A 56,019-nucleotide genomic window follows, 5' to 3' on the forward strand; every position below is an offset into this window, starting at 1 on the left:
CCGCGCCAACGTGCGGAACTGCGGGGCGGCACCGTCAGCCTGCTCGGCGCGATCGCCGTCGGTGGCATGCTCGGGGCGGTGGTGCGGCACGGGCTGGCCGTGGCGTTTCCGCACCCGCCCCGGGGCTTCCCGTGGGCCACCTTCACCGTCAACGTCTCGGGTTGCCTGCTCATCGGCGTGCTGATGGTGCTGATCACCGAGGCGTGGACCGCGCCGCGACTGGTCCGGCCCTTCCTCGGCGTCGGCGTCCTCGGCGGCTACACCACCTTCTCCACGTACGCCATCGAGGTGCAGCAGGCGGTGGCTGCCGGCGCGGCGCGGACCGCGCTGCTGTACCTCGCCGGGACTCTCGTCGCCGCCCTCGCGTCGGTGCGCGTCGGCGTGACCCTGACCCGGCTGGCGACCGGGGTGGCCCGGCAACGGAGTTACGGATGAGCGTGATCCTGGTGGCGCTCGGGGCCGCCCTCGGTGCGCCGCTGCGCTACCTGGTCGACCGGGCGGTGCAGGCACGCCATGGTTCCGCCTTCCCCTGGGGCACCTTCACCGTCAACGTGGTGGGCTCGTTCATCCTCGGCGTCCTGATCGGTGGCGCGGCGGTGGGTGCGGTGCCCGGCTCCCTGGTCGCCCTGCTCGGCGTCGGCCTGTGCGGGGCACTGACCACCTACTCGACCTTCGGCTACGAAACCGTCCGGCTCTTCGAGGCAGGCCGCCGCTTTCACGCCCTGTTCAACGCCGGGGCCAGCGTCGTCGCCGCACTCGGTGCCGCCTTCGTCGGGGTGGCCCTCGCCGAGGCACTCTGGTCCTGATCCGCCGGCGACTCGACCGGATCAGCCGAGGTTCCTGCGCAGCCGCTTGTCGACGGCCACCACGAGGGCGGCGACCACCCCGACGGCCAGGATGCGAAGCCACACCTCCACCCCGATCGGCGCGGTACCGAAGATGTCGTTCATCGGCGGCAGGTACGTGATGGCGAGTTGGCAGAGGGCCTGCGCCGCCACCCCGAGCAGCAGCCAGCGGTTGGTGAAGAAACCGATCCGCCATGCCGAGCGGGTCAGCGACCGGCAGCTGAACAGGTAGAACATCTCGACGACCACGAAGAGGTTGAGCGCGGCGGTGCGCGCCTGCGCGACGTCCGCGCCGTTCGACTGCTCCCACTGGAAGATCCACCACGCGCCGGCCACCAGCAGCGTGGCCACCAGCACGATCCGGATCATCAGTGCGGCGGTGAGCAGCGGCCGGCCCGGATCACGAGGCGGCCGTCGCATGATGCCGGCCTCCTTCGGCTCGAAGGCGAGCATCAGGCCGAGCAGGACCGCGGTGGTCATGTTGATCCACAGGATCTGGGTGGGCAGCAGCGGGAGGGTGGCACCCAGCACGATGGCGACCAGGACCACCAGCCCCTCGCCCAGGTTCGTCGGCAACGTCCAGACGATGAACTTGGTGATGTTGTCGAAGACGCCGCGGCCCTCCTCGACCGCGGCCTCGATGGTGGCGAAGTCGTCGTCGGTGAGGACCATGTCGGCGGCTTCCTTGGCGACCTCGGTGCCGGAGCGGGCCATGGCGATGCCGATGTTCGCCTGCCGGAGGGCCGGGGCGTCGTTGACCCCGTCACCAGTCACCGCGACGACATGGCCACGCCGTTGGAGCGTCTCGACCAACCGGAGTTTCTGCGCCGGGGAGACCCGGGCGAAGACGGCGGCATTCTCCACCGCGTCGGAGAAACCTTCGGCGGGCAACCCGTCCAGATCCGTCCCGGTGACCACCCGGTCACGACGGTCCTCGTCGAGCAGACCTAGTTGACGGGCGATGGCGCCGGCCGTCGCCGCATGGTCGCCGGTGATCATCTTTACGCCGATCCCCGCGGTGTGGCAGGCCCGCACCGCCGGCGCGGCGGCGCTCCTGGGCGGATCGAGCATCGCCTGCAACCCGGTGAGGACCAGGGCACCGGGCAGCGACGAGTCGTCGAAACCATCGTCCGCGCCGTCTGGCGGGCGGACGGCGGTGGCGAGTACCCGCAGCCCCCGGCCGGCCAACTCCTCGGCCGCGTGCAGGGCGGCTTCGGCGCGTACCGGACGGAGTGCGCCGTCGGCACCCATCTCGGCGCGGCACATCGACACGATCCGCTCGACACTCCCCTTGGCCAGCACCACCGTGCGGCGGGTGACCCGCTCGTCGTGCAGGGTCGCCATGTACTGCCGGGTCGAGTCGAAGGGGATGGTGTCCCGGCGTGGGTAGTCGGCGGCCAGCTCGTCCTGGTCGATCCCGGCCTTGGCCGCGACCACCAGCATCGCGCCCTCGGTCGGGTCACCGGCCAGCGTCCACTCGCCGTCCTGCTCGCGGATCCGGGCGTCGTTGCACCCCGCGCCGGCCAGCAGGGACCAGCGCAGCGCCTCGCTGCTCCGGCCGTCGTCGCGGATCTCGCCCTCCGGCCGGTAGCCCGACCCGGTCACCTCGTACCCGCCGTCCGGGGTCCACAGCGCCCGGACCGTCATCTGGTTCTCGGTCAGCGTGCCCGTCTTGTCGGAGCAGACGAGCGTGGTGCTGCCCAGCGTCTCGATCGCCGGCAGGCGGCGGATCACCGCCCGCCGCCGGGCCATCCGGGTGACCCCGATGGCCAGCGTGATGGTGACCGCCGCCGGCAGCCCTTCGGGTATCGCACCCACGGCGAGCGCAACGGTGGCGGTGAACGTCTCGACCGCGTCCTGGCCGCGGAGCAACCCGACCGCGAAGGTCACCGCCGCCAGCACCAGGATGATCACGGTCAGCACCTTGCTGAACCGTGCCAGCTTGCGGGTCAGCGGGGTGGCGAGCACCTCCGCCGCGCCGACGAGACGGTGGATCTGTCCCAGCTCCGTCTCGGCGCCGGTGGCCACCGCGATCCCGGTGCCGCTGCCGGCCGCGACCAGAGTCCCCGACCAGACCATGTTGCGCCGGTCGGCCACGGGCGTGCCGACCGGCAGCTCCGCCTCCAGCTTGTCCACCGGCACCGACTCGCCCGTCAGCGCCGACTCGTCGATCCGCAGCTCGGCCAGCCGGACCAGCCGCAGGTCCACCGGCACCTTGTCGCCCGCCTCCAGCCGCACCAGGTCGCCGGGGACCAGTTCGTCCGAGGAGATCGACCGCAGCTCACCGTCACGGACCACCCGCGCCTCGGTACGCACCATCGACCGCAGGCTGTCCAACGCCGCCTCGGCCCTGGACTCCTGGACGTACCCGATCGCGGCGTTGATCAGCACCACCGCGAAGATCACTGCGGAGTCGACGTACTCCCCGAGGAACACGGTGACCACGCTGGCGGCGATCAGCACGTAGATCAGCGGGTTGTGGAACTGCCGCAGGATCCGGCGCAGCACGCCACCGCCCCCGGCGGCGGGCAGCACGTTACGGCCGTACCGTTCCAACCGTCGGTTGGCCTCCGTGCTGCTCAGCCCGCGCTGCGGGTCGGTCTCCAGCAGCAGCACCACCTCGTGGGCGGACATGCCGTGGTGCTCGTCCTCACGCGACGTCCCTGCCGACTGTTCGAGCGTCACCGTCACCGCCGAGGATCAGAGAACGAACCACGCGCCGCCGACCTGGGCCGCCGCCTCCGTCGGGCGGCCGGGAGGATGCGGCACCTCCCATTTTCCGGGACGAGCTGCGCCCGGCAGGTCGAAACGCCTGATCGCGTACCTGCTCAACCGGCCCCACGCTCGGTCGCGTCCGCGTCGAGGCGCCGCCGCAGCGCGGCGATCTCGGCCCGCAGCGCGGCCACGTCCTCGCTGGTCGCCGTCGCCGTCGCCGGCTTGTCGGCGCCCGCCGAGACACGCTCGACGATCCAGGTCGCCAGCGACCCGGTGACGAAACCGATCAGGCCGATCCCACCGATCATCAGACCGAGGGCGACGAACCGCCCCGTCATGGTTACCGGGTAAAAATCGCCGTAGCCGACGGTGGTGATGGTGACCGTGGACCACCACAGCGCGTCGTCGAAGGAGGCGATGTTGGCATCCGGCGCGGGCCGCTCGGCGTCCAGCACGGCCAGCGCGGAGACCAGCACCAGCAGCGCCGTGGTGGCGGCGACGTAGACCGCCAGTCGGCCGCGCGCCCACACCTCGGTGCGACGGTTGATGGTCAGCACCACCATGATCAGGCGCACCGCACGCAGCGGCCGTAGCATCGGCAGCGCCAGTACCACGAGATCGAACAGATGCTCCCGCACGAATCGCCGCCGATCCGTGGCCAGCCGCAGCCGCACGATGATGTCGGCCCAGAACAGCAGCCAGACGGTGACCGTCGTCGCGGCGCAGGCGGCCCGCCAGGCCGGACTCAGGTCGGGGCGCAGGATCGGTACGGCGTACACCACCAGGAACAGCACCGACAGGACGGTGAGCGGGGCAGCGGACACCCGCTCCCAGGCACTCAGCCGGTCCGTCCCCTGTGCCGTCACACCGCTCATCAGCCAACTCCCGCCGTCTCGTCGTACGCGTGGGCCCGGGCCATGGTCGCGCGCTGGGTACCGGGTCCCGTCGGCGGGCGGCGGATCGGAGCCCTCGCCGCGTGACTGTTCACGCTGTGCATTCAGGGGCTGCCCGACCGGTAACGTGAGCGGGGGGCACACCGTGGCACGGGCTCACCGCCGACCGACAGGCCGGCCGGTGCGGGCTGTGCGACCCGTGGGGGCGGGTAGTCGGCAGTCTCCCCAGATCCGGCGCGATGGTTGAGGGAGCGGAATCATGGGTCGACGACGCGTGGAACGGGTACGGCGATGACCCTGGAGCAGGTCTACCTGCTGATGGTCGCCGCGGCAGCGACAGTGCTGGTCAGCGTCGCCGCCGCACGGGTCGCCACCCGGGTCGGCGTACCGGTGCTGCTGGCGTACCTCGGGGTCGGGCTGCTGCTCGGCGAGGACGGCCTCGGCCTGCGCTTCGACGACGCCGCCCTGGCCCAGGCCCTCGGTACGGCCGCCCTCGCGATGATCCTGGTCGAGGGTGGCTTGACCACCCGGTTCTCCGACATCCGACCGGTGCTGGCGCCCGCGACGGTGCTCGCCACCGCCGGCGTGCTGATCAGCGTCGGGGTCACCGCCCTCGGCGCTTATCTGCTGCTCGACGTCTCCTGGCAGCTGGCCCTGCTGCTGGGCGCGGTGGTGTCGTCCACCGACGCGGCGGCGGTCTTCTCGGTGCTGCGGACCCTGCCGTTACCACGACGGCTGGCCGGGTTGGTCGAGGCCGAGTCCGGACTCAACGACGCGCCCACCGTCATCCTGGTGCTGGCGTTCAGCGCCACCAGCCTGACCGCGACCAGTCCGCTGGCACTGCTCGCGCAGATCATCTACCAGCTCGGCGCCGGTGGTGCCGTCGGCATCGCGATCGGCGCCGCCGGCGTGTGGTTCCTGCGCCGCCTCACCCTGCCCGCCTCTGGCCTGTACCCGATCGCCACCTTCGCCTGCGGCATTCTCGCCTTCGCCGCCGCCGGGCTGGTCCATGCCAGTGGCTTCCTCGCCGCCTACCTCGCCGCGCTGATCCTGGGCAACGCCCAGCTGGCACACCGCCGGGCCACCGTGTCGGTGGCCGAGGGACTCGGCTGGATCGCCCAGATCGGGTTGTTCGTGATGCTCGGCCTCCTGGTCAACCCCGACGAGCTGCCCGCCGCGATCCTGCCCGCCCTGACCATCGGCTTCGTGCTGCTGCTCCTCGCCCGGCCGCTGTCGGTGCTGATCACCCTGCTGCCCTTCAGGATTCCACTCCGGGAGCAGCTGCTGCTGTCCTGGGCCGGGCTGCGCGGCGCCGTGCCGATCGTGCTGGCCACCATCCCGGTGGTGGCCGGGGTCGCCGGCAGCGAGCAGCTGTTCAACATCGTCTTTGTGCTGGTCGTGGTCTTCACCCTGGTCCAGGCCCCGACGCTGCCGTGGCTGGCCAAGCGGCTACGGCTCAGCACGGCCGGGCTCGGCCCGGACCTCCAGGTCGAATCCGCGCCGTTGGACGCGATCGACGCGGACCTGCTGCATCTCAACGTCGAACCGGACTCCCGGATGCACGGCGTGCACATCCGCGAGCTGCGGCTGCCCCCGCCGGCCGCGATCACCCTCGTGGTACGCGACGGCACCGCCTTCGTGCCCGGTCCGGCCACCCGGCTGCGCCACGGCGACCAGTTGCTCGTGGTGACCACGCCGCACGTCCGGGACCGCACGGAGCGCCGCCTGCGGGCGGTCGCCCGGGCCGGCCGGCTCGCCCATTGGCGCGGCGAGCCCGGCGACCCGGACCGACCGGCCGAGCCCCGGGCACGCCCGGTCGGCGGCCCGGTCGGCCCGCGCCCGGTACCGCCGATCGTCACCGGCGAGGAGCCGTCGTCGACCCTCGTCGGATCGGCCGGCTGAGCCGCGACGCGGGCCTGAGAGGCATTTCCGCCATCGTGACTGCTTCCGGCGGTTGACGGTCGGGGCTACGGTGATCCTGGTGTGCCGGGAAGCCTGGTCGGCGGTCGTGTCCCCTACTCCTGTCCGGAGGCCGCCGTGCAGCCACCCGCCATCCGTACCAGCCAGTTGACCAAGAGGTACGGGCCCCTGTTCGCCCTCGACGACCTCGACCTGACCGTCGCCGCCGGCGAGGTGTTCGGCTTCCTCGGCCCCAACGGGGCGGGCAAGTCAACCGCCATCCGGCTGCTGCTCGGCCTGGCCCGCCCGACTGCCGGCCGGGCGTGGATCTTCGGCATCGACGCCGCCGACGTCGCCACGGCACATCGGAGGATCGCGTACGTGCCAGCCGATGTGACGCTCTGGCCCCAGCTGACCGGTGCCGAGATCCTGGAGCTGCTCGGCGCCACCGGGCCGGGCGTGGACCGGGCCTACCGCGACGAGTTGGTGGCGCGTTTCGAACTCGACCTGTCCAAGCCAGCCCGGGCCTACTCGACGGGTAACCGGCAGAAGGTGGCTCTGGTGGCCGCCTTCGCCACCCGGGCTCCGCTGCTCGTCCTCGACGAGCCGACCAGCGGCCTGGATCCGCTGATGGAGCGCGAGTTCCGCCGGGCGGTGGCCGAGGTTCGCGACTCCGGCCGCACCGTCTTCCTCTCCTCCCACCAGTTGGCCGAGGTGGAGGCCGTCTGCGATCGGGTCGGCATCCTGCGCGCCGGGCGTCTCGTCGACGTCGCCACAATGCCCGAGCTACGCCGTCTGCGCCGCACCGAGGTGCTCGTGCGGTTCGCCGGCCCGGCGCCGGACCTGACCGGCGTCGAGGGGGTCGACGGGGTGCAGGTCGACGGCCCGGCCCTGCGCTTCACCCTCACCGGGCCGCCCGGGCCGGCGATGCGGGCCCTGGCGGCGGCCGACGTCACCACCCTCACCATGCGCGAGCCGACGCTGGAGGAGATTTTCCTCGACTACTACGGGGAGAGCGGCCGGTGACCATCAGCGGCTCCCCCCGCAGCGGCACCGCCACTGCTGCCGTCACCCGGCTCGCGCTGCGCCAGGTCAGCCGTGGCGCGCTCGCCGTGACGGCCGTGGCGGCCGGCACCACCGCCATCGTCGTCGCCGGGTACCAGGGCACCGTCGGCGGTGCCCTCGACGCCGCCGCGCTGGCCGCCCTCGCCGAGAATCCGGCGATCCGCACCCTCTTCGGCGAACCGGTCGCCCTGGACACGGCGGGCGGGTTCACCGTCTGGCGCACCGGCACCGTGTTGGCCGTGCTGCTCTCCGTGTGGGGGTTGCTCACCACCACCCGGGTCACCCGGGGCGAGGAGGAGAGCGGCCGGTGGGATCTTCTGCTCGCCGGCCGGTTGACCGTGCCGGCCGTGCTCGGCCGGCACCTCGTCGTGTTGGCCGCCGCCGTGGTGCTCGCCGGGACGACGGTCGGTGTCGTGCTCACCGCCGCCGGCACCCCGTCGGCCGGTGCGCTGCGGTACGCCGCCGGCCTGACACTGGTCGGGCTGTTCGCCGTGTCGCTGGCGCTCCTCGCCGCGCAGGTCATGCCGACCCGTGCGGGGGCGAGCGGAGCCACCCTGGCCGTGCTCGGCGTCGGACTGCTGGCACGGATGGTCGGCGACGGCATCGCCGCGCTGGGCTGGCTGCGGTGGCTGTCGCCGTACGGCCTGCTCGCCCTGACCGGGGCGTACCACGACGATCGGTTGCTGCCGTTGCTGGTGCTCTCCGCCGCGGCGCTCGTGCCGGCCGTTGCGGCGATGGCCCTGGCCGGGCGACGCGACCTGCGGGCCGGGCTGGTCACCGCCCCGGCCGGCCGCCCACCCCGGCGGTGGCTGCTCGGCACGGTCGAGGGGTTCGCGGCACGGCGACTGCTGCGCCCGCTGGCCGGCTGGTCCGTCGGGATCGGGACGTATTTCCTGTTGATCGGTCTGCTGACGGTGTCGATGACCCGCTTCCTGTCGGACAATCCGCGCTTCGCCGAACTCGCCGGCCAGGCCGGCTTCGCCGAGCTGGGCAGCGTACGGGGATACACGGCCACCATGTTCGCCCTGCTCGCCGCACCGATCGGGCTCTTCGCGGCGATCCGCCTCGCCGAGTTCGTCGCCGCCGAGACGGACGGGCGGCTGACGTCGCTGTACGCGCAGCCGGTCAGCCGGACCCGGCTGCTGGCCGCCGAGACACTGGCCACCCTCGCCGGGGTGGCCGTGCTGCTCACCGTGGCGGCGGTAACGACCTGGCTCGGCGCATACCCGATGGACGCCCGACTGCCACTGACCGCCGCCCTGGCCGGCACCTGGAACGTGCTGCCGATCGTGCTGCTCTGCCTTGGTGCGGGGCTGCTCGCCGTCGGTTGGCTGCCCCGGGCCACCGCGGCCATCGGTGCGCTGCCCGCGGTCGGCGGCTTCCTGCTCCAGGTAATCGCAGACAGCGCCGACCTGCCGGATCAGGTGGTCGCGATCTCCCCGTTCGCGCATCTCGCGGCCGTTCCCGCCGAGTCCCCCAACTGGCCGGCGGCGCTGGTGATGACCGCGATCGCGATGGTTGCCGCCGCCCTCGGACTGCTGAACCACCGGCGCCGCGATCTGCTGGGCTGAGCTGGTGCGGTGTCGGCTTGCCAGACCGGGGCGGGCTAGTGACCGGCGGCGGCGCGGCGGACCAGCCGGCGGGCATCACGCCCGGGTATCCCGGTGGCGCGCAGCATGTCGTTGGCGACGGTCCGCAGCTGGGACACCACGATCGTGCCGGAGAAGCCGATCTCCTGCCGGCACGCCGCGCCGGCCTCACGGACGGCCCGCAGCACCCGCTCCCGGGTCTGCACCGGCTCCCGCATCGCCAGAAACTCCTGGTGCAGCAGGCGCACGCCCTGCCCGAAGTGCTCGACTGCGGCGGGCAGGTCTCCCGGCACCGGCTCGTGGTCGCGCAGCGCCGTACCGATCCGCCGGACCAGCGTCCGGCTGTTGCGGAACGCCCGGTCGAGGTGCTCGGCCCCGGCGCGGTACGCGGCCAGCGCCCGGCGCCGCCGCCACCGCAGCGGGGAGAACCGGACCACCTCCTCGGCCGCCGTCACCACGTCCCCGATCTGCCGCAGTTGTCCCTCGGCGGCGCGCATCTCGTCCAGCACCCGTTTGACCTGGCGGCCGTCCCCCCGGGCCAGCCCTTCTGCCGCGGCCGTCAGATGCCGGGCGAAGGTGTCCAGCGCCGGCCCGGCGACCCGGCGAACGCTGCGGGTCGGGTTCATCGGTGCGAGCAGCAGCACCACGGCCAGCCCGGTCGCCCCGCCGACCAGGGCGTTGAGTGTCCGGGGCAGGTTGATGTCCGGCGTGTTGGGGGCCAGGGTGGCGATCAGTACGGCCGTGCCGCCGGCCTGGGTCACCAGGGCACCGGTGCCCCGGACGGCGACCGCGACGGCCAGCGCCCCGAACACGATCACGAAGGTCTGCCACGGCCCGGTCCCGATCCGGTCGACCAGCACGTCACCGACGAGGATGCCGAGCCCGACCCCGATGATCAGCTCGACGGTGCGGTGGGCCCGCCGGCCGATCGCCGCGGCGATCACACCGACCGCGGCGGCCGGGGCGAAGGTGGGTTCCGGGTTGCCGAGCACCTGAGCGGCGATCACCCAGGCCAGCGCCGCGGCCAACCCGCCCTGCACGGCCAGCAGCAGGTACTGCTGCAATCGCCGGTAGCTGCGCCGGCCGGCGGCGCAGGCGTTGCTCCGCAGACGCTCCACCGGAATCCGCACGGCCTGCGAGTACCCGATGCGCGAGGGGCTAGGCCCGCCGGGGGCCTAGGCGACGGGGTGGGCCATCGTGCCGGTGAGCGCGACCACACCCGGCAGCCGGCTGTCCTGCCGCAGGAACTGCACCACCACCGGAACCGGGGAACGCAGCACGCAGCCGTACGGGCGGTCGAGGCGGACGGCCTCCGGGTCGATCAGATCGTTGACCCGGACGTGCCGGATCCGTCGGGCATCGACGACTATCCGGTACGGCCCGACCGGTTCAGTGTCCTGGTAGTAGAAGAGGAGCGTGGTCTCCGCCGCGGAGTCGGTGGTGTTGAGCACGCACAGCTGGTCGAAGCTGGTGAAATCCGGTTCCGGCCCGGTCCCGCCGAACGGGATGTGCCCACCCGGCACCACCCACACCTTGGCCCCGAGCTGCACCATCATGCCTCCTCCAACAGTCGGGCCAGGTCGGGGGAAAGGAACACTCCGTCCGGGTCCAGGCGGCGGCGTACCGCCTGGAAGTCGTCCCACCGGGGGAAGAGCGGCCGTAGTTCGCGGGCGGTCAACCAGTGTTTCTTGCCCCAGTGCGGCCGGCCGCCGTACTGCCGGAAGACGGCCTCCATGTCGCGGAAGTACTCCTCGTGCGGCAGCGAGGTGTTCTGCAGGCAGGCGATCGTGGTGGTGGAGCGCCCGTACGCGTTGCTGAGCCAGATGTCGTCGGCGGCGACGGTACGCACCAGTACCCGCCAGCCCACGGTGCGACGGTGCCGGCTGAGGATCCGCCGCCGGACCTCGGCGAAGCACGCCGGGAACGCCTCCGAGGGGAGCATGTACTCGATCTCCTCGAAGCGCAGTTCCCGGTTCTGCGGGATGGTGCGGTGGGTCGGCCCGGTCCTGAGCTCCTTCGGCTCGTTCCAGGGGTCGGACTCCAGTACCCGGCGGGTCGCCCACCTCCGGTCGCCGATGCCTTCGTCAGCCCGGTTGAGCGTGCGGATCTGGGTCACGTTGCTGCGCGGGTACCAGTAGAAGTCCGCGTTGCGGTTGGTGTGCTGCAATTCGGCCAGGTGGTCCAGGGTCCATTCGACCGGCGCACACCAGGCTCGCCGACGCAGGTCGTAGCGGTGCTGCACGTCGAGAGTGAGCTGGGTGACCACGCCCAGCGCGCCGAGGGAGAGCCGGACCGCGGGTAGCAGGTCGCTGTTGCGGGTCCCCGAGACGTCCAGCACCTCGCCGGTACCGGTGACCAGTCGCACCTCCGCCACCTGGGTGGACAGGTTCCCGAAGCCGATTCCGGTGCCGTGCGTACCGGTGGCGGTGGCGCCCGCGATCGACTGATAGTCCACGTCGCCGAGGTTGTCCATCGCCAGCCCGGCCTCGTAGAGCCCCTCGCCCAGAGCCTTCAGCCGGGTGCCGCCCCGGACCGTGGCCCGCTCCTCCGCCTTGTCGATCACCCCGGCCATCCGGTCGAGGCTGACCAGGATGCCGTCGGTGCGCACCAACGGGCTCGACGAGTGTCCCGAGCCGACCGGGCGCAGGGTGGTGCCCGATTCGCGGGCCCGCAGTACCAACTCCCGTACCTCGTCCTCGTCGACGGGTTGGGCGTGGCCGGACGGGGTGAAGGTGAGGCCGCCGGACCAGTTCACGAACGGACTCGACACCTCGCAACCTCCTGCCCGCGACGAACCGCGCGCTTACCCTCGGGCTGCTGGGGTAGTCGTAGCGGTATGACCTTGTCGAGCGACCGTTCCGCTGGCGTGGTGTGCCGTGTCTGAGTGGTGGTTCGCGGTCCTGGTGGCGGTGCTCTGGTTGGCCGTCGGCCTGGGCACCGCGGCGGTCTTCGTGACCCGGGGCGGGCACCGCAGCCTGCTCTGGTATCTGGTGGGCGGGCTGCTCGGCCCGCTGTTCGTGCCGATCGCCGCCGAGCGGGGCCGAGCCCGGCCCCAGGTGGTCGACGTACGCCACCAGCCGTCCGAAACGGTGGGTACCGGGCTGCGGGTGCTGGTCGGCGTGGACGGCTCGACACACTCCGACCGGGCCCTGCGCGCCGTCGCACAAACCCTCACCGGGAGCACCAGCGAACTCGTGCTGGTCACCGTGACCAGCCCCGACCTGACCGACGACGAGGCCCGACGGGAGCACGAGCGGGCCCGACGCATGATCGACGAACGGGCCGCCGCCCTGCCGGACGGGCTGCCCCGGCCCACCACCGCAATCGTCAGGGGCCACCCCGTCGACGCGCTGCTGACCGTCGCCGACGACCGGGACGTGGACGTGATGGTGGTCGGCCGGCATGGCCACGGGCTCGGCGACCGGCTGCTGGGCAGCGTCGCGGAGGGCCTGGCCCAACGATCCACGCGCGCGGTCCTGCTCGGCAGCCTGCCCGGCCGCTGATCGACTTATCCGGAACCCACATCCTCTCGGAGCTGCGATGACCTACCCCCCGATCGACTCGTACGCCTTCCTGTCCGACACCCACACCGCCGCATTGGTCGCCGCCGACGGAGCGGTCGAGTGGTTCTGCGTGCCGCACTTCGCCGGCGACGCCGTCTTCGCCCGGCTGCTGGATCGCCAGGTGGGTGGGGTCCTCGACCTCTCCGTGGCCGGCTGTCCCGAGCCGGTCCGGCGATACCTGCCGGACACCCTCGTGTTGGAGAGCCGCTACGTCACCCCCGACGGGACGGCCCTCGTCCACGATTTCCTGGCCGTGGCGCCCGGCGACGACGCACAGCCGCTGCGCGCGGACAAACTGCTGGTCCGTCGGGTGACGGTCGAGCAGGGCACGGTCCGGCTGACCGTCGAGGTTCGCCCGCGGATCGACCACGGTGCCCGGGAGGTGTCCTGGGAGCACCTCGACGGGCGCTGGCGGGCCGTCGACACCCCGCTGTGGGTCGGCTCCGACCTGCCCGGCGAGGTGACCGGTGGCGCCCTGCGCGTCGAGGCCGAACTGTCCGCCGGGCAGACGGCGGCCGTGCTGCTCGGCTACGGCGACGACCCCACGGAGCCCGCCGACCCGGACGAGCTGCTGAGGCGTACCTGCCGGACCTGGCAGGCGTGGTCGGCGCGCAGCGACCACACCGGCTTCGGCGCCGACGCCGTCCGGCACAGCGCGTTGGTGCTACGCGGGCTCTCCTTCGACGAGACCGGTGCCCTGATCGCCGCACCCACCACCAGCCTGCCCGAAGTGATCGGCGGCGTACGCAACTGGGACTACCGGTTCGCCTGGCACCGGGACGCGGCACTGCTGCTGCTCGCGCTCTTCCGCCTCGGCCACGCCGAGGAGGGCCGCCGCTACCTGCACTTCCTGATCTCCATCTGCACCGGTGAGCTACTGACCCCGTTGGTCGGCATCCACGGCCGCACCGGGCAGGAGCGGGAGTTGCCGCACCTGGCGGGGTACGCCGACTCGCAGCCGGTGCGAATCGGCAACGAGGCCGCCGAACAGGTGCAGTTCGACACGTACGGGCACATCCTGGACGCGGCGTTGGCGTATCAGCAGCTCACCGGCGAGCTGACCAAGGCGCAGTGGGCGCTGCTACGCCGGCACGTCGACGTCATGGCCGACCGGTGGCACGAGCCGGACCACGGCATCTGGGAGGTACGCGGGCCACGCCAACACTACGTCAACGCGAAGGTGATGACCTGGGTCTGCCTGGATCGGGGCATCCGTCTCGCGGAGCTGCTCGACGACCGGACGGCGGAGGTGGACCGCTGGCGCGCCGCCCGCGACGCGGTCCACGCGGAGGTCCTGGAGCGCGGCTTCGACCCGCAGGTGGGCAGCTTCGTGATGACGTACGGCTCGACCGAGCTGGACGCCTCGCTGCTGCGTATCCCGTTGGTCGGGTTCCTGCCCGGTGACGACCCCCGGATGCTGGCCACCATCGACCGGGTACGCGAGGAGTTGGAGGTCGGCCCCGGCCTGCTGCGGCGCTACCGGGCCGACGACGGGCTGCCCGGCGAGGAGGGCGCCTTCCTGCTCTGCTCGTTCGAGCTGGTCTCGGCCCTGGTGCTGGCCGGCCGGCGGGAGGAGGCCCGCACAGTCTTCGACCAGCTGAGCCGGTACGCCGGCCCGCTCGGCCTGTACTCCGAACAGCTCGCGCCCGACGGCACCGCGCTGGGCAACTATCCGCAGGCGTTCACCCACCTGGCGCTCATCGAGGCGGCGCTCAACCTCGACGACGCGGGCGACCGGGATGCGCTGCACGCCTGGGCGGACCGGGGCGGTTCCTGATCCGGCGGTGCCGGCGGGAACCAGGCCGGGCCGGGGAGCGACTACCGGTACATGGGGTGTGAGCAGTGGCGGGAGATCCTGTCGGCGCAGTTGGACGGTGAGGCGACCACGACCGAGCAGCGCACGGTCGGGGTACACCTGGAGACCTGCGTCGGCTGCCGGGCCTGGCTGGACTCGGCGGCGAGGGTGACCCGGCGGGCGCGGACCCAGGTGGTGACCTCGCTGCCGGACCTGACCGGGGCGATCCTCGCCGCCGCACCGCCAGCGCCACCGCGGCGGCGCTGGCGCGAGCTGGTCGCCGCCGCCGGCCCGGGCCGCCGGGGAGCCCCGCACGTCGGACGTGCCGCGCTGGTCACCGGGCTACGGGCCGCGCTGGGTCTGCTCGGCGCGGTGCAGTTGGTCCTCGGGCTGGCCCAGATCGGCCGGGCCGAGCTGGGGCAGCACCTGCACGCCACCGGTCAGCACCTGTGGCACGAGTCGGCCGCCTGGAATGTCGCGGTCGGTGCGGGTTTCCTCTTCGTCGCGCTGCGCCGGACCTCGCCGTCGGGGCTGCTGCCGATGCTCAGCGCCTTCGTGATCACCCTCGTGCTGCTGTCGGTCAACGACCTCGTCGCCGCGCAGGTCGCCGTGGAACGGCTGGTCAGCCACGGGTTCCTGGTGGTCGGATACCTGATCACCGTGCTGCTGTCGCGAAGCTCGCGGCAGCCTGGTGACCCCAGCGACCGGCAGCGGCCGGAGCAGTCCCGCTGGCGGTTGCGGCTCGACGAGGCCGACGAACCGGCTCCGCTGCGCCTGCTGCCGCCCTACCCGGCACAGGCCCGGCACGGCCACGACCAGCGCCGCGCCGCCTGACAGCCACCCCGCCGGCACGGGTGCCGCCAGTCGGACACCAGGGCCGAGGAGAGTGCGACGGCGTCAGCCGGCGGCGCCGGAGCGGTCGCCCCGCCGGTCGGCGGCGGACGGCCGCATCGCCGCGATCAGGTCCTCGCGGGCCCGGGCCACCCGGGACCGGATGGTGCCGACCGGCACGTCACACACCTGCGCGGCCTCGGCGTACGACAGGCCGAGCAGTTGAGTGGCGACGAACGCCTCCCGCCGCTCGGCAGCGAGACCGTCGAGCAGTCCGTGGAGCACCACCTGCTCATCCACCCCGGCGCGCACCCCGGCCGGCGTCGCTTCCGCGGCGGCCTGCCAGTCGGCGAGGTTGGCGGTGCGGGGCCGGCAGGTGGCGGCCCGGACCTGGTCGACGGCGACCCGGCGGGCGATGGCGAGCAGCCAGGTGCGCGCCGTGGACCGGCCGGCGAAGGACGGCAGCGCCCGCCAGGCCCGCAGGTACGTCTCCTGGACCAGGTCGTCGACTTCACGCACCCCGGGCAGGTGGGCCAGGAACCGCCGTACGTCGTGCTGCGTCGCCCGCACGAACGCCGCCGCGGCGGCCTGGTCTCCCCGGCCCGCGGCGAGCGCGTATCCACTGATGTCGTCGGTCACGGCTGCCATCGCCGTATTGGTCGGACGGGATCCCCGATTGGTTCCCGCCGGGGCCGGGCAGGCGGGAACCTGCCTGTCCGGTCGGCGCCGGATGACGCCGTAGACTGCACTGATGGCACGCGGCATGAGTCGGTACGGGCACTTGTGCTGGGCGTACGACGACCCGCTCGGGTTCGCGGTCCGTGCCGAGGAGTTTCTGCGCGTCGGCTTGGCCGCCGGCGAGCGGGTCTGGTACGTGACCGACGGCCCGGCCGGACCGGTCCGGGATCGGCTGCTCGGTCTCGACGGCTTCGCCGAGGCGCTGTCGACCGGGGCCGCCGAGGTGCGCTCCCTCAACGGGACGTACACCAGTCTGGCGGTGATCGACCCTGCCGGCCAGGTACAGGCCTACCGCACGGCCACCCGGTTGGCGATCGCCGAGGGCTACACCGGGCTGCGGGTGGCCGCCGACGCCACCGCGCTGGTCCGCACGCCCGCCCAGCGCGACGCGTTCGCCCGTTACGAGCAACGCGTCAACGAGATGATGCGCACCGAGTCGTTCCAGGCGATGTGCGGGTACCACCGGCCGCAGCTCGGGGATCGGGCGGTCGCCGAGCTGGCCTGCCTGCACCCGGAGCACAACGTCGACGACCTGCTCTTTCGGTTGCACGCCGGCCCCCGGCAGTCGGGGCAGGCCGCGCTCGCCGGTGAACTCGACCCCTCCAACCACGACCTGTTCCGGACCGCGCTGGACCGCGCCGGTCTGGAGCCGGTCGACGACGAGCTGGTGCTGGACGCCGACGGGCTCCGCTTCCTCGACCACCGCGCGCTCATCCACCTCAGCGATTACGCCCAGGAGCGCAACGCCACCCTGGTGCTGCGGGCCTCGCGCTGCGGGGTGGCGCGACTCGCCGCCCTGCTGGACCTGCCCGCCCTGCGAGTGGAGGTGTCCCGGTGAGAACTGGTCGGGCCGCCGGGCGCACCGGCTACCTGCACGAGGCCGTCTGCTACGGCTCGGACGAGGAGCTGCTCGCCGTCGCGGTGCCGTTCCTGGTCGGCGGCGTCGAGGCGGGCGAGCCCACCTTCGTGGCGCTCGGTGAGCGCACCGGCGGCCTGGTGCGGTCCGCACTGCCCGCCGAGACGAAGGTCGAGTTCCTGACCGGCGGTGACGTCTACGGCCGGCCGACCGCCGCCATCCGGATGTACCGCCAGCTCCTCGCCGACCTGGTGGCCGACGGCGCCACCGCGATCCGCATCATCGGCGAGGTGCCGACGGCCGGCCTGGGACCCACCTGGGACTGGTGGGCACGGTACGAGGCGGCGATCAATCACGCGTACGACGACTGGCCGCTGTGGAGCATGTGCGCGTACGACACCCGCACGGTGCGAAGCTCGGTGCTGGCGGACGTCGCCGCCACCCATCCCTGCTTCGCCACCGCCGACGGCGGGCAGCTGCCCAGTGCCGGCTACGTCGCTCCGGAGACGTTCCTGCGCCGGGAACGCCCGGTGCTGCCCGACCCGATCCAGGCGGCACCACCGCTGGTCGAGCTTGCCGACCCGACCGCCGCGCAGGCCCGTGCGGCGGTGCACGGCGCCGGTCAGGGCCGGCTGCCGGGCGACGAGCTCGACGACTTCGTCGTCGCCATCAGCGAGGTCGTCACCAACGGGCTGCGGCACGGCCGGCCACCGGTTCGATTCCGGCTGTGGGCGGGCGCGGACCGTCTCGTCGCCACTGTCAGTGACGGCGGCACCGGTCCGGACGACCCGTACGCCGGGCTGCTGCCGTGCGGCGACGGCGCGCCGGGCGGCCTGGGTTTGTGGATCACGCACCAGTCGTGCAACCACGTCGCCCACTATCGGGACGCCGACGGTTTCACCCTGCGGCTCACCGCCGGCAGACCGCCACTGTCCTAGGGCCTACCGGCGCACACGGAACCGCCGGGTCGGCAACTGCCGACCCGGCGGTTCGTCGCGTGATCGATTACTTCTTGAACGCGTCCTTGACCTTCTCGCCGGCCTGCTTGAGGTTGGCGCGCATCTGGTCGCCGCGACCCTCGGCCTCCAGCCGCTCGTCGTCGGTGGCCCGACCCACACCCTCCTTGACCTTGCCGGCGGTGTTCTCGGTGGTGTTGTTGAACTTATCCTCGACACCCATTGCAGCCTCCCGGGGTTATGTCGCTACGTCCAATCAAGTACCCAGCCGGCCGCCGGCCAATCCAACTGAGTTCAGGAGACCGGGCGGAACCGACGCAACCGGAGGCTGTTGGCCACCACGAAGACCGAGGAGAAGGCCATCGCCGCGCCGGCGATCATCGGATTGAGCAGACCTGCGGCGGCCAGCGGCAGCGCCGCCACGTTGTAGGCGAACGCCCAGAACAGGTTCCCCTTGATGGTGCCCAGGGTGCTGCGGGCGAGTCGGATGGCGTCGACCGCGGCCATCAGGTCGTCCCGCACCAGGGTCAGGTCGGACGCCTCGATCGCCACGTCGGTGCCGGTACCCATGGCCAGGCCGAGGTCGGCCTGGGTGAGCGCGGCGGCGTCGTTGACCCCGTCACCGACCATCGCCACCGCCCGACCCTCCGCCTGCAACCGGGCGATGACCTCGACCTTCTCCGCGGGCAGCACCTCCGCGATCACCTCGTCGATGCCGACCTCGGCGGCCACCGCCCGGGCGACGGTGACGTTGTCTCCGGTGAGCAGCACCGGGGTCAGGCCGAGCGCCCGCAACCGCCGCACCGCCTCCCGGCTGGTCGGCTTGACCTGGTCGGCCACCGTGAGCACGCCGCGGGCCCGGCCGTCCCAGCCGACCAGCACGGCCGTGCGGCCCGCCGCCTGCGCGTCGGTCATTGCCCGCACGATCTCGTCAGGTACGACCAGACCCCGCTCACCCAGCAGCCGCAGCCGGCCGAGCAGCACCTGACGACCGTCGACGGTGCCGGTGACGCCCAAGCCCTCGATGTTGGCGAAGCCGGTCACCGGCGGCAGTACGCCCGCTTCGGCGGCACCGGCCACCACCGCCCGGGCCACCGGATGCTCCGAGCCGGTCTCCAAGGCGGCGGCGAGCCGCAGCACCTCGTCACGCCGCTCACCCTCGCCGGGAATCACGTCGAGCAGGGCCATCCGCCCGGTGGTCACGGTGCCGGTCTTGTCCAGCACGACGGCGTCCAGTCGCCTGGTGGACTCCAACGCCTCCGGTCCCTTGATCAGGATGCCGAGTTGGGCACCACGGCCGGTGCCGACCAGCAGCGCGGTCGGCGTAGCCAGGCCGAGGGCGCACGGGCAGGCGATGATCAGCACCGCCACGGCGGCGGTGAAGGCGGCGGCCGGCCCGGCACCGGAGCCGAGCCACCAGCCGAGGGTGCCGACGGCCAGAGCGATCACGATCGGCACGAAGACCCCGGAGATGCGGTCGGCGAGTCGCTGCGCGGCGGCCTTACCGGTCTGCGCCTGCTCGACGAGTCGGGCCATCTGCGCCAGTTGGGTGTCGGCGCCGATCCGGGTGGCGGTGACCACGAGCCGGCCACCGGCGTTGACGCAGCCACCGACGACGGTGTCGCCCACCCCTACCTCGACCGGCACCGACTCACCGGTCACCAGGCTGGCGTCGACCGCCGAGGAACCCTCGTCCACCGTCCCGTCGGTGGCGATCTTCTCGCCGGGGCGCACCACGAAGCGGTCCCCCACGGCGAGCCGGTCGACCGGTATCCGGGTCTCCGCTCCGTCGCGCAGCACCGAGACGTCCTTGGCGCCCAACTCCAGCAGCGCCCGCAGGGCCGCCCCTGCGGTCCGCTTCGAGCGCGCCTCGAAGTAGCGGCCGGCGAGGATGAACGTGGTCACCCCGGCCGCCGCCTCCAGGTAGATGTTGCCGGCGCCGTCGGTACGACCGATGTCGAAGCTGAACGGGTGGGTCATGCCGGGCGTGCCGGCGGTGCCGAGGAAGAGCGCCCAGACCGACCAGCCCAGGGCGGCCAGTGTGCCCAGCGACACCAGGGTGTCCATGGTCGCGGCGCCGTGCCGCAGGTTGACCAGCGCGGCCCGGTGGAACGGCAGCCCGCCGTAGGCCACGACCGGGGCGGCCAGGGTCAGTGACAGCCACTGCCAGTAGGTGAACTGCCACGCCGGCACCATGGCCAGGACGATCACCGGCACGCTCAGCGCCACCGAGACCCACAGCCGGGTACGCAGGGCGCGCAGTCCGTCCGCCGGTTCGGCGGCGGCTGCCGGTGCGTCCGCGGTGGGTGGTGGTGGCAGCGTGGCGCGGTAGCCGGTCTGCTCGACCGTGGTCACCAGGTCGTCGGGGGTCACCGGTGCGTCGTAGGTGACGGTCGCCTTCTCGGTGGCGTAGTTGACGGTGGCCCGCACCCCGTCCATCCGGTTCAACTTCTTCTCGACCCGGGCGGCGCAGGCGGCGCAGGTCATGCCGCCGATGGCCAGCTCGATCAGCTGCGGTGTTCTCGTCTGAGGTGGTCGGCTCGTGGTCATGGCTGGTCCCGTCAGTCGTGCTCGTGTCCGGGCGTGCCGTGCTCGTCGTCGGACGTGCCGGGTTCGGGTTCGGGCGTGCCGGGTCCCGGTTCGGGCGTGCCGGGAGCGGGCACGGAGACGCTGCCCGGCTCGCCGACGTGCACCGTGAACTCGGCGGTGCGTACCACCCCGCCGTGGCGGAAGTCGAGGTAGAGCCGGTACGCGCCGGCCGAGGGGAACTCGGTGATGAAGCTCACCTCCGGGCCGGGGGCGGTCCACCCGTCACCCGGGCTGCCCTCGGGGTGCACGTGCAGGTACGCGAGGTCACCATGGCGCAGCGCGACCAGGTGCCCGTACGCGCCCAGGTACGGCTCCAGGTTGGTGACCGGCGTGCCGTCGCGGCTGACCGTCAGGCTCAGCGTCGCGCTGCGGCCGGGCTGTGGCGCGCCGGCGAGGCTGACGGTGTAGCCGTCGACCGTGGTGCGGTTCGCCGGGGCGGGCAGTGGCCGCTCGGTCAGCTCGCCGGGGACGGTCACGTCGACGCCGAGCGTCATGGGCGCGCCGCCGGTAGGGGTGAAGTCGGCGAACGCCCGCCAGACTCCGGGGGAGGCCAGCGGTGAGGCGATCCGCCAGGTGCCGTCCGCGGCCATCTCGGGATGCACGTGCCGGAAGCCGGAGAGGTCGCGCCGGGCGACGATCAGGTGCATCCGCTCGTCGTGGCTCACGTCGTACCCGGTCACCGGAGACCCGTCAGGCCCGGTGATCCGGAAGGCGAACTCGCTTTTCGGCGCTTCGACCGGCATCAGGGTGTAGCCCCGGTCGGCGACGAGCAGCCCGCCGGGCAGGTGCCCGGTCGCCCCGTCGCCGTGCCCTGAGTCGCCCGCGTCGTGGCCGGCGGCAGCCGGGTCCCCCTCGTCGTGGCCGGCGGCCCCGCCGTCGTGGCCGGCGACGACCGGGCCAGCCGGGCCGGTCACCTGACCCGCCCCGTACGCCGCGCCGAACACCGCCGCGAGGCCTAGCACGAAGCCGCTCAGCTTCATCGCCGTGTTCATCGTGACACCTCGGTTTCCACCCGCCGGCCGCCTCAGGCGCCGGCCAGCTCGTACCCGGCCTCGTCGACGGCGACACGCACCGCGTCGTCGCTGAGCGGCTGGTCGCTGGTGACGGTGACCCGGCCTTCGGCCAGTTCGACCTGGACGTCCTGGACGCCGGGGATCGCGCCGATCTCGGCACCGACCGCGCTGACGCAGTGCCCGCAGGTCATGCCCTGCACCTGGTACGTAGCGGTGACCATGGGAACTCTCCTTCCACACCCGCCGGCGGCGGGTGGCGCATCCGTCCGGATACCCGCCAGGGGTATCCGGACAGCGACGGTACCATACCCCCCTGGGGTAAGTTATCCTTGTCGCCATGACCACACCCGCGCCGATCCGTGGCTACACCGCCAGCAAGGACCAGTTGCTCGCCCGCCTGCGGCGCGTCGAGGGCCAGGTGCGTGGCGTCGAGAAGATGGTCGACGAGGATCGCTACTGCATCGACGTGCTCACCCAGATCTCCGCCGTGCAGGCCGCACTGGACAAGGTCGCCCTCGGCCTGCTCGACGGGCACGCCCGGCACTGCATGCACGAAGGTGCCGCGGAGGGTCGGGCCGACGAGATGGCCACCGAGATGATGGCCGCCGTGGGTCGCCTGATGAAGCGAGGCTGACCAGCCCTCCCCACGTGGGCGCCCGCGAACCGCCGACGAACCCGCGCGAGCCACGTTCCGATCTCAGGCTTGGCTACCATTCGCACACGATGGCCAGCCGAAATCCGCGCGCCCTCTCCGCCCGCGTCCGCCGCCGAGCGCGCGCCGCACCGATCCGGAGCGGCCGACCGCAGCCGGCCCTCCGCTCACGGTACGCAGCCACCACGCCACGCTCAGGACGTTCATGCCGCGCGTCGCCCCCGTCGGCCGGCTGGACTGAACCCTTGCGCCCATCGACACGTACTCAGCTCTGAACTTGTTGGGAGACATTGAATGGGCGCCGACCACACCCGTTCCGCTCCGCCCACCCCACCGGGGGTGCGGCGGATCCTCGTCGTGACGGTGGTCCCCCTCTTCCTCGTCACCCTGGTCGCCGCCATCGTGCTCTGGCCCCGGGACGCGCCGCGCCCCGAAGCCGCCGACGACACGCCCCGCTACCACGGCACGGTCACCCGGGTGGTGACCGAACCCTGCCCACCCAACCCCACGGTGCCGGAGGGCAGCCCGACGACGTCGGCAGGGCCGTGCGGCACGGTCACCGTTCGGGTGGACACCGGCCCGGACGCCGGCCAGGAGGTACAGACGCCCATTCCGGCCGGCCCCGGGGCACCCCGGGTCGGTGTCGACGACGACGTCATCCTGGTATCGCTGATCGACCCGGAGGATCCGTCGATCAGCAGCTACAACATCGCCGAGCACCAACGCGGCAAGCCGCTGATCTGGCTGGGGGTGCTCTTCGCCGCGGCCATCGTCGCCTTCGGGCGGTTGCGGGGCCTGGCGGCCCTGGGCGGCCTGGCGGCAAGCTTCGCCATCCTGCTGACCTTCGTGCTGCCCGGTATCAGCGCGGGCCAGCCGCCGCTGGTGGTCGCCATCGTCGGCGCTTCATTGATCATGTTCGTGGTGCTCTACCTGACGCACGGCGTCTCCGCGCAGACCTCGGTGGCCGTACTCGGCACGCTCGGCAGTCTGGTCCTCACCGGGTTGCTCGGTCTGGCCGCCACCGGCGCCACCCATCTGACCGGATTCGGCAGCGAGGACGCCACCACGCTGTCCATGTTCCGCGCCGACGTCGACCTGCACGGCCTGCTGCTGGCCGGCATCATCATCGGTTCGCTGGGGGTGCTCGACGACGTCACGGTCACCCAGGCCGCCACGGTCACCGAGCTGCGCCACGCCAACCCCGACGCCTCCCGCCGTGAGCTGTACCGCTCGGCGACCCGGGTCGGACGGGCGCACATCGCCTCGGTGGTCAACACCATCGTGCTGGCGTACGCCGGCGCATCGCTGCCGTTGCTGCTCCTGCTCACCGCCGACTCCCGCGCGCTGGGCCAGATCGTGACCACCGAGTTCCTCACCACCGAGATCGTCCGCAGCGTGGTGGCCACCCTTGGGCTGATCGCCGCCGTACCGCTGACCACCGCGCTGGCCGCGGTGGTGACCACCGCTGGCCGCCCCGGCGCCGCCGACGGCGATCGGGTCGGCGCGACCACCGGCGACCAGGCCCCCACAGTCCCCCGGCCGGCGACGGACCGGGCTGAGGCGCTCCAGGCGCTCAGCACACCACCCACCCGCAACACGTCCCCCGCCACCCGCTCGGGGTGGCCCGATCCGGACAGGAGCACGGACACCACATGGTGACACTCCTCTACGTGACTGCCCCCGCCGATGCGGTTCAGTTCCGTGTCGCTGGTCACCTAAAGCGATTACGAAATGACGCATCTAGTCGGGTTCGGGGCGTAGAAGCCCAGATGGACTCTCGGGTAACCTCACTGCCGGTCACCGCCGAAGGCGCGCAGCGGCGCCTGCGGTGCCACCGCCCAATCGCCGCGAGGCGAGCCGGGGAACCAGGTACGTGGGGTGAATCCGCGAGAGCGGTAGGGGCCACTTCCGTCCCGAACCCGTCAGCTAACCCGGTCGGCGGTCGATGGAAGGGAAAACAGTGACGGCACCCCTACGCCGCTGGTTGACACCCGTGGTGGCCGTGTTCGCCGCGTTCGCCGTGCTCGCCGGCCCTCTGCCGGCGATGGCCGCGCCGAACGACCCCAAGCCGGCGGAGCACGACGACGACCCGCCGATGCTCAACGATTTGATCGAAGCGACCAACCGGGACTACTCCAAGGCCAAGTCCAAGTTGGAGAAGTCCAAGAAGCGGCAGCTGCAGTTCGCCGTCGAGGTCCGCCGTGCCCAGGCGGATTTGGACGCCCTCTCCCCGCAGGTCGCCCAGATCGCCACTCAGTCGTACCGCACCGGCCGGGTCGGCGCGATCGCCATGCTGCTGCAGAGCACCGCCCCCGACTCGTTCATCGGCCGCGCCTCCGCGCTGGACGAGCTGAACCTGGTCAACGACAAGAAGCTGGGCGAGGTCAACGCGATCAAGCTCCGCGCCGAGCAGGCCAAGCTCGCGCTCGACACCGAGGTACGCGAGCAGCAGAAGCTGACCAACGACATGGCCCGCAAGAAGACCGAGGCGGAGAAGTCGCTCCGTCTGGTCGGCGGCGTGGGCCTCACCGGTGGCCTGGTGGACGCCACCTCCCCGGTGGCGCGGGTGGGCCCGAACCGGGCGGCGGACGGCGGCTGGAAGTCCGAGTCGTGCAGCCAGAACGACCCGACCACGTCGGGTTGCATCACGCCCCGGACGCTGCACATGTACAAGGAGGTCAAGCGGGCCGGCTTCAACCGGTTCGTCGGCTGCTTCCGGCCGGGCGACAAGTTCGAGCACCCCAAGGGCCGGGCCTGTGACTGGTCGCTGCAGAACAGCGGCTTCAGCCCCTGGCACAACAACGACACCCGGATCTACGGCAACAACCTGGCGGCCTTCCTGGTCCGCAACGCCGACCGGCTGGGCGTCTACTACGTCATCTGGAACCGGCAGATCTGGTTCCCGGCAACGGGGTGGAGCTCCTACAGCGGCCCATCGAACCACACCGACCACGTACACGTCTCGCTGCTCTGAGTGCTCCGCGACGCATCGAGGGCCGTTCCGCCACCCGGCGGAACGGCCCTCGTCTGTCAGGTCAGGCGGCGGGTGCCACCACCGCGGCCAGTTCGGCGGGCTCGGCGGCCACCGCGCGCACCTCACCGGCGGCCAGCCGGTACGACATGCCCACCACCGCGCACCGCCCGTCGGTCACCTCGGCGGCGAGTGCGGTGGAGGACGCCAGCATCGCCTCGATGGTCTGCGCGATGTGGATCTCGACGATGCCGTCCAGGTCCGTCACCTCCGCCTGCTGCGCGCGGCGCAGGCTGGGCACCACGGCGTCGACGACGGCCCGCAGGTGACCCGGCGGCGAGGTGCCGGTGGCCACCGCCTCGCGCGCCGCCTGCACGGCACCGCACGAGTCGTGCCCGAGCACCACCACCAGCGGCGTACGCAGCACGGTCACCGCGTACTCGACGCTGCCGAGCACCTCCGGTCCGACGGTGTGGCCGGCGGTGCGGACCACGAAGAGGTCACCCAGTCCCCGATCGAAGATGATCTCCGCAGCGAGCCGTGAGTCGGAGCAGCCGACGATCACGGCGAAGGGGTGCTGTTCGCCCGCGACGGCGGCGCGACGCCCGGCGTTCTGGTTGGGATGCCGGAGCGTGTCGGTGACGAACCGCTGGTTGCCGGCGATCAGCTCGGCGAGCGCCCGCTGCGGAGCGCCGGGAACATCCGTGGTCAGGTACTCACGCTCGGGCCCCGGTTGCAGGCCGAGCGATCCGGGTCGACTCATCCGGCTTCACCTCGTCTCTCGGTGGACGCCTGGTCATCCCGGCCGGCACTGGTCGCGGGCTGCCATCACCGTCACACGCAGCGCAAGGCACGTCAAGCTATGCGTGATATGCATTTCATGTATCCGTCGGCTCCTGCGAGGAGCGGAAGTCATACGATGGCGAGCATGGCGACCACCGGCGAACGGGAAAGCACCCGAAACTGGACTTTCCTCACGAATCACGCACATGTGCTGCTCGCCATCGCCCGCAACCCCACCGCCCGGCTGCGCGACGTCGCGGACGAAGTCGGCGTCACCGAACGCGCCGCCCAGGCGATCGTCGCCGACCTGGAGGCCGGCGGATACCTGCACCGCACTCGGGTCGGCCGGCGCAACGAGTACACCCTCAATCCGGCCGGGCGGTTCCGCCACCCGGCGGAGGCCGACCGCCACATCGGTGATCTGCTGGCCCTCTTCGCCAAGGAACCGGTGGCCGGCATCGCCGACCGCTGAGCCGGCTCGGCCCGCAGCGGGCGCAGCCTGGATGGCACCGTCGATCCGTCCGAACCGGACGACGTGGCGTGCTTCACGGTCCGCGGACGGTAGCGGCAGTGCGTTCCCCGGAGCGGCGGGATAGGTTGGACGGGTGCCGTCTCTCGCGTTCGCCCGTCCGATGTGGCCGGCGACGCTGCGCGCACTGCGGGGACTGACCCGGCTGGCGCTGGCCGCACTGGTGCTCGCCGTCGGCGTCGGCGGGATCGCGGCCGAGTTGCCGGCCCGGCCCGGCACGACGGATCTGCCGGCCGTGGCCGTCCGCGCCACCGCCGAGCCCGTCCGGGTGGGTGACCAGATCCCGGCCTGGCACGAGCAGGCGACGACCGCGGATTCTTCCTCGGCCGGCATCGAGCGCACCGAGGCCGCATCCGCCACGGGCGTCGCCACGCCGGGCATCGCCATCGCGGTCCCCGCCGTCAGCGGCCCGGTCCGGCCCGTCGCCGCACCGACTTCCGCCGTCGGAGAGGGCGAGCCGACCCGGCGCGGGCCACCCGCCGCCTGACGACGGCTCGCCGGACACCACCCGCACGATCGAGGCGTACCCCCGCCCGACGCGCCCGCTGGTCGATCAGCCGTCGCCTCCGTGTCCACCGAAATTCGACGACCCTCAATCCGACCACGAGGTGTTGATCATGCAAAGCGCCCTCTCCGCCGTCCTGCTCGACGTGCCCCGGGCTGCCGCGATCTGGCTGAGCCTGCTCGGCGTGGTGATGCTCGCCGTCACCGGCCTGGTGCTGCGTCCCCGGCTCCTCCGCTTCGACGCCGGTACCCGGATCCGGGATGCCGCGCTGCCGAGCCGCTCGGAGCACGCCGACGAACGGCGTGATCAGGACCGCTGGGCCGAGGAGGTCATGGTGGCCGCCGAGCGGGCCGAGGCGACGGCGCGCCGCCGCCGCGAGGAGTGGCTCGCCGCACTGGACGAGGTCGCGCAGGCGTGGCAGGCGTACGAGGCGGCGGAGACCACTCTCCGCCGGCTCTCCGACGCCGCCGCCATGCCACTGCCGCAGACCCCGCGCACGCCGGCCGAGTACGCCGACCGCGAGCGCTGGCTGCACCGGGCCGCCCTGGACGCGTACTGGCGGCGGGAGCTTCCGGTGGAGCAACTCAGTGACGTCTTCGCCCACCGGGGCTGGGATCCCCGGCTGCACCCGGTCGAGCAGGAACTGCTGCTGCACCGGGCGGTGCGGGACCACCTGCTGGCCCGTCAGCGGGCAGCCCGGGAGCGGGAGCAGGGCGCCCGGCGGGCCGCGGAGCTCGCCGCCGCGGCGGCGCGCAGCCTGCGGGCGGAGACGGTCGCGGCGCTTCTGCCGGCGACGCAGGAGCGTGCCTCGGTGCTGCCGCTGAGCGCGCTCGGTTTCAGCGAGCAGACCCGGGAGATCCCCGCCGTCGTGGTGGGTCGGGCACCGGTCGCCGCCTACTGACGCGCCGTACCACGTGGACGCCGGTACCGGCTGAGCCGAACCGCCACCGCCCCGCTCGTCGGGAATTAGCGTGGGATCGGTGTCGGAGGGACGCCGTCCGGGTAACGCCCTCGCCGACATCGAGGAGGGCCAACGTGGTCGCAGGGGATGCCGGGCGTAGGCCCGGCCAGCGAACGGACCGGGGCGCCGGGCCGCGACAGACGTGGGCGTCCCTGCCCTGGCTGGTCCGCTCCGCAGTGGTGTGGAGCGCCTGCCTGGTGGTGATCGCCGCCGGGTTCTACCTGCTGGCACAGATCACGATGCTGGTGACCCCGCTGGCCATCGCCGTGGCCGCCACCCTTTTCCTCGCCGCGCTGCTCGACCCGGTGCAGTTGGCGCTACGCCGGCTGCGGCTGCCCGCCGCACTGGCCGCGCTGCTCACCGTCCTGTTGCTGCTCGGGGTCCTGGGCGGCGTCGGCGTGCTGGTCTGGAACATGACCGCCAGCCAGTTCAGCGAGCTTGGCGAGGAGCTTGGTCAGGGGCTGGAACGCACCCGGGACTTCATCACCTCCAGCCTTCCGGTGACCGACGACCAGCTCGACGGGTTGCTCAACCAGTTGAGCCAGGCGGTCAGCCAGCAGGAGGTGGACCCCGTCTCCAGCGCCCGGACGGTGACCGAGGCCTTCGGCTCCGCGCTGCTCGCCCTGGTGCTGCTGTTCTTCCTGCTCAAGGACGGCCGCGGGATGTGGCACTGGGTGCTGCGCCGGATGACCGGACCGAACCGGGGCGTCGCCGCCGAGGCGGGTCGGGTCGGTTGGCGGACCCTCGGCTCGTACAGCCGGGGCACCATGCTCATCGCGGGCATCGACGCGGTCGGTATCGGCCTGGCGCTGGTGCTGCTCGGTGTGCCGCTGGCCCTGCCGCTGGCGTTGATCACGTTCATCGGCGGGTTCGTGCCGATCATCGGTGCCACCGTGGCCGGCGCGGTCGCCGTGCTGGTGGCGCTGGCCGCCAACGGTCCCACCACCGCCCTGCTCACCCTGGCCGCCGTGATCGCCGTCCAGCAGATCGAGGGCAACCTGCTGGAACCGCTGGTGATGAAGCGCCAAGTACGACTGCATCCGGTGGTGATCCTGCTCGCGGTGACCGCCGGCGCGCTGATCGCCGGCATCGCGGGCGCCTTCGTCGCGGTGCCGATCGCCGCCGTCACCTGGCGGGTGATCGACAGCGTGCAGCGGCAACGTGAGGCCGCCGCGACATCGTCACCACCGTCTGCACCGCCGTCGCCGGCCGAGCCCGAAGCAGAACCCGAGCCCGGACCTGAGCCCGGGCCTGCGCCCAAGCCCGCCTGAAGCCGGAGTCGGCCGCCGTGGCGCGGCCCCGAGGCTCAGGGCCTGGCCGACTGGGCGTGCAGGTGACCGTGGAACCAGTCATCCGCCGCCTCGGCGACCTGCCCCAGGGTGCCCGGCTCCCCGAAAAGGTGCGTCGCGCCGGGGATCACCCGCAGTTCGGCCGGCGCCGTCAGCTGGCTCAGCGCCTGTTCGTTCAGCGCGATGACCTGCTCGTCGCGACCGCCGACCAGCAGCAGGGTGGCGGCGCGTACCTGGCCGAGGGCGGCACCGGCCAGATCGGGACGGCCACCCCGGGACACCACGGCCCGCACCAGGTCCGGCCGCTGTGCCGCCGCGACCAGCGCGGCGGCGGCACCAGTACTGGCGCCGAAGATGCCGATCGGGGCGGCGCCGAAGGGCCGCTCGGTGGCCAGCCAGTCCACGACCGCCGCCAGCCGGACGGCGAGCAGGCCGATGTCGAAACGCAGCTCGGCGGTCACTCCGTCCACCTGCTCCTCGGCCTCGGTGAGCAGGTCGACCAGGACGGTGCCGAGCCCGCCACGATTGAGCTGGTGGGCCACGGCCAAATTGCGGGGACTGTGCCGGGAACTGCCACTGCCGTGCGCGAAGAGCACCACCCCGACCGGTTCCGCCGGCACCAGCAGGTCGGCCAGCAGGCCGGCCCGGCCCGCCCGGATCGTCACCTCGCTGCCCCGTACGCCCATCTCGTCCTCCCGGTGACGCTGCTGCACCGCCCGGACACCCCGGTCAGCGCACCGCCCGGACACCCCGGTCAGCGCACCGCCCGGATACCCCGGTCAGCCGGCGGCACGCCAGCAGGCCCGCACCGGCGTTTGCACCCGAAGGCTCCGGGTAGCCGACGAGCGACCGCAGACGGACCGGCGTCACCGGCGCCGCCGACCAGATCGCGAGGACCGTCATGGCGCATCAACGTGAGCCCGTGCAGAAGGCCGCCGAGCGCAAGCAGCGGGAAGAGGACACGCAGCGCGGACGGGACTGGGCGGACGAAGCGGCCCAGGCGCGTTCGGCCGACGATCCCCGGGCCAGGGCGCCCCACGACGCCACCGGCCGGCCCTCCCAGGGCGAGCCGATCTGACGGCTGGTCCGACCGGCGCGGCGTCGACTCAGGACGAACTCCCCGGCAGCCGGAGCAGCGGAGCACGGCCGGGGGCCTGCTCCGCTGCCGGCAGATCCCTGCGGGGCGGTGGGATCGGTACGGTCACCGGCTCTCCCCAGGCGACGCGTACCAGCTTGCCGTAGTGGCGCAGCTCCAGCACCGCGTCTGGCTCGGCGTGGTGCAGGGCGTACGTGGTCTCGTGCGGGCGGACGTCGACCCGTAGCCGCATCCCGCACCACTGCAACGAGAACGACAGGCCGCCCAGCCGGGGCGACAGTCGGGGCGAGAAGGACGGCACCCCGTCATGGTCGCGTAGTCCACCGAACCCGCCGACCAGCGCGAGCCACGCTCCCGCGAGGGAGGCCATGTGCACCCCGTCCCGGGTGTTCTCGTTCAGGTCGTGCAGGTCCATCAGCGCGGCCTCGCGCAGGTAGCTGTGCGCCAGCTCGGGGTAGCCGACCTCCGCCGCCAGTACGGCCTGGGTGCAGGCCGACAGCGAGGAGTCCCGGACGGTGCGCCGCTCGTAGTAGAGGAAGTTGCGCAGCTTCTCCTCGCTGGTGAACGCGTCCCCACGCCAGTGCATGGCCAGCACCAGGTCGGCCTGCTTGACCACCTGCTTGCGGTACAGGTCGAAGTACGGATAGTGCAGCAGCAGCGGGTACTTGTCCGGCGGGGTCTGCGCGAAGTCCCACTCCTGTAGCCGGGTGAAGCCCTCCACCTGCTGGTGCACGTCCAGCTCGGTGTCGTACGGGATGTGCATGGCCGCGGCGGCGTCCCGCCAGCTGGCGGCCTCCTCGTCGGTGACGCCGAGGTGGAAAGCCTGCTCGCGGTAGCGCATCACCACGTCGGCGGCGGCGAGCAGGTTCCGTTGCGCCATCAGGTTGGTGTAGATGTTGTCGTTCTTGACAGCGGTGTATTCGTCCGGGCCGGTGACCCCGTCGATGTGGTAGTGGCCCTCGCGGTCGTGGTGCCCGAGCGAACGCCACAGCCGGGCGGTCTCCACCAGCAGGGTCAGCCCGATCTCCTGCTCCAGCTGACGGTCCCCGCTGACCAGCACGTAGCGGCGCAGCGCGTCGGCGATGCCGGCGGCGACGTGGAACGCGGCGGTGCCGGCCGGCCAGTAGCCCGAGGATTCCGGCCCCTCGATGGTGCGCCACGGGAAGGCCGCGCCCTCCAGGTTGAGGGTGCGGGCCCGTTCGTGGGCCTGTGCCAGTGTCGAGTACCGCCAGTACAGCGCGTCCCGCACGGCGGCGGGATGGGTGTACGTCAGCACCGGCAGGACGAACATCTCGGTGTCCCAGAAGGCGTGTCCGTCGTAGCCGGGCCCGGTGAGCCCCTTGGCGGAGATCGGCCGGCGTTCCGCGCGGGCACCGGCCTGTAGCACGTGGAACAGCCCGAACCGGACCGCCTGCTGTACCTCCGGATCGCCGTCGACCTCCACGTCGGCGGCGTCCCAGAACTCGTCGAGGTACTCCCGCTGCTCGCGGGCGAGCCCGTCCCAGCCGTCCAGTTTGGCGGCGGCGAGCGCCGCGCCGACCTGGTCGCGCAGCGCCGGCAGCGAACGGCGGCTGGACCAGCCGTACGTCAGGTACTTCACCACGCGCAGCTTCTGGCCCGGTTCCAGCACGCACGCGATGGTGGTACGCACCCAGTCCTCGTACCCCTCGGACTCGGACATGATCCGGGCCGGCGACTCCACCTCGTGATCCATCGCGGCAGCCACCCGCAGCCCGGAGACCTTCGTCCGGTGGATCAGCAACCCGCCGTTGGCGGTGGTCAGCTCCTCCTCCGCCTCCAGGGGGGACTCCAGCACCGCGGCGACACGCGGGTCGCGGCTCTGTGGCGGCAGCGTCTCGTTGGCCACCAGCTCCGACTGGACGATCAGCCGCAGCGGCTTGCCGTCGGCGACCTCCACCTCGTAGTGGATCGCGGCGACCGAGCGCTGCCGGAAGGACACCAGCCGGGTGCTGTTCATCCGGACCTCGCGGCCGGCCGGCGAGCGCCAGTGCAGCGACCGGTGCAGCGTCCCGGCGCGCAGGTCCAGGATCCGCTCGTGGGCGAGCACCTCGCCGTAACGCACGTCGAGCGGCTCGTCGTCGACCATCAGCCGGATCAGCTTGCCGTTGGTGACGTTGACGATGGTCTGGCCGGACTCGGGGAAGCCGTACCCGGCCTCGGCGTACGGCAGGGGACGCAGCTCGTAGAAGGAGTTGAGGTAGGTGCCGGGCAGGCCGTGCGGCTCGCCCTCGTCCAGGTTGCCCCGCAGGCCGACGTGCCCGTTGGACAGCGCGAAGACCGATTCGGACTGGGCGAGCACGTCCATGTCGAGCCGGGTCTCCCGGACGTGCCACGGCTCGACCGGGTACGCCCGCTCCCGGATCACTCGGGCGCTCCGGCGTCGAGCAGGTCGGCGAGGTCGTCCACCACCAGGTCGGCGCCGTGTGCGCGCAGTTCGTCGGCCTGACCGGCCCGGTCCACCCCGATCACGTACCCGAACCCACCGGCCCGGCCGGCTTCGACGCCGGCGAGCGCGTCCTCGAACACGACCGCCTGCGCCGGGTCCACGCCGAGCAGCTTCGCCCCGGCGAGGAAGGTGTCCGGGTGCGGCTTGCCACGCAGCCCCTCGGCCTGTGCGGTCAGCCCGTCGACCCGGGCTTCGAGCAACGGTTCCAGACCGGCGGCGGCGATCACCTCCCGGCCGTTGGCGCTGGCCGTGACGACCGCTCGGCGCAGTCCTGCCGCGGCCACCGCCTTGAGGTAGGCGACCGAGCCGGGAAAGACTTCCACCCCGCCGCTGCGGATCCGCTCCAGCACCAGGGTGTTCTTCTGATTGCCGAGGCCGTGCACGGTCTGCGCGCCCGGCGGGTCCTCAGCCGAACCCTCCGGCAGGGTGATGTCCCGGGAGGCGAGGAAGGTGCGCACCCCGTCGAGGCGGGGACGGCCGTCGACGTAGCGGTGGTAGTCGGGGCCGGGATCGAACGGCCGGTACGGTTCGCCGCTGGCGGCGGCGCGCCGCCGCAGGAAGTCGTCGAAGGTCTCGGTCCAGGCGGCGTTGTGTACCCGGGCGGTCCGCGTCAGCACACCGTCCAGGTCGAAGAGACATGCGGTCACGTGAGCAGGCAGGCCGAGCATCGCACCAATCTATCCACCGCCGTGTACGGGCAAACGCACTTCGCCGACGTTGGCGCGCCGCGAGGTCGGGCCCTGGGCCGTCGATCAGTTCGGGCGCAGGGTCCAGATGACGGTCATCTCCCCGGTGACCTTGCCCTCCTCGGTGGCGATCTCCACGGGTACCGGAAATTCCGGCCGCTCGCCGGCCTCCAGCTGCGCGATCACCTCGGCCGGTGGGCGGCCGAGCCGCGCCGTCGCCAGCACCGGCCCCATGGCGAGCTTGCGGTACCCGATCTCCGCCCGCACGGCCAGCGGCGTCGCCCGGTCGAGCAGGTGACCGAACGCGGCGAGCACCACCGCGCCGGAGGCGGTCTCGCCGAGGGTGAACATCGCCCCGGCGTGCGGGCCGCCGACGTGGTTGTGGGTGGCCGGGGAGTCGGGCAGCCGGACGACCGCCCGGACACCGCCGTCGGCCTCGGGAGCCACCTCGACGAATTCGAAGCCGAGCGTACGGGCGAAGGGCACCGCCTCAAGCATGCCGGCCGCCACCTGGCGCGAGTCGATGGTCATTCCCGCATGTTACTTGTCAGTAACTACGCCCGCAAGCGCCAACGTGGCCCCTCAGACGCCTACCGCTGGTGCTGCACCGGCATCCACTCAAGGGTGAAGAGAAGGTGATGTCGTGAGGCTGGTACGAGCGTCCGCGGTCGGTGTGATGATCGCCCTGTCGGCCGCGGCCTGCACCGCGAACAGCGGGCCGCCGACGGCGGAGGACACGGGCAGCCCGGCACCGACGGCCCGACAGATCGCCGCCGCCTGCCAGGCTGCCGACGTCGTCACCAGCAGCGCCCCCGGCACTGCGACCTGGACGTTCACCGCGATCCGCAAGGTGACGCCGGACGACGCCACCCCGGCGCCTGAGGTCGACCAGCCGCTCACCGCCGGTGTCGACTGGGAATCCCCCGTCGACACCGACACCGCCGTCTCGGCCATCGAGAACGCCCTCGGCTACGTCGCCTCCGGCACCAGCGACACCCTGGTCGAACTCGATCGCTTCCTGTCCGGCGTCAGGGAACTACGTGCCTACGTCGGCTACGCGGCGGTGGAGAAGGTCTCCGTCCCGGTGACGGCGGACTGCCGGGGCGGTGGTGGCACCGTCGCGGGCGTCCTGTCCACCTGGTCGGACGCCGAGACCGGAGTGGTGGTCTGTGCCACCAGGTACGCCAAGGGCGAAGCCTCGGCGGTCGCGCTCCGTGCTCAAGCCGAGTTCTGCGACTGACAGCGGGCGCCAGCTTCCCCCGGCCGTGCCATCGGGCGGAAGCTGCCGCTTCGAGATCAGTGCTGCCTGGCGTACGCCAGGAAGGCCCGCCAGGTGGCCGGGGTGAAGGTGAGCGCGGGCCCCTGCCGGTCCTTGCTGTCCCGGACGCCGACCACGCCGGGCAGGTTGTCGGCCACCTCCACGCAGTCGCCCTGATTGCCGCTGCTGCGGCTGCTCTTGCGCCAGATCGCGCCGGTCAGGTCCATGATTCCGCCGCCTCCGAGATCATCTTCAGGGTGGCCCCGTGGGGCAACGCCTCGGCCCGGACAGACTCCCAGGTCTGTCGCAGGGAGTTTACGTCCAGAGTGCGCTCCACAATGGTGCCGCGCATCTGGTTGTCCAGGTAGCCGAGGTCGTCGCCCTCGGGCGGCGTGGCGATCACGAACGCGCCGTTCAGCCCCGGGTAGGCGCCGACCCCCCGGGGCACCACGTGCAGGTGCACCCGGGTCCGGCTGCCGACCTCCACCAGCCGCCGCAACTGCTCGCGCATCACCTTGGGGCCGCCGACCGGGCGCTCCAGCACCGTGTAGTCGAGCACCGCCACCAGCAGTGGCGGGCCGGGCCGGGTGAGCACCTTCTGCCGGTCGAGCCGGGCGGCCAGCGGGTGCTCGACCTGCTCCCCGACCAGATGGCTCGCGCCCTCGTAGAGCGCTCGGGCGTACTCCTCGGTCTGCAACAGGCCGGGCACCACCAGCGGCTGGAAGCTGCACAGCGCGGTCGCCTCCTGCTCGATGGTCACCCACTCACGGAACCACGGCATCAGGCTCTCCTTGAGGATCGCCTCCCGGATCCGGACCAACAGCCCCTCGCCGTGCAGGATGTCGTCGACCCGCAGGGTGAACTCCTCCCGGGGCGCCCGACGGCACTGCTCGACCGAGGCCACCAGCGACGCCGAGTAGCTGACCTGCTCGCCGAGCGCCTCCTGGGAGAGGCCGGCCTTGGTACGCAACCGGCGCAGCTCGCCGGCGAACAACTCCAACATGGGCATTCGATCCATCTGCGCACCTCTGCACTTCGGTGACGGCCGCGTCGTACGGCCGGGCTGGTAGGGCCCGATCGCCTTCCGAAAGTAGCGGTGTTCTCACCAGACTGTCACGCAACGGATACCCCGGGTTGCGGCAACCCGCGAGGCTTTCCGTTCCGGGGTCCGTCCGGCTTCCCCCGTCGAGACGGACCCCGGCCCCCGAACGCCCGGCCCCGAGCGCCCGGCCTCCGAGCGCTCGGCCCCGAGCGCCCTTCCCCCCGCGAGCAAAGACCCGGATCGGAGCGACCAGACATGACCAGCCCGATGCCCGACCGGCCGGTGATCAGCCACCAGCTACCGCAGCCCGGCGGCGGGCCGGCCCCCGAGCGGCCCCGGGCGTACCCGGTGCACGAGACGCCGCACACCCCGTTGCGTCCGATCTGGTGTTGCCGGGCCTGCGGAGACCCATGGCCCTGCTCGATGGCCCGGCTGCTGCTCAAGGTCGAGTACGGCCGCAACGAGATCGGCCTGTCGATCTACCTTGCCGGCCTGTTCTACGAGGCGACCCGCGACCTCTACCGCCTCAACCCCCACGACGGCCCGGCCCCGCGCGCCCTGTTCACCCGCTTCGTCGCCTGGTCGCCCTACCGCCGCCCGATCACGGATCCGCCCGCCGAGCCGTGTTAATAGGGGGCCCCTGCTCTACCGCAGGCGTTAACAGGGGGCCCTTCCTTACACCTCAGCGCCAGCCGACGTCGATGCGGTCGCCGCGCTCGTCGAAGAAGTGCAGGGCGTCCATGCGTACGTTGATCGCGAGCGGGTGGCCGGCGGAGACGGCGGGGTACGGCGCGAGGCGGACCGCCAGCTCGGCCGGGCGGCGGTGATGGCGGCCCGGGTCGTTCAGCACGCTGGTCCGGTTGCCGTTGACCGCTGGCGCCGTCGGCTCGCTGGTGGCCCGCCCGGTGATCCGCTGCATCACCTGCCCGAACCGGCGCAGGCCGCGCTGGCCGGGCTCGGTCTCCGCGTCCACCGGGGCCCCGATGTCGTCCACCATGATCGCGGTGGCGCCGATGTCGAGGAAGGCCAGCGACTCGTGGCCGTGATGTTCCAGGTAACGGATCCGGCCCTGGAGCACGTCACCCTGGGTGTCGGGGGCGACCGGGGTGAGCGCCTCGGCCCGCATCCCGACCACGATCCGTTCGCCGTGGTAGTGCGCCACCGCCCGGCTGCGGATGTCGTCCCAGGGCAGGTAGAGCGCCTGCTCGCCGAGGGTGAGGGTGACGTACCGGTCGAGGTGTACGTAGACCGACGCCTCCAGCAGGTTCATCCGGGGGCTGCCCAGGAACGCGGCGACGTAGAGGGTGGCGGGGCGGCCGTACACCTGGGTCGGCGTGCCCACGTCCTGGAGGACACCCTTGCGCATGATGGCGACCCGGTCGGCCATGGTCAGCGCCTCGGCCTGGTCGTGCGTCACGTAGATCGTGGTGACGCCGAGTTCGCGGGTCAGGCCGGAGATCTCCGCTCGCAGCTCCGCCCGCAGCCCGCTGTCCAGGTTGGACAACGGTTCGTCCATCAGGAACAACCCGGGTCGGCGGACGATCGCCCGGCCCATCGCCACCCGCTGCCGCTGCCCGCCGGAGAGCTGGCTGGGCCGGCGGGCCAGCACGTCGCCGATGCCGAGGGCGCTGGCCACATCGGTGACCCGCTCGCCGCGCGGCGTCGGCTCGACACCGGCCAGCTTGAGCGGAAAGGCGATGTTGTCGTTGACGCTCATGTGCGGGTAGAGCGCGAAGTCCTGGAAGACCATCGCGATCTTCCGGTCCCGGGGCGGCAGCTCGTTGGCCAGTTCACCGTTGAGCATCACCGCCCCGGAGGTCGGGTCCTCCAGCCCGGCAACCATCCGCAGCACGGTTGACTTGCCGCAGCCCGACGGGCCGAGCAGCACCATGAACTCACCGTCGTTGACGTCGAGATTGATGCGATCGACCGCGACCGTGCCGTCCCGGAAGACCTTGGTGACATCCTTGAGCGCGACGGTGGTCACCGTCCCCTCCCCCAGCTCGTCGGCGAAACCCCGAATGACTGTGGCCAGCCACATGCCGAGAGCACATCGGGTAAACGTGCCATGTTCGAATCGTGACAGACTTATTACGTTCCATCGAATGGCGGCTATTGCCTAAAATTTGCCGCTCAGCCGGCCTACTCGCCGAGGAATACCCGGCGTGCCACCCGCTCGGCGGCGTGCCCGTCCTCCAGGGCGCAGAACCGCTCCCGGAACCGCTCCCGGGCCTGATCCGCGGCGGTCGAACGCAGCTCACCGGTGCGGAACACGTCGAGCAGCTCCGCGAAGGTGCGCGCCACCGGTCCGGGCGCCTCGGCGGTCACGTCGAAGTAGACGCCCCGGGTCAGTCGGTAGGCGTCCCAGTCCGGCGCATAGATCACGATCGGCCGGTCCAGGACGGCGTAGTCGAACATCGCCGACGAGTAGTCCGTCACCAGCACATCGGCGGCGAGGTACAGATCCTCGATCCGCGGATGCGCGCTCACGTCCAGGATCCGCCCCCGAGCGGCCGGTGGCGGCACCCGCCTGCTCCGGTCGTGGAAGTAGTGGCTACGCATCAGCAGCAGGCCCGACGGTCCGATCCCGTCCAGGAACCGCTCCGGGTCGAACGGTGGTCGGTACCGGGGCAGGTGCTCCCGATGCGTCGGAGCGTAGAGCACGACCTGCTCGCCGAGGCCGGCGCCGAACTCCGCACGCAGCCGCAGCACCTCCTCGGCGGTCGCGGTGACCAACCGGTCGTTGCGGGGATAGCCCACCTCCAGCGTGGTGTACCCGGCCGGATAGGCGCGTTCCCACATCTGGGTGGAGAAGCTGTTCGAGGTGACGCTGAAATCCCAGCGGTCCACCCGGCGCAGCAGCCCGGCGAAGTCCATTCCGACCGCGCCCAGCGGATAGCTCTGCTGGTCCAGCCCCATCACCTTGACCGGCGTGCCGTGGTGGGTCTGCACGTGCACCGTGTCCGGCCGCTTGCGCACCGAGTCCGGGAAATTGACGTTGTTGATCAGCCAGCGGGCCCGCGCCAGCACCCGGTGGTACGCGGCCGTACCGGCGACGACGTACTCGACCCCCTCGGGCAGCGTGTGTACCCGGTCCCGCCGGACGATCCACACCCCCCGGACCTGCGGTGCCAGCCGCCGCGCCGCCTCGTAGACGGCGGCCGGGTTGCAGGCGTAGCCGCGGTACCAGTAGGCGGCGTAGACGGCGAGGTTCTCCTCGACCGGCCGACGCCGCTGCGCCCGCTGGTACTGGCGCAGCACCACGTCGCGGCCCAACCGGACGCTGCGCCGGGCCGGCGGGAGCACCCGTCGGCGGGCGCGCCCGGCGACCCGCCGGGCGGCCTCGCCCGCCCGGCCGGCGGCCCGCAACGCACTGAACGTACGCCAGCTGCCCGTCGCCACCAGCCGGTGCTTCAGCCCGGCCACCCCGTCCGGCACCCGGTGCCCGCCGGGCGGCCGGAAGCGGGCATGCTCGATCGCCACCCGGGCGAAGAAGGTCGGCCGCAGCTCCGGGGCGATCCGGTCGCCGTTGCCGAGGACGGTCAGGTAGTGCCACATCATCCGGTCGAAGACCGCCGGTCGCAGCTCCTGTGCACCGATCCGGTCCAGCTCCCGGAACACCCGGTGCCACTGCTCGAAGACCTCGAAGTGCCGCTCCCCCCGAGTCCTCGTGATCGCCCCCGCACGCCGCTGCCGGTAGTTCACGCAGACCACGTCCAGTACGCCGATCCGGTCGGCGGCCAGCAGCACCGGATAGCTGAACGAGACGTCCTCGTACCAGCCGGGGGCGAAGCGCAGCTCGACGTCGGCCAGGAACTGCCGGCGGACCAGCCGGTTCCAGGCGGTGTGCAGCAGCTCCAGCGTCTCCGGCCGCTCGGCCAGCCGGAACGTGACCGGCCCGGGCGGCTCCGGGAAGACCTCCACCATCGCGCTGCGGGTCACCGTGTTGTCCCAGTGCGCGCGTACGTGGTCGACGATCAGCACGTCCGGCCGGGTGGCGCGCAGTCGGGCGGCCACCTCGGGGAGGCAGTCCGGCACCAGCCAGTCGTCGCCGTCGACGAACCAGACGTACTCGCCGACGGCCCGGTCCAGCCCGACGTTGCGGGCCGGGCCGAGCCCGACGTTGTGGTCCAGCCGCACGGCCGTCACCCGGTCGTCGCGGTCGGCGTACTCGGCGAGGATGTCGCCGCTGCCGTCGGGCGAGCAGTCGTCGACCCCGATCACCTCGATGTCGGCGACCGGCTGCGCCAGGATCGAGTCGAGGCATTCCCGCAGGTAGCCCTGCACACGGAAGGCCGGGACGACGAAGCTGATCAGCGTCATCGTCCCGGCCCCTCCTCAGAGCGTCGCCTGACCTCCCGTGCCCGCCGGCAGCGGCGCGGTGCGGGCCGGCCGGACCACCCAGGCCAGCACCACGCTCGCCACGAAGAGGGCCAGCAGGTAGATACCGAGTGTAGCTAGACCAATACTCGCGATTCCGGCGATCGTCGCCAGTGCCAGCAACACCGACCGCCCTTCCCAGCCGAGCGTCGCCGCGTGCAACGGCGGGGCCGGTTGCCGCTTCTCCAGCCGGGCGACCAGGTCGTAGTGGTGCAGGGTGAGCACGAAGACGTACCCGAAGATCAGCCAGGCCGGCGCGCCGCCGATCACCCCGACCGCGATGGCGAAGAGGTACTCGGCGGCCCGCAGCGCGGCCGGCACCAGCCAGTCCAGCGGCCCGTTGTGCGCCGCACCGGCACCCGCCGCCGCGACCAGCAGCCCCACCAGCCCGAGCGCCACGGTCCAGCGCGGCCACCCGTCGCCGTAGACCAGTGCCAGCGTGAGCAGGGTGGCCGCCACCACCATGGCCAGTACCGCCAACCCGAGCGGCCCCGGGCGGCGGGCCACCGGGAACCGGGCGGCCAGCGGGCCGTCGTCGCGGTGCAGGGTCGCGTCGACCGTGTCCAGCACCGGCACCCACATCCAGCGCGCCCGCAGGGTACGCAGCGCACCCGTGTACGCGAACGCCAGCACGCCCCAGGTCAGCACCGCGACCAACGCGACCCGCTGGTCGAAGAGCGCCACGGCCAGCGCGATCAGCGCCCACCGTTCCCCGATCGGGAAGACCACCGTGCGCTTGAGCCAGTACGACACCGAGCCGGTGTCGGCCTGCACCCGGGTCGACGCCGCGTTGAGCCGGTCGCCGATGCCGCCCCCACCGGCGCCGACGTTCTTGGGCCGGCGGGCCGCCTCGTCGTGCAGTACGCCGTACCAGGCGTCGGTCATGTGCCGCACGGTCTGCATGGTGATCGCGGCGATGGCCAGCGCCCAGCCGTACCGGAACCCGGCCGCCGTGGCACCCCATCCCAGGCCGGCGTAGACCAGGTACTCCTTCGCCCGGTCGGCCATCGTGTCCAGCCAGCCACCCCAGGCGCTGAAGTTGCGGGTGTAGCGGGCCAGCTGCCCGTCCACGCAGTCGAGCACGAACCCGAGGTAGAGCAGCACCGCGCCGGCCACCAGCAACGGTCGGCCACCGGCGGCGAAGAGCCCCGCAGCGGCCGCCGCGAAGACGACCGACACCATGGTCACCGCCGTCGGGCTCAACCCCAACCGGGCACAGACCTTGGTGACGTACGGCGACCAGGTGCTGACGAAGTACGTGGTGAAGAAGTCGTCCTTCTCCTTCACCGACAGCCGCAGCTCGGCCCGGTCCTCGTCGACGGCGGCCACCGCCGCCTCCGCCCCGGCCAACCCGGCGGCGTCGTCGACCCGGTGCGCGACCAGCAGACGTACCCGATGGGCGAGGACCAGCGCGCCCTGCCCGGTGAGGGCGGCGAAGAGCTGGTCCACGACCGGACCTGCCGTCGTGTCCGGACGGGCGACCGGCCCGACCGAATCGACCAGTCCGGCCGAATCGACCAGCTCGACCGCGACGGCTCCGGCCGGTAGCCGGCCGGCGGCGACCGCCCTGGCGGCGGCGACCAGCGCCGGTACGTCCTCCCGGCCGACCCGCACCGCGCCGCCGAAGATGCCGGTGGCGGCACCCGCCAACTGTTCGGGGCGGCCCGCCTCGACCACCTGGCCGCGCTCCTCGCGCAGCACCGTCCGTCCGTCGGTGGGCGGATCGGTGAGCACCAGCGCCACGGTCGGCCCGACCGGACTGGTCAGCAGATGCCGCAGTACGGCGGTGTGCGCCACCAGGTCGACGCCGCTGACCAGCACCGGGCCGCCGGCCCGGTCGGCCAGGTCGGCCAGCTCGTCCAGGTCCGCGGCGACCCGCACCTGCGCTACCCCGGCCTGGCGCCACTGGGCGGCCAGCCGGTCGGTCAGTGACTCGCCGGTACCCGTCCGCAGGCCCGCGGCCGGCGCCCCGGCGGCAAGCATGATCGCGAGGGTCACCGGGGAACCGCGTCGTGGTAAGCGGCCAGCGCCTCGGCGATGGTGCCGTCGACGCTCAGCCGGCCCGCGTCGAGGAAGAGCCCCCGACGGCAGAACCGGGTCAGATCCTTTTCGTTGTGTGACACCAGCACCAGAGTGCGCCCCTCCCCGAGCAGACGGTCGATGGTCGTGTAGCACTTCGCGCGGAACTCGGCGTCCCCCACCGCCGTCACCTCGTCCATCAGCAGGATCGGGTGCGGCAGGTGGGAGATGATCGCGAATCCGAGACGAACCTTCATACCCGACGAGTAGTGCCGGACCGAGGTGTCGATGGCCCGTTCCACCTGCTCGCCGGCGAACGCGACGATCTCGTCGAAGTGCCGCTTCAGGTACGCCGACGACAGCCCGTGCAGCCCGCCCACCAGGTACAGGTTCTCCCGCCCGGTCAGGTCGTTGGAGAAGCCGGCGGAGAGTTCCAGCAGCGGGGCGACGTCACCGGACACCCGGATCCGTCCCTCGTCGGGGATCAGCACCCCGGCGATCAGCCGCAGCAGGGTGCTCTTGCCGGTGCCGTTACGGCCGATCACCCCGACGGTCTCACCCGGCGCTACCGAGAAGGAGACGTCACGCAGCGGCCAGAACCGGCCGTCCGTGGCGCCCCGGCTCCCCCGGTGGATGAACAGCTCCCGCAGCCGCAACTGCCGCCGGCGGTTGCGGACGAACCGGATGCCGAGGCCCTCCGCCTCGATGATCGCCTCAGCCATCACAGTTCCTTCAGCACGGCGGGTTCGAGCCGACGGAACGCCCACCAACCGGCGACGAGCAGCAACAGACTGATGCCGACGGTGGTGGCGAGCATCCGGGCACCCGGGAACTCGTCCGGGTACCACACCGCGTGGTGCAGTTGGAAGATGCCGACCAGCGGGTTGAGTTCGTAGCCCAGCTTGAGCCAGCCGGGCAGGCCCGAGTCGCGCACCAGACTCAGTGGGTAGATGATCGGCGTCGCGTAGAAGAGCACCCGGATGATCAGGCGCATGAATCGCTCCACGTCCCGCATCAGCACGTTGAACGCCGACAGCAGCAGCGCCAGCCCGATCAACAGGGTCGCCTGCACCAGCACCGCGAGCGGCAGGGCCAGCAGCGACCAGCCGGGTTCGATCCGGTCGTCGGCCGCGTACCAGATCGCGATGGCGGCCAGGATCGGCAGGCCGGCGGCGTACTCGGCGAAGCGGCCGGCGACCCGCCCGATCGGGAAGACCTGCCGGGGCACGTTCATCGTGGTGATCAGCCGGGACTGGCCGGTGAGCGCGTGGGTCGCCTCGCTCAGCGCCGAGCTGGTCCACATCCAGGCGAAGATCCCGGTGATCAGGAACAGCGGGTACGACCCGGCGGCCTCACCGAGGTGCCGGTTGGTGTCGCGCGAGTAGAGGACACCGAAGACGAACCAGTAGATCGCCCCCATGCCCAGCGGCTCGATCAGCGACCAGAGGTAACCGAGCACCGACTGCTGGTACTTGACCGCGAGATCGCGCCTGACCAGGATGCGCAGCGAATTGCGGTGCGACCACAACGCCCCGACGCCAGAGGTCACCGCCGTCTCCCGCCTGCTGAACGGACGACAGGTTAGCAGCCGGTGAACACCGCCCGACGAGCCGTACGCTCAGCACTCGATCACGTTGACGGCCAGGCCGCCGCGCGCCGTTTCCTTGTATTTGACCTTCATGTCGGCGCCGGTCTCCCGCATGGTCTTGATGACCTTGTCGAGCGAGACGGCGTGCACCCCGTCGCCGCGCAGCGCGAGCCGGGCGGCGGTGATCGCCTTGATGCTAGCCACGGCGTTGCGCTCGATGCACGGGATCTGCACCAGGCCCCCGACCGGGTCGCAGGTCAGCCCGAGGTTGTGCTCCATGCCGATCTCTGCGGCGTTCTCCACCTGGGCGGGCGTGCCGCCCATTGCCTCGGCCAGCCCGGCGGCGGCCATCGAGCAGGCCGAGCCGACCTCGCCCTGGCAGCCCACCTCCGCGCCGGAGATCGACGCGTTCTCCTTGAACAGCACCCCGATCGCCCCGGCCGTCAACAGGAACCGCACCACCCCCTCGTCGGAGGCTCCCGGCACGAAGCGCGTGTAGTAGTGCAGCACCGCGGGAATGATCCCGGCCGCGCCGTTCGTCGGGGCGGTCACCACCCGTCCGCCGGCCGCGTTCTCCTCGTTGACGGCCAGCGCGAACAGCGTCACCCAGTCCATCACCCGCAGCGGATCCCCGCCCGTGTCCGCCTGGCTGTCGGCTTCCAGGCTGCGACGCAGTTCGGCGGCGCGGCGGCGCACCCTCAGCCCGCCCGGCAGGGTGCCGTCGCGGGTGCAGCCCCGCTCGACGCACTCCCGCATCACCCGCCAGATGTCCAGCAGGCCGGTCCGGACGTCCGCCTCGGCCCGCCAGGACAGCTCGTTGGCGAGCATCACCTCGCTGATGGAGAGCCCGGTCGAGGCGGTCACGTCGAGCAGTTGCGCGCCGGTCAGGAACGGGTGCCGGACCGGGGTGCTGTCCGGCTTGATCCGGTCCGCTCCGGCGGCGGCCTCGTCCAGCACGAAACCGCCACCGACCGAGTAGTAGGAACGCGATCTGAGCTCGGCACCGGCCACGTCGTACGCCGAGAAGATCATCCCGTTCGGGTGGTACGGCAACGACCGGCGGCGGTGCAGCATCAGATCCCGGTCCACGTCGAAGTCGATCTCGTGCGTGCCGAGCAGGGCCAGCTGCCGTGCCTGACGAATCCGACCCACCCGCGCCTCGACGCTGTCGGTGTCGATCGTCTCCGGCGCCTCCCCGGCCAGGCCGAGCAGCACCGCGCGGTCGCTGCCGTGGCCGTGTCCGGTGGCGCCGAGCGACCCGAACAGCTCCGCCCGCACCCGGGCGACCTCGTTGAGCAGACCGTCGGCCTTCAGCCCGGCGACGAACGTACGCGCCGCCCGCATCGGCCCCACCGTGTGCGAGCTGGACGGCCCGATGCCCACACTGAACAGGTCGAACACGCTGATCATGACTGTGCCTTCTCGCCGTCGCCGGTGTTGCCGGACAGCGGCCGGGTCATGGTCGACTTCGCTCTGCGAAGCCGGCCCGGTCGTGGCCGGTTCCCGGTACGGTCCGGCCCTGGTGACGCCCGGGGTGAGGGCGTCCGACCGGCGAGCCTACTACCCGGAGCGCGGCCGTGACTGGCGTGCGGGCACTGTCGAGCTGATGGCGCAGACGGATCACGCCGGCGACAGCACGAACGGTTCACCTCGACAGCGACCACCGGAGAGACCTCCCCTCTTCCTCGGCGACGCATCCACCCTCGGGCCCCGGCGGGAGGCGTCGTCCGGAGACCACGCGGGTAAGCACCTACGGGTCAGCGCAGTGGCCTTCCTCCTCGGGACCGAGGGCAGGACGGTCATCCATCCCTAGCGTTGATTCCAGGAGCGGCGGATCGCCGCAGAGGGGAAGTACGACGATGAGTCGCAAACTGGTCCGCCCCCGCGAGGGGCGCATGTTCGCCGGAGTCTGTGCCGGCCTGGCGCGGCGGTTCGGGACGTCGGCCGGGTTCGTCCGGCTGCTGTTCCTGCTGTCGCTGCTCCTGCCCGGCACCCAGGTGATCATCTACCTGGCGCTCTGGATCATCATGCCCAACGAGGACCGCCACCTGGTCGCCGGCCGCTGATCAGCCGCAACGTCGGGAAGGTCGCCGCGTCCGCCGCCACCGACCGGCTCCTCGGGCGACCGCGACAGCCGCCCGCCACCGACCGGGGGACCGGGCGGCGACGGGCGGCCGGGCGGGTCAGGGGGCGATGTAGGTGACGGTGACCTGCTCGAAGCCGAGCGAGCGGAGCAGCCCCTCCAGCATCTTGCGGGTGTTCTCCTCGGCCCGCGCGGCCAGCCCGCTCTCCCGAGCGGCGGCGGTGATCCGGTCCTCGGCCAGGCGGTAGACCTCCTGCTGCCGGTTGGGGTCGCCGTTGATCAGCTCACCCACGCGGTTCAGCAGGCCACGCTCCTCCGCGAAGACGTAGCTCTTCTCCAGGTCGAGGTTGGTCTCGGCCAACTGCGGCGACGGAAGCTTGATCTCGACCGACTTGCCGTCGGCCGACTGCACGATCGCTCCCTCGGCGAGGGTGCCGAAGTCGACGTACGCCTCGACGCTGCCCGATCCGACGAACAAGGTCCGCTGGTTGAGCAGCCAGTCCGGCACGTGCCGCCGGTCGTTCTCCAGGTCGACCACGACCTGGAAGTTGCCCTCGGCGGCCACGTAGCGGCTGAGATCCTGCATCGACTCGAGCAGCGCGGGCTGACTGCGGTCGGTCTGCTCCTTGGTGAACGGGTTACGGAACTCGGGCAGGATCCCGGTGGTCTGCACGCCGAGCAGCACCACCACCGCGAGCGCCGCGGCCCCGAGCACCCAGAGCAGGGCGCGGGCCGCGCCGCCGGGCTGCTGCGGCGGCTCCGCCGGAGCATCCGACCGATCTGTCAGCACCTCGCCGTGGTCGCCAAACCTGCTGGTGGGCTCGTTGATGTCGCCGTCGCGTGCCATCGCCCTCACCGTCCTCGCAAGACGCGTTGTCTGATGATGACGGTAAGCCCAACGTACGACACGCGCTCGCCAAGCCTGCTCAGACGAAGGCGGAAATGCCGGTGAGCCGCTGCCCGATCACCAACTGGTGGATCTCCGAGGTGCCCTCGTACGTCAGCACGCTCTCCAGGTTGTTGGCGTGTCGCATCACCGGATAGTCACCGGAGACCCCGTTGGCGCCGAGGATGGTGCGGCACTGCCGCGCGATGGCCAGCGCCTCGCGAACGTTGTTCAGCTTGCCCACGCTGACCTGCTCGGGGCGCAGCTTTCCGGCGTCGGCCAGCCGACCCAGCTGGAGCGCCAGCAGGTAGCCCTTGTTCCACTCGACCGCCATGTCGGCGAGCTTGGCCTGGGTGAGCTGGAAGCCCGCCAGCGGCCGGCCGAACTGGGTGCGGGTCGTCGCGTACCCCAGGGCCGTCTCCAGGCAGTCGCGAGCCGCACCGAGTGCGCCCCAGACGATGCCGTGCCGGGCCTCGGTCAGGCAGCTCAGCGGTGCCTTCAACCCGGTCGCGCCGGGTAGCTGCGCGTCCGCCGGCAGCCGGACGTCGTCGAGCGAGATCTCGCCGGTCAGCGAGGCGCGCAGCGACATCTTGCGGGTGATCTCCCGCGCCGTCACCCCGGGCGTGTCCATCGGTACGACGAAACCCCGGACGCCGGAGTCGGTGCGCGCCCAGATCACGGTGACATCGGCGATCGGCGCATTGGTGATCCACATCTTGCTGCCGGAGAGCACCCAGTCGTCGCCGTCGCGCCGCGCCCGGCTCGCCATCGACGCCGGGTCGGAGCCGTGATCCGGCTCGGTCAACCCGAACGAGCCGATCGCCTCGCCGGCCGCCATCGCCGGTAGCCAGCGCTGCTTCTGCTCCTCGCTGCCGAAGCGCCAGACGGCGTACATGGCGAGCGAGCCCTGCACCGAGACCAGCGACCGGACGCCGGAGTCGCCGGCCTCAAGCTCCAGGCACGCCAGCCCGTACGCCACGGCCGTCGAGCCGGCACAGCCGTAACCGGTCAGGTGCATCCCGAGCAGGCCGAGCTTCCCGAACTCCCGGGCCAGCTCCCGGGCCGGCACCTGGCCCGTCTCATACCAGCCGGCGACGTGCGGGCGTACCCGGTCGTCGACCACCTGGCGCACGACGGCCCGGATCTGTCGCTCCTCCTCGGTCAGCGCCGAATCCAGGTCCAGCAGGTCCACCGAGGTCACGCGAGGGCCTCGGTGAAGACGAAGACCCGAGCGTGGATCTGGTTACGCTGTTGCAGCGCGGCCCGCAGCGCCCGGTGCAGGCCGTCCTCCAGGAAGAGGCCGCCGTTCCACTGCACCACGTGCGGGAACAGGTCTCCGTAGAAAGTGGAGTCCTCGGCGAGCAGCTTGTCCAGCGCCAGCTCGCGCTTGGTGGTGATGAGCTGATCCAGGCGCAGCGGGCGGGGCGGGATCTCCGCCCACTGCTTGAGGGTCAGGTTGTGTTCCGGATAGGGACGTCCGTCCCGGACCGCTCTGAAGATCACGACGGCACGCTCCCCTCCCCCTGGCCGGGCCGAACCACGACGCCGGTCCGGGTCGCGGCACGACACCGCGACCTGCGGTGCCGATGACCGTGCCAGCGTAGCCGGACCCCGCACCCCACGTTCTGCTCCCTGATGCCAGTTTCGCGACCTGTCGTCCGGTTCTCAACCGGACGAAACCACCGGTTCGGGTCAGCTCCACCGCCCCCGCCGGACAACCTCCTCCACCGGACGGCGCCCCCGACGCAGCGATGGTGACCGGTGGTCGGGGGCTCGGTAACCGATGGTGATGGCTCCGATGGGGTGGTACGCGTCCGGCACGCCGAACGCCGCACGGTAGGAATCCAGCCGCTGCGGTGGGATGCCGAAGAAGCACGAGCCGAGGCCCTCGTCCACCGCGGTCAGCATCATCAGCAGCGCGGCGAAGCCGGTGTCGACGTACCAGTAGGGGACCGGCCAGCGCTCCGTCGAACGATCCGCCCAGCCCTTGTCCGGCTCCGCGTAGCGCTCCAGGTAGGCCGAGCGGTTGGCGTGCGGCACCACGATCAGCGGAGCCCGACGCATCCCGGCCAGCCAGCGCCCCGTCCCGCCGCCCTCCGGCGTGCTGGCCGACCAGAAGAGTTCCCGGTCGGCCGGCTCCTCCAGCACCAGGAAACCCCAGCCCTGCGAGAACCCGGCCGACGGTGCCCGCACCGCGTGCTCCAGCAACAGCTCCACCACCTCCGGTGGGACCGGGCGGTCCGGGTCGTAGTTGCGTACCATCCGGCGTCGCCGGACGACCTCCGCGAACTCCACCTGCTGCTCCTTACCCACCCACCTGCCCGGCCGAGGCGAACTCCCCGGTCAACTGCCGGGCCGGATGCCCCAGCCCCCGCGCCAGGTGTCGCCCGGCGCCAGGGTGATCAGGTCGCGGCCGGAGCGGAACGCGTCCGGCGGGCAGGTCATCGGCTCCACCGCCACCGACCGGCGGAACCGCTCACCGGTCAACGTGTCACCGGTGAAGACCTGCCACCAGCCGAACTGGTCGTCGGCCCAGATCCGCAGACTGCTCGACCCGTCCGGCGCGGCGAGCGTCACCTCGGAGCCACCGTCGGCGTCCCGCGTCACCTGCCCGAAGGCGAGGTCCAGGACTGCCTCGCCGATGCGGCGCGGCTCGGTGTAGTCGTACTCGGTACCGGCGACCTCGGTCGCGCCCACCGGCAGCAGTCGACCGTCCAGCAGCAACCGGGTCCGGCCCGGCACCCGCAGCGCGATGTCCTCCACCGCCACCCCCGGCAACTGCAGGTACGGGTGCACGGAGAAGCCGAACGGCGCCTTCTCGGTGCCGACGTTGGTCACCTCGTGCTCGCCGCGCAACCCGTCGGGCCCCACGCTCCACCGGGTCCGCAGCCGCAACGGCCACGGGTACCCGGGCTGCGGCGGCAGGTCGTAGCCGACCGTGACCTCGTCCGGTCGCTGCTCGATCAGCTGCCACGGCACCCAGTTCACCAGGCCGTGGATGGCGTTGTGCCGATCCGGCTCGGTGAGGTTGAGCTGCCTCGACTGCCCGTCGAAGGTGTACACGCCGTCGCGGATCCGGTTCGGCCAGGGAGCGAGCACCTGCCCGGCCGAGCCGGGGCACATCTCGTCGGTGGCGTACCCGTCGAGGTGCTCGACCCCGTCCTGCCGGTAGGCGCGGAGTCCGCCACCCACCTCGACGATGACCGCCTCGTGTCCGGCGGCCGAAATGCTCCACTGCGTCCCGGAAAGGAGACGCGGATCGCGGCTGTCCATGTCGCCAGACCCTAGCCCTCACGACCGCGCCGCGCTCGCCGTGCCCCGGTGACCGTCCCGAGCGCTCTGCGCGCCCGGCGACCGTCAGACCCGTCGCACGCCCGGTGACCGTCAGCTGCGCTGGCCGCCCGACGCGGTCGACGGGCGGTAGCGGACCAGCGCCGGGAAGGCCACCGCGAGCAGCACCGCCAGCGCCGCCGCCGCGAGGCCGCCACCGACCCAGGCGACCCCACTGCCGAAGCTGGCCGCCATCGCGCCGGCCCGCAGGTCGCCGAGCCGCGGCCCGCCGGCCACCACGACGGTGTTGACGCCCTGGAGCCGCCCGCGCATCCGGTCCGGCGCGTAGAGCAGCAGGATCGACTGCCGCACCACCGAGCTGACCAGGTCGGCCGCCCCGGCCAGCACCAGCAGCGCGACGACCAGCCAGAGCTGCCCGGCCAACCCGGCCAGCGCCACCGCGACGCCCCAACCCACGACGGCCAGCACCAGCACCAGCCCCTGCCGGCGTACCCGGCCGATCCAGCCGGAGACCAGCCCGGCGAGCAGCGAGCCGATCGCGATCGCGCTGTACAGCCAGCCCACCGCCGCACCGCCACCGAACCGTTCGGTCGCCACCTCGGGAAACAGCGCCCGGGGGAAGGCGAACACCATCGCGATCAGGTCGATGGCGAAGGAGAGCAGCAGCACCGGGCTACCGGCCAGGTAACGGACCCCGTCGACGATGCTGCGCAGTCCGGCCTGCCGCGGCTCGCCGTGCGGATCCGGCTCGGGCGGCATGGCGGGCAGCCGCAGCGCCGCCCAGACCAGGGCGACCAGCAGCGTCGCGTCCACGGCGTACGCGATCGGCAGCGCCACCCCGAGTTCCCAGATCGCCAGGATCAGGCCGGCGGCCAGCGGCCCGAGGACCGCGGTGGCCATCGCCGTGGTGAAGTTCAGCGTCGTCGCCGCCGGCACCAGCTCGGCCGGGACCAGCCGCCCGACCAGCGCACCGCGCGCCGGCCCGGCGATCGCGAACGAGACCGAACTCAGCGCCACCAGGGCGAGCAGCAGCACCGGACTGCCCACCCCCAGCAGCGCCTGCGCCAACAGCCCCAGCACGGCGAGCCAGAGCAGCACCGAACCAACCAACAGCACCCGCCGTCGGTCGATGGCGTCGGCGACCGCCCCGCCCCACAAGCCGAAGATCAGCAGCGGCACGAAAGCGGCCACCCCGAGCAACCCGACCCAGAACGAGTCCTGGGTCAGCGCGTACATCTCCACCGGCACCGCGACGGCGGTGAACTGGAAGCCGAACATCGCGATGGCGTTGCCGACCCACAGCCGCCGGTACGCCGGCACCCGCAACGGACGCAGATCGATCGCCCAGCGGCGCTGCTCGCGCGGCCGGTTCGTCTCACCCACGGTCACGGTGCCAGCCGCTCCACGATCCAGCCGCCGTCGGCACGACGGAACCGCAACCGGTCGTGCAGCCGGCTGGCCCGGCCCTGCCAGAACTCGACCGAGTCGGGCCGTACCCGCAGCCCACCCCAGTGCGGCGGGGCGGGGATCGGGTCGACGTCGGCGAACCGCTCCGCCGCCGCCCGGTACGCGTCGTCCAGGGCGGCCCGGTCCGGCAGCACCGACGACTGGGCGCTGGCCCACGCGCCGAGTTGCGAACCACGCGGCCGGCTGGCGAAGTACGCCTCGGTCTCCGCCCGGTCGACCCGTTCCACCCGGCCGGCGACGATCACCTGTCGCTGCATCGGGAACCACGGGAAGACCAGGCTGGCGTACGGGTTGGCGGTCACCTCGGCACCCTTTCGGGAGTCGTGGTTGGTGTAGCAGACGAAGCCCTCCGGGTCGTACCCCTTGAGCAGCACGGTCCGCGCGCTCGGCCGCCCGGCGGCGTCGGCGGTGCCGAACACCATGGCGTTCGGCTCGGGCAGCCCGGCGGCCGTCGCTTCGGCGAACCACCGGTCGAACTGGGTGTGCCAGTCAGCGGCCAGTTCGGCCTCCGCCAGCCCGGACCCGGCGGCGTACTCGTGCCGCATCCCGGCCAGCGGCGGTGTGTCCCCCATCACGTTCCCGCTCCTCCCCGTCGGGCCGTTGTGCGCCCGGCGACCAGCCCGTCCGGCCCGTCCGGCCCAGTCTTGTCGACGGGGAGCGGGGGCCGGCAACCGGGATGTCGCCAGCAGCACATCCACAGCGGCTCGCGCACCTGGCCACCAGCAGGCAAGATGTCACGAACACATCCCTGAGGGTCGCCTAAGGCGCTCACCCGGCCGGGGCCGGGACACCGAGCCCGGGCGGGCGCACCGACCACACACCAGGAGTAGTGAGATGGCCGATTTCAAACCCGGACTTGAGGGCGTCGTAGCCTTCGAAACCGAGATTGCCGAGCCCGACCGCGAGGGCGGTGCGCTGCGCTATCGCGGGGTAGACATCGAGGACCTGATCGGCCAGGTCTCCTTCGGCAACGTCTGGGCGCTGCTGGTCGACGGCCGGTTCGGCCCCGGTCTGCCGCCCGCCGAGCCGTTCCCGGTGCCGGTGCACTCCGGTGACATCCGGGTCGACGTGCAGTCCGCCGTCGCCATGCTCGCCCCGTACTGGGGTTTGCAGCAGTTGCTGGACATCTCCGACGAGCAGGCCCGCGAGGACCTCGCCCGGGTCTCGGTCACCGCACTCTCCTTCGTCGCCCAGTCGGCCCGTGGCCTCGGCCTGCCGGCCGTGCCGCAGAAGGAGATCGACAAGGCGGAGACGGTCGTCGAGCGCTTCATGAAGCGTTGGCGGGGTGAGCCCGATCCGCGGCACGTCAAGGCCGTCGACGCGTACTTCATCTCGGCCGCTGAGCACGGCCTGAACGCCTCCACCTTCACCGCCCGGATCGTCGCCTCCACCGGCGCGGACGCCGCCGCCTGCATCTCCTCGGGCATCGGCGCGCTCTCCGGCCCCCTGCACGGCGGCGCGCCGTCGCGGGTGCTGAGCATGCTGGAGGCGGTCGAGCGCAGTGGCGACGCGGAGAGCTACGTCAAGGGCGTGCTCGACCGGGGCGAGCGGCTGATGGGCTTCGGCCACCGGGTCTACCGGGCCGAGGACCCGCGCGCCCGAGTGCTCCGCCGCACCGCCAAGGAGCTGGGCGCGCCGCGCTTCGAGGTCGCCGAGGCGCTGGAAAAGGCCGCGCTCGCCGAGTTGCAGGCACGCCGGCCGGACCGCGTCCTCGCCACCAACGTCGAGTTCTGGTCCGCCGTGGTGCTCGACTTCGCCGAGGTGCCGGCACACATGTTCACCTCCATGTTCACCTGTGCCCGGATGGGCGGTTGGAGCGCCCACATCCTGGAGCAGAAGAGGCTCCAGCGGCTGGTCCGCCCCTCGGCCCGCTACGTCGGCCACTCGCCGCGCAAGCCGCACGAGGTCGACGGCTGGGACGCCGTCCCCCACGACGTCTGAGGTGTAAGGAAGGGCCCCTTCTTAACGCCTGGCGTAGAGGAGGGGCCCCTTCTTAACGCCCACCCTTACCCAGGGCCGCCGCCGCGCTCGGCGGGTGGGACCGTGCGGGTGGGCTGTGGCGGACGCCTCACGGTTCGGGATGGGACCAGCGTCCGGACCGGCGGCGACTGGTGCAAGGATGAAGGCCGGCAGCGCTGCCGGACGGCTCCGACCTTCGCTCGGCCGTGCGATCGCGCACGCGTCCGCCGTCGGTCCGCACCCAACCCGCTCACCCGGGCCCAGACCCATGCGGAAGGATCTTGAAAACCGTGGCTGACGCACCGACCATCCGGATTCCCGACGAGATCAAGCCCGCCGACGGCCGATTCGGCTGCGGGCCGTCCAAGGTCCGTCCGGCGGCGGTATCCGCGCTCGCCGAGGTGGCGACCAGCTACCTGGGCACCTCCCACCGGCAGCAGACCGTCCGCGACCAGGTGGCCCGGCTGCGCTCCGGTATCGCCCAGTTCTTCTCCCTGCCCGAGGGCTACGAGGTGGTCATCGGCAACGGTGGCACCACCGCGTTCTGGGAGGTCGCCACGTTCGGTCTGGTACGCGAGCGGGCCCAGTTCGCCAGCTTCGGCGAGTTCGGCGCGAAGTTCGCCAAGTCCGTGAAGGATGCGCCGTTCCTCGGCGAGCCCACGGTCCGCAAGTCCGACGCGGGCAGCGCGCCGGCCCTGGTCGCCGAGGCGGGTGTGGACGTCTACGCCACCCCGCACAACGAGACCTCGACCGGTGTGGCGGTGCCGATCGCCCGGGTGGCCGGCGCCGACCCCGGCTCGCTGCTGCTGGTCGACGCCACCTCCGGCGCCGGCGGGCTGGAGGTCAACGTCGGCGAGACCGACGTGTACTACTTCGCCCCGCAGAAGTGCTTCGGCTCCGACGGTGGCCTCTGGCTGGCCCTGATGTCGCCGGCCGCACTGGAGCGGGCCGCCGAGGTCAAGGCGTCCGGTCGGTACATCCCGGCGTTCCTCGACCTGGTCACCGCGATCGACAACTCGCGGCTGGAGCAGACCTACAACACTCCGGCGCTGGCCACCATCTTCCTCGCCGCGGAGCAGACCGACTGGATGAACTCCCAGGGCGGCCTGGCCTGGGCGGCGAAGCGCACGGCCGAGAGCGCCGCGATCGTGTACGGCTGGGCCGAGCGCTCGTCCGTCGCCACCCCGTTCGTGACCGACCCGGCGCTGCGCTCCAATGTGGTCGCCACCATCGACTTCGCCGACGGGGTGGACGCCGCCGCGATCGCCAAGGCGCTGCGCGCCAACGGCATCGTGGACACCGAGCCGTACCGCAAGCTGGGTCGTAACCAGCTGCGGGTCGCGCTCTTCCCGGCCGTCGACCCGGCCGACGTAGAAGCGCTGACCGCGTCCATCGACTACGTCGTCGAGCGGCTGTAGGACGGTGCCGTGGGCCCGGCGACCCAGCGGGTCGCCGGGCCCACGCATGCCTGCGTTCAACGTCATTTCCGACCCGCCAGGACTGACCCGCCGCACAGCGCCCGACGGCTGCGAATCAGGCTGCGCAGCACGACTTGCCCGGGCGTGGCGTCTCCCACCTGGCTGCGGATGGGCGTACCGTGGTACGCAACGCCCGGGTGGCCGGCTCGTGGCGAACGGCCAGCGAAGCGGGACGGAGGCAACGCGATGCGCCCAGTACGCTTCGTCGCCCTCTCCGAGGACGGCCAGGCCCTGGTGCTCGCCGACGAGGTCGGGCGACTGCTTGCCCTACCCATAGACGAGCGCGTCGCCGAGGTGCTGCACGCCGAGCCGGGTGCGCCGACCCTCAGTGTGGCGCCGACCGTTGTCGATGCGGTGCCGTCACTGTCCCCTCGGGACATCCAGGCCCGGATCCGCTCCGGCGAGTCCGCCGAGGATGTCGCCCGCATCGCCGGTGTACCGGTCGACCGGGTGCTCCGCTACGCCGGGCCGGTGCTCCAGGAGCGAGCGATGCTCGCCCAGCACGCCCGGCGCACCCGCGTCAAGGGTGCCGAGAAGCCCACCCCGCTGGCCGAGGTGGTCAACGGCCGCCTCGCGCAGCACGGGATCGACACGGAGAAGATCTCCTGGGATGCGTGGCGCCGCGACGACGGCACCTGGCGCATCGTCGCCACCTGGCCGTCCGGCAAGGCCACCGCTCAGGCGGTCTGGGATCTCGACAAGACCCGGCAGTCGGTCGCACCGCACGACGACATGGCGCAGTACCTGTGCGCCGAGCGTCCGACGCCGATCCTCGGCCAGGAGCCGGCACCGGAGCGGGGTGGCCACGCGCTGCCCGGCCCGTCGCGCGGCGAGCCGAGCCGGGGTGGCCACGGGCTGCCCGCGGCCGCCGAGCCGGGCCGGTCGGGACGCGACCCGATCCGCGCCGGCCGGGACGCCCTGCTGGCCTCGCTCGACCGGCCGCTCGGCTCCACTGGTCGGGGTCTCGAGCCCCGTTCGCCGGCCGCCCTGGCCGGCCAGGACGGGTCTCGACAGCGGGCGGTCCCCGGCGGCGCAGCGGCGCTGCTCGGCGGCGGTCAGGGGTCGGCCTTCGACGATGACGCGGACGCGCCCAAGGAGGTCCCGGCCGTGCCTTCGCTGGCGGTGCTGCGGCCCCGCCGGACGAACACGCCGACCGGCGGCGCCACCGAGTCGACCGACACCAGCGGCAAGCCCCGTAAGCGCCTGCCCAGCTGGGATGACGTCCTCTTCGGCACCGGCCCCGCCGCTCGCGAGTCCTCCTGACGCATCGCCCGCCAGGATC

53 protein-coding genes, 1 pseudogene and 1 riboswitch (1 of these 55 running past the window's edge) are annotated in these 56,019 nt (G+C 72.2%); of the genes and pseudogenes, 24 read left to right on the forward strand and 30 right to left on the reverse strand.

Features of this window, described 5'->3' with window-relative positions:
* Window positions 1-435, forward strand: the 3' portion of a protein-coding gene (gene crcB, locus BMY89_RS16520; RefSeq protein ID WP_092380896.1) for a fluoride efflux transporter CrcB. The gene continues 54 nt to the left of window position 1, outside the view; only the last 435 of its 489 coding nucleotides appear in the window; its start codon lies beyond the left edge, outside the window; it ends in the stop codon at window positions 433-435.
* Window positions 432-806: a fluoride efflux transporter CrcB gene (crcB, locus tag BMY89_RS16525; RefSeq protein WP_092380897.1), complete on the forward strand. Its 375-nt coding sequence runs from the start codon at window positions 432-434 to the stop codon at window positions 804-806. Before crcB (BMY89_RS16520) ends, crcB (BMY89_RS16525) begins: the two co-directional genes overlap by 4 nt.
* Before the next feature lie 21 nt (window positions 807-827).
* Here crcB (BMY89_RS16525) and BMY89_RS16530 read toward each other — a convergent pair whose 3' ends face one another.
* On the reverse strand, window positions 828-3,479 hold the full coding sequence (locus BMY89_RS16530) for a cation-transporting P-type ATPase (protein WP_092381193.1): 2,652 nt from the start codon (window positions 3,477-3,479) through the stop codon (window positions 828-830).
* Window positions 3,480-3,673: 194 nt separating this feature from the next.
* On the reverse strand, window positions 3,674-4,435 hold the full coding sequence (locus BMY89_RS16535; RefSeq protein WP_092380898.1) for a potassium channel family protein: 762 nt from the start codon (window positions 4,433-4,435) through the stop codon (window positions 3,674-3,676).
* Between the two features lie 309 nt (window positions 4,436-4,744).
* On the opposite strand from BMY89_RS16535, the gene BMY89_RS16540 reads away from it, so the two are divergent.
* From BMY89_RS16540 to BMY89_RS16550, 3 genes are all read left to right on the forward strand, one after another.
* Window positions 4,745-6,355, forward strand: coding sequence for a potassium/proton antiporter (locus tag BMY89_RS16540; RefSeq protein ID WP_092380899.1), 1,611 nt, complete (start codon window positions 4,745-4,747; stop codon window positions 6,353-6,355).
* A 135-nt stretch (window positions 6,356-6,490) separates the two neighbouring features.
* On the forward strand, window positions 6,491-7,378 hold the full coding sequence (locus BMY89_RS16545; protein ID WP_198414026.1) for an ABC transporter ATP-binding protein: 888 nt from the start codon (window positions 6,491-6,493) through the stop codon (window positions 7,376-7,378).
* Window positions 7,375-8,988: an ABC transporter permease gene (locus BMY89_RS16550; protein WP_092380900.1), complete on the forward strand. Its 1,614-nt coding sequence runs from the start codon at window positions 7,375-7,377 to the stop codon at window positions 8,986-8,988. The genes BMY89_RS16545 and BMY89_RS16550 overlap by 4 nt, the downstream gene beginning before the upstream one ends.
* A 35-nt stretch (window positions 8,989-9,023) precedes the next feature.
* On the opposite strand, the gene BMY89_RS16555 is transcribed toward BMY89_RS16550, so the two are convergent.
* From BMY89_RS16555 to BMY89_RS16565, 3 genes are read right to left on the reverse strand one after another with little or no spacing between them, the layout of a single operon-like run.
* Entirely contained in the window at window positions 9,024-10,124 is a 1,101-nt protein-coding gene (locus BMY89_RS16555) for an FUSC family protein (RefSeq protein ID WP_092381195.1), read from the reverse strand.
* Window positions 10,125-10,181: 57 nt separating this feature from the next.
* The gene (locus tag BMY89_RS16560; RefSeq protein WP_092380901.1) at window positions 10,182-10,562 is read right to left on the reverse strand and encodes a sensory rhodopsin transducer; all 381 of its coding nucleotides are present in this window, start codon (window positions 10,560-10,562) and stop codon (window positions 10,182-10,184) included.
* Window positions 10,559-11,776 (reverse strand): D-arabinono-1,4-lactone oxidase, encoded by a 1,218-nt coding sequence (locus BMY89_RS16565; RefSeq protein WP_092380902.1) that lies wholly within the window; start codon window positions 11,774-11,776, stop codon window positions 10,559-10,561. The genes BMY89_RS16560 and BMY89_RS16565 overlap by 4 nt, the downstream gene beginning before the upstream one ends.
* Before the next feature lie 106 nt (window positions 11,777-11,882).
* Between BMY89_RS16565 and BMY89_RS16570 the strand changes: the two genes are divergently transcribed.
* Genes BMY89_RS16570 through BMY89_RS16580 form a run of 3 tightly spaced genes read left to right on the forward strand, consistent with a single transcriptional unit; the run spans window position 11,883 to window position 15,198 of the window.
* Window positions 11,883-12,509: a universal stress protein gene (locus BMY89_RS16570; protein ID WP_092380903.1), complete on the forward strand. Its 627-nt coding sequence runs from the start codon at window positions 11,883-11,885 to the stop codon at window positions 12,507-12,509.
* A 37-nt stretch (window positions 12,510-12,546) separates the two neighbouring features.
* Window positions 12,547-14,346, forward strand: a complete 1,800-nt coding sequence (locus tag BMY89_RS16575) for a glycoside hydrolase family 15 protein (RefSeq protein ID WP_092380904.1) — start codon at window positions 12,547-12,549, stop codon at window positions 14,344-14,346.
* Between the two features lie 51 nt (window positions 14,347-14,397).
* Window positions 14,398-15,198, forward strand: a complete 801-nt coding sequence (locus BMY89_RS16580; protein ID WP_092380905.1) for a zf-HC2 domain-containing protein — start codon at window positions 14,398-14,400, stop codon at window positions 15,196-15,198.
* 63 nt (window positions 15,199-15,261) lie between these two features.
* Here BMY89_RS16580 and BMY89_RS16585 read toward each other — a convergent pair whose 3' ends face one another.
* Window positions 15,262-15,843: a sigma-70 family RNA polymerase sigma factor gene (locus BMY89_RS16585; RefSeq protein ID WP_372433253.1), complete on the reverse strand. Its 582-nt coding sequence runs from the start codon at window positions 15,841-15,843 to the stop codon at window positions 15,262-15,264.
* A gap of 103 nt (window positions 15,844-15,946) precedes the next feature.
* Here BMY89_RS16585 and BMY89_RS16590 point away from each other — a divergent pair, with 103 nt between their 5' ends.
* Together BMY89_RS16590 and BMY89_RS16595 are read left to right on the forward strand one after the other, a co-directional pair.
* Window positions 15,947-16,771, forward strand: a complete 825-nt coding sequence (locus BMY89_RS16590) for an MEDS domain-containing protein (protein ID WP_198414028.1) — start codon at window positions 15,947-15,949, stop codon at window positions 16,769-16,771.
* The gene (locus BMY89_RS16595; protein WP_092380907.1) at window positions 16,768-17,727 is read left to right on the forward strand and encodes a sensor histidine kinase; all 960 of its coding nucleotides are present in this window, start codon (window positions 16,768-16,770) and stop codon (window positions 17,725-17,727) included. Before BMY89_RS16590 ends, BMY89_RS16595 begins: the two co-directional genes overlap by 4 nt.
* Window positions 17,728-17,794: 67 nt before the next feature.
* Here BMY89_RS16595 and BMY89_RS16600 read toward each other — a convergent pair whose 3' ends face one another.
* The 4 genes from BMY89_RS16600 to BMY89_RS16615 form a co-directional block, all read right to left on the reverse strand.
* On the reverse strand, window positions 17,795-17,968 hold the full coding sequence (locus tag BMY89_RS16600) for a CsbD family protein (RefSeq protein ID WP_092380908.1): 174 nt from the start codon (window positions 17,966-17,968) through the stop codon (window positions 17,795-17,797).
* A gap of 71 nt (window positions 17,969-18,039) precedes the next feature.
* Window positions 18,040-20,295, reverse strand: a complete 2,256-nt coding sequence (locus BMY89_RS16605) for a heavy metal translocating P-type ATPase (protein ID WP_092380909.1) — start codon at window positions 20,293-20,295, stop codon at window positions 18,040-18,042.
* Window positions 20,296-20,306: 11 nt separating this feature from the next.
* The gene (locus tag BMY89_RS16610; RefSeq protein WP_092380910.1) at window positions 20,307-21,326 is read right to left on the reverse strand and encodes a hypothetical protein; all 1,020 of its coding nucleotides are present in this window, start codon (window positions 21,324-21,326) and stop codon (window positions 20,307-20,309) included.
* A 32-nt stretch (window positions 21,327-21,358) separates the two neighbouring features.
* Window positions 21,359-21,568, reverse strand: coding sequence for a heavy-metal-associated domain-containing protein (locus BMY89_RS16615; RefSeq protein WP_092380911.1), 210 nt, complete (start codon window positions 21,566-21,568; stop codon window positions 21,359-21,361).
* Window positions 21,569-21,684: 116 nt separating this feature from the next.
* On the opposite strand from BMY89_RS16615, the gene BMY89_RS16620 reads away from it, so the two are divergent.
* From BMY89_RS16620 to BMY89_RS16630, 3 genes are all read left to right on the forward strand, one after another.
* Window positions 21,685-21,981, forward strand: a complete 297-nt coding sequence (locus BMY89_RS16620; protein WP_092380912.1) for a metal-sensitive transcriptional regulator — start codon at window positions 21,685-21,687, stop codon at window positions 21,979-21,981.
* A 312-nt stretch (window positions 21,982-22,293) separates the two neighbouring features.
* Window positions 22,294-23,658, forward strand: coding sequence for a YibE/F family protein (locus tag BMY89_RS16625; protein ID WP_092380913.1), 1,365 nt, complete (start codon window positions 22,294-22,296; stop codon window positions 23,656-23,658).
* 166 nt (window positions 23,659-23,824) lie between these two features.
* A riboswitch (cyclic di-AMP (ydaO/yuaA leader) is annotated at window positions 23,825-23,956 on the forward strand.
* Window positions 23,957-23,959: 3 nt separating this feature from the next.
* The gene (locus tag BMY89_RS16630; RefSeq protein WP_092380914.1) at window positions 23,960-24,973 is read left to right on the forward strand and encodes a coiled-coil domain-containing protein; all 1,014 of its coding nucleotides are present in this window, start codon (window positions 23,960-23,962) and stop codon (window positions 24,971-24,973) included.
* A gap of 61 nt (window positions 24,974-25,034) precedes the next feature.
* On the opposite strand, the gene BMY89_RS16635 is transcribed toward BMY89_RS16630, so the two are convergent.
* Window positions 25,035-25,733: a carbonic anhydrase gene (locus BMY89_RS16635; protein WP_092380915.1), complete on the reverse strand. Its 699-nt coding sequence runs from the start codon at window positions 25,731-25,733 to the stop codon at window positions 25,035-25,037.
* A gap of 156 nt (window positions 25,734-25,889) precedes the next feature.
* Between BMY89_RS16635 and BMY89_RS16640 the strand changes: the two genes are divergently transcribed.
* The 4 genes from BMY89_RS16640 (at window position 25,890) to BMY89_RS16655 (ending at window position 29,019) form a co-directional block, all read left to right on the forward strand.
* Window positions 25,890-26,225: a helix-turn-helix transcriptional regulator gene (locus tag BMY89_RS16640; protein WP_092380916.1), complete on the forward strand. Its 336-nt coding sequence runs from the start codon at window positions 25,890-25,892 to the stop codon at window positions 26,223-26,225.
* A 133-nt stretch (window positions 26,226-26,358) separates the two neighbouring features.
* Window positions 26,359-26,769, forward strand: a complete 411-nt coding sequence (locus tag BMY89_RS16645; RefSeq protein ID WP_139217959.1) for a hypothetical protein — start codon at window positions 26,359-26,361, stop codon at window positions 26,767-26,769.
* A gap of 130 nt (window positions 26,770-26,899) precedes the next feature.
* The gene (locus BMY89_RS16650; protein ID WP_092381197.1) at window positions 26,900-27,688 is read left to right on the forward strand and encodes a hypothetical protein; all 789 of its coding nucleotides are present in this window, start codon (window positions 26,900-26,902) and stop codon (window positions 27,686-27,688) included.
* A 134-nt stretch (window positions 27,689-27,822) separates the two neighbouring features.
* Window positions 27,823-29,019: an AI-2E family transporter gene (locus BMY89_RS16655; protein ID WP_092380918.1), complete on the forward strand. Its 1,197-nt coding sequence runs from the start codon at window positions 27,823-27,825 to the stop codon at window positions 29,017-29,019.
* Window positions 29,020-29,054: 35 nt separating this feature from the next.
* Here BMY89_RS16655 and BMY89_RS16660 read toward each other — a convergent pair whose 3' ends face one another.
* Entirely contained in the window at window positions 29,055-29,723 is a 669-nt protein-coding gene (locus BMY89_RS16660) for a dienelactone hydrolase family protein (protein WP_092381198.1), read from the reverse strand.
* A 215-nt stretch (window positions 29,724-29,938) separates the two neighbouring features.
* Here BMY89_RS16660 and BMY89_RS30415 point away from each other — a divergent pair, with 215 nt between their 5' ends.
* Window positions 29,939-30,115 (forward strand): hypothetical protein, encoded by a 177-nt coding sequence (locus tag BMY89_RS30415; protein WP_170147706.1) that lies wholly within the window; start codon window positions 29,939-29,941, stop codon window positions 30,113-30,115.
* Between the two features lie 28 nt (window positions 30,116-30,143).
* Here BMY89_RS30415 and BMY89_RS16665 read toward each other — a convergent pair whose 3' ends face one another.
* The 3 genes from BMY89_RS16665 to BMY89_RS16675 form a co-directional block, all read right to left on the reverse strand.
* Complete coding sequence (locus BMY89_RS16665) at window positions 30,144-32,519, reverse strand: glycoside hydrolase family 65 protein (protein WP_092380919.1); 2,376 nt, start codon at window positions 32,517-32,519, stop codon at window positions 30,144-30,146.
* Window positions 32,516-33,268: an HAD family hydrolase gene (locus BMY89_RS16670; RefSeq protein WP_092380920.1), complete on the reverse strand. Its 753-nt coding sequence runs from the start codon at window positions 33,266-33,268 to the stop codon at window positions 32,516-32,518. The genes BMY89_RS16665 and BMY89_RS16670 overlap by 4 nt, the downstream gene beginning before the upstream one ends.
* A gap of 84 nt (window positions 33,269-33,352) precedes the next feature.
* Window positions 33,353-33,817: a DUF4442 domain-containing protein gene (locus tag BMY89_RS16675; RefSeq protein WP_092380921.1), complete on the reverse strand. Its 465-nt coding sequence runs from the start codon at window positions 33,815-33,817 to the stop codon at window positions 33,353-33,355.
* 112 nt (window positions 33,818-33,929) lie between these two features.
* Here BMY89_RS16675 and BMY89_RS16680 point away from each other — a divergent pair, with 112 nt between their 5' ends.
* Window positions 33,930-34,526 carry a hypothetical protein gene (locus BMY89_RS16680; RefSeq protein WP_092380922.1) on the forward strand — a complete coding sequence of 199 codons (597 nt, stop codon included), beginning with the start codon at window positions 33,930-33,932 and terminating at the stop codon, window positions 34,524-34,526.
* A gap of 56 nt (window positions 34,527-34,582) precedes the next feature.
* Here BMY89_RS16680 and BMY89_RS16685 read toward each other — a convergent pair whose 3' ends face one another.
* The gene (locus BMY89_RS16685) at window positions 34,583-34,771 is read right to left on the reverse strand and encodes a DUF397 domain-containing protein (RefSeq protein WP_092380923.1); all 189 of its coding nucleotides are present in this window, start codon (window positions 34,769-34,771) and stop codon (window positions 34,583-34,585) included.
* Complete coding sequence (locus BMY89_RS16690) at window positions 34,762-35,562, reverse strand: helix-turn-helix domain-containing protein (RefSeq protein WP_092380924.1); 801 nt, start codon at window positions 35,560-35,562, stop codon at window positions 34,762-34,764. The genes BMY89_RS16685 and BMY89_RS16690 overlap by 10 nt, the downstream gene beginning before the upstream one ends.
* Before the next feature lie 279 nt (window positions 35,563-35,841).
* Between BMY89_RS16690 and BMY89_RS16695 the strand changes: the two genes are divergently transcribed.
* Window positions 35,842-36,216, forward strand: coding sequence for a hypothetical protein (locus BMY89_RS16695; protein ID WP_232521387.1), 375 nt, complete (start codon window positions 35,842-35,844; stop codon window positions 36,214-36,216).
* Between the two features lie 52 nt (window positions 36,217-36,268).
* Here the strand turns inward: BMY89_RS16695 and BMY89_RS16700 are convergent, their stop codons facing one another.
* From BMY89_RS16700 to BMY89_RS16725, 6 genes and pseudogenes are all read right to left on the reverse strand, one after another.
* Entirely contained in the window at window positions 36,269-37,627 is a 1,359-nt protein-coding gene (locus tag BMY89_RS16700) for an ABC transporter ATP-binding protein (RefSeq protein WP_372433251.1), read from the reverse strand.
* Window positions 37,628-37,728: 101 nt separating this feature from the next.
* Window positions 37,729-39,909: a bifunctional glycosyltransferase/CDP-glycerol:glycerophosphate glycerophosphotransferase gene (locus BMY89_RS16705; RefSeq protein WP_092380925.1), complete on the reverse strand. Its 2,181-nt coding sequence runs from the start codon at window positions 39,907-39,909 to the stop codon at window positions 37,729-37,731.
* A gap of 15 nt (window positions 39,910-39,924) precedes the next feature.
* Window positions 39,925-41,964, reverse strand: coding sequence for a DUF5941 domain-containing protein (locus tag BMY89_RS16710; RefSeq protein WP_372433250.1), 2,040 nt, complete (start codon window positions 41,962-41,964; stop codon window positions 39,925-39,927).
* Window positions 41,961-42,566: pseudogene (locus tag BMY89_RS16715) on the reverse strand (ABC transporter ATP-binding protein); the annotation flags it as partial. The pseudogene BMY89_RS16715 and the gene BMY89_RS16710, both read right to left, overlap by 4 nt.
* A gap of 140 nt (window positions 42,567-42,706) precedes the next feature.
* Window positions 42,707-43,534 (reverse strand): ABC transporter permease, encoded by an 828-nt coding sequence (locus BMY89_RS16720; protein WP_092380927.1) that lies wholly within the window; start codon window positions 43,532-43,534, stop codon window positions 42,707-42,709.
* 69 nt (window positions 43,535-43,603) lie between these two features.
* Entirely contained in the window at window positions 43,604-44,983 is a 1,380-nt protein-coding gene (locus tag BMY89_RS16725) for an L-serine ammonia-lyase (protein WP_092380928.1), read from the reverse strand.
* Window positions 44,984-45,432: 449 nt separating this feature from the next.
* Between BMY89_RS16725 and BMY89_RS16730 the strand changes: the two genes are divergently transcribed.
* Window positions 45,433-45,639: a PspC domain-containing protein gene (locus tag BMY89_RS16730; protein WP_092380929.1), complete on the forward strand. Its 207-nt coding sequence runs from the start codon at window positions 45,433-45,435 to the stop codon at window positions 45,637-45,639.
* A gap of 117 nt (window positions 45,640-45,756) precedes the next feature.
* Here the strand turns inward: BMY89_RS16730 and BMY89_RS16735 are convergent, their stop codons facing one another.
* The 7 genes from BMY89_RS16735 to pdxH all read right to left on the reverse strand — a co-directional run bounded on the left by BMY89_RS16735 (window position 45,757) and on the right by pdxH (window position 51,872).
* Window positions 45,757-46,503, reverse strand: a complete 747-nt coding sequence (locus BMY89_RS16735) for a DUF4230 domain-containing protein (RefSeq protein WP_092380930.1) — start codon at window positions 46,501-46,503, stop codon at window positions 45,757-45,759.
* 79 nt (window positions 46,504-46,582) lie between these two features.
* On the reverse strand, window positions 46,583-47,743 hold the full coding sequence (locus BMY89_RS16740; RefSeq protein WP_092380931.1) for an acyl-CoA dehydrogenase family protein: 1,161 nt from the start codon (window positions 47,741-47,743) through the stop codon (window positions 46,583-46,585).
* The gene (locus BMY89_RS16745; protein WP_092380932.1) at window positions 47,740-48,045 is read right to left on the reverse strand and encodes a type II toxin-antitoxin system VapB family antitoxin; all 306 of its coding nucleotides are present in this window, start codon (window positions 48,043-48,045) and stop codon (window positions 47,740-47,742) included. Before BMY89_RS16745 ends, BMY89_RS16740 begins: the two co-directional genes overlap by 4 nt.
* A 189-nt stretch (window positions 48,046-48,234) precedes the next feature.
* On the reverse strand, window positions 48,235-48,837 hold the full coding sequence (locus BMY89_RS16750) for a nitroreductase family protein (RefSeq protein ID WP_092381202.1): 603 nt from the start codon (window positions 48,835-48,837) through the stop codon (window positions 48,235-48,237).
* A gap of 48 nt (window positions 48,838-48,885) precedes the next feature.
* A complete protein-coding gene (locus BMY89_RS16755; RefSeq protein WP_092380933.1) occupies window positions 48,886-49,815 on the reverse strand; it encodes an aldose 1-epimerase family protein in 930 nt (309 codons plus the stop codon).
* Between the two features lie 111 nt (window positions 49,816-49,926).
* A complete protein-coding gene (locus tag BMY89_RS16760) occupies window positions 49,927-51,216 on the reverse strand; it encodes an MFS transporter (protein ID WP_092381203.1) in 1,290 nt (429 codons plus the stop codon).
* 2 nt (window positions 51,217-51,218) lie between these two features.
* A complete protein-coding gene (gene pdxH / locus BMY89_RS16765) occupies window positions 51,219-51,872 on the reverse strand; it encodes a pyridoxamine 5'-phosphate oxidase (RefSeq protein WP_092380934.1) in 654 nt (217 codons plus the stop codon).
* A gap of 262 nt (window positions 51,873-52,134) precedes the next feature.
* Here pdxH and BMY89_RS16770 point away from each other — a divergent pair, with 262 nt between their 5' ends.
* The 3 genes from BMY89_RS16770 (at window position 52,135) to sepH (ending at window position 56,000) form a co-directional block, all read left to right on the forward strand.
* A complete protein-coding gene (locus BMY89_RS16770; RefSeq protein WP_092380935.1) occupies window positions 52,135-53,241 on the forward strand; it encodes a citrate synthase 2 in 1,107 nt (368 codons plus the stop codon).
* Window positions 53,242-53,549: 308 nt separating this feature from the next.
* Window positions 53,550-54,677 carry a phosphoserine transaminase gene (serC, locus tag BMY89_RS16775; RefSeq protein WP_092380936.1) on the forward strand — a complete coding sequence of 376 codons (1,128 nt, stop codon included), beginning with the start codon at window positions 53,550-53,552 and terminating at the stop codon, window positions 54,675-54,677.
* A 246-nt stretch (window positions 54,678-54,923) separates the two neighbouring features.
* Window positions 54,924-56,000, forward strand: coding sequence for a septation protein SepH (gene sepH, locus BMY89_RS16780; protein WP_092380937.1), 1,077 nt, complete (start codon window positions 54,924-54,926; stop codon window positions 55,998-56,000).
* Window positions 56,001-56,019 lie beyond the last annotated feature (19 nt).

The organism is Micromonospora phaseoli (genome assembly GCF_900109115.1).
GTDB lineage: Bacteria > Actinomycetota > Actinomycetes > Mycobacteriales > Micromonosporaceae > Micromonospora > Micromonospora phaseoli.

Coding starts and splice junctions, on each gene's coding strand:
- crcB (WP_092380897.1), top strand. CDS start 432: ATGAGCGTGATCCTGGTGGCGCTCGGGGCCGCCCTCGGTGCGCCGCTG.
- BMY89_RS16530 (WP_092381193.1), bottom strand. CDS start 3,479: ATGTCCGCCCACGAGGTGGTGCTGCTGCTGGAGACCGACCCGCAGCGC.
- BMY89_RS16535 (WP_092380898.1), bottom strand. CDS start 4,435: ATGAGCGGTGTGACGGCACAGGGGACGGACCGGCTGAGTGCCTGGGAG.
- BMY89_RS16540 (WP_092380899.1), top strand. CDS start 4,745: ATGACCCTGGAGCAGGTCTACCTGCTGATGGTCGCCGCGGCAGCGACA.
- BMY89_RS16560 (WP_092380901.1), bottom strand. CDS start 10,562: ATGATGGTGCAGCTCGGGGCCAAGGTGTGGGTGGTGCCGGGTGGGCAC.
- BMY89_RS16575 (WP_092380904.1), top strand. CDS start 12,547: ATGACCTACCCCCCGATCGACTCGTACGCCTTCCTGTCCGACACCCAC.
- BMY89_RS16580 (WP_092380905.1), top strand. CDS start 14,398: ATGGGGTGTGAGCAGTGGCGGGAGATCCTGTCGGCGCAGTTGGACGGT.
- BMY89_RS16585 (WP_372433253.1), bottom strand. CDS start 15,843: ATGGCAGCCGTGACCGACGACATCAGTGGATACGCGCTCGCCGCGGGC.
- BMY89_RS16590 (WP_198414028.1), top strand. CDS start 15,947: ATGGCACGCGGCATGAGTCGGTACGGGCACTTGTGCTGGGCGTACGAC.
- BMY89_RS16600 (WP_092380908.1), bottom strand. CDS start 17,968: ATGGGTGTCGAGGATAAGTTCAACAACACCACCGAGAACACCGCCGGC.
- BMY89_RS16605 (WP_092380909.1), bottom strand. CDS start 20,295: ATGACCACGAGCCGACCACCTCAGACGAGAACACCGCAGCTGATCGAG.
- BMY89_RS16610 (WP_092380910.1), bottom strand. CDS start 21,326: ATGAACACGGCGATGAAGCTGAGCGGCTTCGTGCTAGGCCTCGCGGCG.
- BMY89_RS16615 (WP_092380911.1), bottom strand. CDS start 21,568: ATGGTCACCGCTACGTACCAGGTGCAGGGCATGACCTGCGGGCACTGC.
- BMY89_RS16620 (WP_092380912.1), top strand. CDS start 21,685: ATGACCACACCCGCGCCGATCCGTGGCTACACCGCCAGCAAGGACCAG.
- BMY89_RS16625 (WP_092380913.1), top strand. CDS start 22,294: ATGGGCGCCGACCACACCCGTTCCGCTCCGCCCACCCCACCGGGGGTG.
- BMY89_RS16635 (WP_092380915.1), bottom strand. CDS start 25,733: ATGAGTCGACCCGGATCGCTCGGCCTGCAACCGGGGCCCGAGCGTGAG.
- BMY89_RS16640 (WP_092380916.1), top strand. CDS start 25,890: ATGGCGAGCATGGCGACCACCGGCGAACGGGAAAGCACCCGAAACTGG.
- BMY89_RS16650 (WP_092381197.1), top strand. CDS start 26,900: ATGCAAAGCGCCCTCTCCGCCGTCCTGCTCGACGTGCCCCGGGCTGCC.
- BMY89_RS16660 (WP_092381198.1), bottom strand. CDS start 29,723: ATGGGCGTACGGGGCAGCGAGGTGACGATCCGGGCGGGCCGGGCCGGC.
- BMY89_RS30415 (WP_170147706.1), top strand. CDS start 29,939: ATGGCGCATCAACGTGAGCCCGTGCAGAAGGCCGCCGAGCGCAAGCAG.
- BMY89_RS16670 (WP_092380920.1), bottom strand. CDS start 33,268: ATGCTCGGCCTGCCTGCTCACGTGACCGCATGTCTCTTCGACCTGGAC.
- BMY89_RS16675 (WP_092380921.1), bottom strand. CDS start 33,817: ATGACCATCGACTCGCGCCAGGTGGCGGCCGGCATGCTTGAGGCGGTG.
- BMY89_RS16685 (WP_092380923.1), bottom strand. CDS start 34,771: ATGGACCTGACCGGCGCGATCTGGCGCAAGAGCAGCCGCAGCAGCGGC.
- BMY89_RS16690 (WP_092380924.1), bottom strand. CDS start 35,562: ATGGATCGAATGCCCATGTTGGAGTTGTTCGCCGGCGAGCTGCGCCGG.
- BMY89_RS16695 (WP_232521387.1), top strand. CDS start 35,842: ATGACCAGCCCGATGCCCGACCGGCCGGTGATCAGCCACCAGCTACCG.
- BMY89_RS16700 (WP_372433251.1), bottom strand. CDS start 37,627: ATGTGGCTGGCCACAGTCATTCGGGGTTTCGCCGACGAGCTGGGGGAG.
- BMY89_RS16705 (WP_092380925.1), bottom strand. CDS start 39,909: ATGACGCTGATCAGCTTCGTCGTCCCGGCCTTCCGTGTGCAGGGCTAC.
- BMY89_RS16725 (WP_092380928.1), bottom strand. CDS start 44,983: ATGATCAGCGTGTTCGACCTGTTCAGTGTGGGCATCGGGCCGTCCAGC.
- BMY89_RS16730 (WP_092380929.1), top strand. CDS start 45,433: ATGAGTCGCAAACTGGTCCGCCCCCGCGAGGGGCGCATGTTCGCCGGA.
- BMY89_RS16735 (WP_092380930.1), bottom strand. CDS start 46,503: ATGGCACGCGACGGCGACATCAACGAGCCCACCAGCAGGTTTGGCGAC.
- BMY89_RS16755 (WP_092380933.1), bottom strand. CDS start 49,815: ATGGACAGCCGCGATCCGCGTCTCCTTTCCGGGACGCAGTGGAGCATT.
- pdxH (WP_092380934.1), bottom strand. CDS start 51,872: ATGGGGGACACACCGCCGCTGGCCGGGATGCGGCACGAGTACGCCGCC.
- BMY89_RS16770 (WP_092380935.1), top strand. CDS start 52,135: ATGGCCGATTTCAAACCCGGACTTGAGGGCGTCGTAGCCTTCGAAACC.
- sepH (WP_092380937.1), top strand. CDS start 54,924: ATGCGCCCAGTACGCTTCGTCGCCCTCTCCGAGGACGGCCAGGCCCTG.